General features: G+C 62.2%; 44 protein-coding genes, 4 tRNA genes and 2 pseudogenes. 26 read left to right on the top strand and 24 right to left on the bottom strand.

The window, feature by feature from the left end; genetic code table 11:
- A pseudogene (locus tag AC1DUR_RS23170) lies at nucleotides 1–277 on the top strand (biotin synthase BioB); the annotation flags it as partial.
- A 2-nt stretch (nucleotides 278–279) separates the two neighbouring features.
- Nucleotides 280–1,521 carry a cytochrome P450 gene (locus AC1DUR_RS23165; RefSeq protein ID WP_477722206.1) on the top strand — a complete coding sequence of 414 codons (1,242 nt, stop codon included), beginning with the start codon at nucleotides 280–282 and terminating at the stop codon, nucleotides 1,519–1,521.
- A 532-nt stretch (nucleotides 1,522–2,053) separates the two neighbouring features.
- Here the strand turns inward: AC1DUR_RS23165 and AC1DUR_RS23160 are convergent.
- The 6 genes and pseudogenes from AC1DUR_RS23160 to AC1DUR_RS23135 form a co-directional block, all read right to left on the bottom strand.
- Nucleotides 2,054–2,551 (bottom strand): annotated as a pseudogene (locus tag AC1DUR_RS23160) (TatD family hydrolase); the annotation flags it as partial.
- Between the two features lie 475 nt (nucleotides 2,552–3,026).
- Nucleotides 3,027–3,102 (bottom strand) — tRNA-Thr (locus AC1DUR_RS23155).
- A 23-nt stretch (nucleotides 3,103–3,125) separates the two neighbouring features.
- Nucleotides 3,126–4,133, bottom strand: a complete 1,008-nt coding sequence (locus AC1DUR_RS23150; RefSeq protein WP_477717859.1) for a class 1 fructose-bisphosphatase — start codon at nucleotides 4,131–4,133, stop codon at nucleotides 3,126–3,128.
- A 237-nt stretch (nucleotides 4,134–4,370) separates the two neighbouring features.
- Nucleotides 4,371–7,091: an aminopeptidase N gene (pepN, locus tag AC1DUR_RS23145; protein ID WP_477717858.1), complete on the bottom strand. Its 2,721-nt coding sequence runs from the start codon at nucleotides 7,089–7,091 to the stop codon at nucleotides 4,371–4,373.
- Nucleotides 7,092–7,145: 54 nt separating this feature from the next.
- Nucleotides 7,146–8,250 (bottom strand): peptide chain release factor 2 gene (prfB, locus tag AC1DUR_RS23140; RefSeq protein ID WP_477717857.1). Its coding sequence is split into 2 segments (ribosomal slippage): nucleotides 7,146–8,168 and nucleotides 8,170–8,250, totalling 1,104 coding nucleotides; the frame shifts between segments, so codons are not numbered across the junction.
- Between the two features lie 723 nt (nucleotides 8,251–8,973).
- Entirely contained in the window at nucleotides 8,974–9,915 is a 942-nt protein-coding gene (locus AC1DUR_RS23135; protein ID WP_477717856.1) for an alpha/beta fold hydrolase, read from the bottom strand.
- A gap of 99 nt (nucleotides 9,916–10,014) precedes the next feature.
- Between AC1DUR_RS23135 and AC1DUR_RS23130 the strand changes: the two genes are divergently transcribed.
- The gene (locus AC1DUR_RS23130; RefSeq protein ID WP_477718004.1) at nucleotides 10,015–11,829 is read left to right on the top strand and encodes an acetate--CoA ligase; all 1,815 of its coding nucleotides are present in this window, start codon (nucleotides 10,015–10,017) and stop codon (nucleotides 11,827–11,829) included.
- A gap of 139 nt (nucleotides 11,830–11,968) precedes the next feature.
- On the opposite strand, the gene AC1DUR_RS23125 is transcribed toward AC1DUR_RS23130, so the two are convergent.
- The gene (locus AC1DUR_RS23125) at nucleotides 11,969–12,646 is read right to left on the bottom strand and encodes a YiaD family glycine zipper/OmpA-like lipoprotein (RefSeq protein WP_477718003.1); all 678 of its coding nucleotides are present in this window, start codon (nucleotides 12,644–12,646) and stop codon (nucleotides 11,969–11,971) included.
- 239 nt (nucleotides 12,647–12,885) lie between these two features.
- Between AC1DUR_RS23125 and AC1DUR_RS23120 the strand changes: the two genes are divergently transcribed.
- The 3 genes from AC1DUR_RS23120 (at nucleotide 12,886) to plsY (ending at nucleotide 15,248) form a co-directional block, all read left to right on the top strand.
- Nucleotides 12,886–13,950 (top strand): aldo/keto reductase, encoded by a 1,065-nt coding sequence (locus AC1DUR_RS23120; RefSeq protein WP_477717855.1) that lies wholly within the window; start codon nucleotides 12,886–12,888, stop codon nucleotides 13,948–13,950.
- Nucleotides 13,951–14,073: 123 nt separating this feature from the next.
- Nucleotides 14,074–14,565, top strand: a complete 492-nt coding sequence (locus AC1DUR_RS23115; protein ID WP_477717854.1) for an aminoacyl-tRNA deacylase — start codon at nucleotides 14,074–14,076, stop codon at nucleotides 14,563–14,565.
- A 44-nt stretch (nucleotides 14,566–14,609) separates the two neighbouring features.
- Entirely contained in the window at nucleotides 14,610–15,248 is a 639-nt protein-coding gene (gene plsY, locus AC1DUR_RS23110) for a glycerol-3-phosphate 1-O-acyltransferase PlsY (protein WP_477717853.1), read from the top strand.
- Between the two features lie 51 nt (nucleotides 15,249–15,299).
- Here the strand turns inward: plsY and AC1DUR_RS23105 are convergent, their stop codons facing one another.
- Entirely contained in the window at nucleotides 15,300–15,911 is a 612-nt protein-coding gene (locus AC1DUR_RS23105) for a retropepsin-like aspartic protease family protein (protein ID WP_477718002.1), read from the bottom strand.
- 137 nt (nucleotides 15,912–16,048) lie between these two features.
- Nucleotides 16,049–16,534 (bottom strand): YajQ family cyclic di-GMP-binding protein, encoded by a 486-nt coding sequence (locus tag AC1DUR_RS23100; RefSeq protein WP_477717852.1) that lies wholly within the window; start codon nucleotides 16,532–16,534, stop codon nucleotides 16,049–16,051.
- 85 nt (nucleotides 16,535–16,619) lie between these two features.
- Between AC1DUR_RS23100 and murB the strand changes: the two genes are divergently transcribed.
- Nucleotides 16,620–17,684 carry a UDP-N-acetylmuramate dehydrogenase gene (gene murB, locus AC1DUR_RS23095; protein WP_477718001.1) on the top strand — a complete coding sequence of 355 codons (1,065 nt, stop codon included), beginning with the start codon at nucleotides 16,620–16,622 and terminating at the stop codon, nucleotides 17,682–17,684.
- A gap of 88 nt (nucleotides 17,685–17,772) precedes the next feature.
- Here murB and argG read toward each other — a convergent pair whose 3' ends face one another.
- From argG to AC1DUR_RS23075, 4 genes are all read right to left on the bottom strand, one after another.
- Entirely contained in the window at nucleotides 17,773–19,110 is a 1,338-nt protein-coding gene (gene argG, locus AC1DUR_RS23090; RefSeq protein WP_477717851.1) for an argininosuccinate synthase, read from the bottom strand.
- A gap of 27 nt (nucleotides 19,111–19,137) precedes the next feature.
- Nucleotides 19,138–19,464, bottom strand: coding sequence for a pyrimidine/purine nucleoside phosphorylase (ppnP, locus tag AC1DUR_RS23085; RefSeq protein WP_477717850.1), 327 nt, complete (start codon nucleotides 19,462–19,464; stop codon nucleotides 19,138–19,140).
- A 198-nt stretch (nucleotides 19,465–19,662) separates the two neighbouring features.
- A complete protein-coding gene (locus tag AC1DUR_RS23080) occupies nucleotides 19,663–20,385 on the bottom strand; it encodes a glycine zipper 2TM domain-containing protein (protein ID WP_477717849.1) in 723 nt (240 codons plus the stop codon).
- Between the two features lie 258 nt (nucleotides 20,386–20,643).
- Nucleotides 20,644–20,994: an ArsC family reductase gene (locus AC1DUR_RS23075; protein ID WP_477717848.1), complete on the bottom strand. Its 351-nt coding sequence runs from the start codon at nucleotides 20,992–20,994 to the stop codon at nucleotides 20,644–20,646.
- A 234-nt stretch (nucleotides 20,995–21,228) separates the two neighbouring features.
- On the opposite strand from AC1DUR_RS23075, the gene pip reads away from it, so the two are divergent.
- The 10 genes from pip (at nucleotide 21,229) to AC1DUR_RS23025 (ending at nucleotide 29,774) form a co-directional block, all read left to right on the top strand.
- Nucleotides 21,229–22,218 (top strand): prolyl aminopeptidase, encoded by a 990-nt coding sequence (gene pip / locus AC1DUR_RS23070; protein ID WP_477717847.1) that lies wholly within the window; start codon nucleotides 21,229–21,231, stop codon nucleotides 22,216–22,218.
- Nucleotides 22,219–22,362: 144 nt separating this feature from the next.
- On the top strand, nucleotides 22,363–23,673 hold the full coding sequence (folC, locus tag AC1DUR_RS23065; RefSeq protein ID WP_477717846.1) for a bifunctional tetrahydrofolate synthase/dihydrofolate synthase: 1,311 nt from the start codon (nucleotides 22,363–22,365) through the stop codon (nucleotides 23,671–23,673).
- 91 nt (nucleotides 23,674–23,764) lie between these two features.
- A complete protein-coding gene (locus AC1DUR_RS23060; protein WP_477717845.1) occupies nucleotides 23,765–24,547 on the top strand; it encodes an SPOR domain-containing protein in 783 nt (260 codons plus the stop codon).
- Between the two features lie 19 nt (nucleotides 24,548–24,566).
- Nucleotides 24,567–25,055 carry a CvpA family protein gene (locus AC1DUR_RS23055; RefSeq protein WP_477717844.1) on the top strand — a complete coding sequence of 163 codons (489 nt, stop codon included), beginning with the start codon at nucleotides 24,567–24,569 and terminating at the stop codon, nucleotides 25,053–25,055.
- A 100-nt stretch (nucleotides 25,056–25,155) separates the two neighbouring features.
- Complete coding sequence (purF, locus tag AC1DUR_RS23050) at nucleotides 25,156–26,673, top strand: amidophosphoribosyltransferase (protein WP_477717843.1); 1,518 nt, start codon at nucleotides 25,156–25,158, stop codon at nucleotides 26,671–26,673.
- Nucleotides 26,674–26,676: 3 nt separating this feature from the next.
- Nucleotides 26,677–27,912 (top strand): O-succinylhomoserine sulfhydrylase, encoded by a 1,236-nt coding sequence (locus tag AC1DUR_RS23045; protein ID WP_477717842.1) that lies wholly within the window; start codon nucleotides 26,677–26,679, stop codon nucleotides 27,910–27,912.
- On the top strand, nucleotides 27,909–29,297 hold the full coding sequence (gltX, locus tag AC1DUR_RS23040; RefSeq protein ID WP_477717841.1) for a glutamate--tRNA ligase: 1,389 nt from the start codon (nucleotides 27,909–27,911) through the stop codon (nucleotides 29,295–29,297). Before AC1DUR_RS23045 ends, gltX begins: the two co-directional genes overlap by 4 nt.
- A gap of 63 nt (nucleotides 29,298–29,360) precedes the next feature.
- Nucleotides 29,361–29,436: transfer RNA gene (locus tag AC1DUR_RS23035), tRNA-Ala, on the top strand.
- A gap of 86 nt (nucleotides 29,437–29,522) precedes the next feature.
- Nucleotides 29,523–29,598: transfer RNA gene (locus tag AC1DUR_RS23030), tRNA-Glu, on the top strand.
- 99 nt (nucleotides 29,599–29,697) lie between these two features.
- Nucleotides 29,698–29,774: transfer RNA gene (locus AC1DUR_RS23025), tRNA-Asp, on the top strand.
- 159 nt (nucleotides 29,775–29,933) lie between these two features.
- On the opposite strand, the gene AC1DUR_RS23020 is transcribed toward AC1DUR_RS23025, so the two are convergent.
- From AC1DUR_RS23020 to AC1DUR_RS22995, 6 genes are all read right to left on the bottom strand, one after another.
- Entirely contained in the window at nucleotides 29,934–30,551 is a 618-nt protein-coding gene (locus tag AC1DUR_RS23020) for a hypothetical protein (protein WP_477717840.1), read from the bottom strand.
- A 415-nt stretch (nucleotides 30,552–30,966) separates the two neighbouring features.
- Nucleotides 30,967–31,953, bottom strand: a complete 987-nt coding sequence (locus AC1DUR_RS23015; protein ID WP_477717839.1) for an ABC transporter substrate-binding protein — start codon at nucleotides 31,951–31,953, stop codon at nucleotides 30,967–30,969.
- A 155-nt stretch (nucleotides 31,954–32,108) separates the two neighbouring features.
- The gene (locus tag AC1DUR_RS23010; RefSeq protein WP_477717838.1) at nucleotides 32,109–34,355 is read right to left on the bottom strand and encodes a xanthine dehydrogenase family protein molybdopterin-binding subunit; all 2,247 of its coding nucleotides are present in this window, start codon (nucleotides 34,353–34,355) and stop codon (nucleotides 32,109–32,111) included.
- Entirely contained in the window at nucleotides 34,352–34,822 is a 471-nt protein-coding gene (locus AC1DUR_RS23005; RefSeq protein WP_477717837.1) for a (2Fe-2S)-binding protein, read from the bottom strand. Before AC1DUR_RS23005 ends, AC1DUR_RS23010 begins: the two co-directional genes overlap by 4 nt.
- Before the next feature lie 114 nt (nucleotides 34,823–34,936).
- The gene (locus tag AC1DUR_RS23000) at nucleotides 34,937–35,476 is read right to left on the bottom strand and encodes a gamma carbonic anhydrase family protein (protein WP_477717836.1); all 540 of its coding nucleotides are present in this window, start codon (nucleotides 35,474–35,476) and stop codon (nucleotides 34,937–34,939) included.
- An 897-nt stretch (nucleotides 35,477–36,373) separates the two neighbouring features.
- The gene (locus AC1DUR_RS22995; protein ID WP_477717835.1) at nucleotides 36,374–37,408 is read right to left on the bottom strand and encodes a LacI family DNA-binding transcriptional regulator; all 1,035 of its coding nucleotides are present in this window, start codon (nucleotides 37,406–37,408) and stop codon (nucleotides 36,374–36,376) included.
- Between the two features lie 155 nt (nucleotides 37,409–37,563).
- Between AC1DUR_RS22995 and AC1DUR_RS22990 the strand changes: the two genes are divergently transcribed.
- The 7 genes from AC1DUR_RS22990 (at nucleotide 37,564) to AC1DUR_RS22960 (ending at nucleotide 43,807) form a co-directional block, all read left to right on the top strand.
- The gene (locus tag AC1DUR_RS22990) at nucleotides 37,564–38,460 is read left to right on the top strand and encodes a dioxygenase family protein (RefSeq protein ID WP_477717834.1); all 897 of its coding nucleotides are present in this window, start codon (nucleotides 37,564–37,566) and stop codon (nucleotides 38,458–38,460) included.
- A 13-nt stretch (nucleotides 38,461–38,473) separates the two neighbouring features.
- The gene (locus tag AC1DUR_RS22985; protein ID WP_477717833.1) at nucleotides 38,474–39,244 is read left to right on the top strand and encodes an SDR family NAD(P)-dependent oxidoreductase; all 771 of its coding nucleotides are present in this window, start codon (nucleotides 38,474–38,476) and stop codon (nucleotides 39,242–39,244) included.
- A 42-nt stretch (nucleotides 39,245–39,286) separates the two neighbouring features.
- Nucleotides 39,287–40,177, top strand: coding sequence for a beta-keto acid cleavage family enzyme (locus AC1DUR_RS22980; RefSeq protein ID WP_477717832.1), 891 nt, complete (start codon nucleotides 39,287–39,289; stop codon nucleotides 40,175–40,177).
- A 47-nt stretch (nucleotides 40,178–40,224) separates the two neighbouring features.
- On the top strand, nucleotides 40,225–41,220 hold the full coding sequence (locus AC1DUR_RS22975; protein WP_477717831.1) for a quinone oxidoreductase family protein: 996 nt from the start codon (nucleotides 40,225–40,227) through the stop codon (nucleotides 41,218–41,220).
- Between the two features lie 15 nt (nucleotides 41,221–41,235).
- The gene (locus tag AC1DUR_RS22970) at nucleotides 41,236–41,586 is read left to right on the top strand and encodes a cupin domain-containing protein (RefSeq protein WP_477717830.1); all 351 of its coding nucleotides are present in this window, start codon (nucleotides 41,236–41,238) and stop codon (nucleotides 41,584–41,586) included.
- A 45-nt stretch (nucleotides 41,587–41,631) separates the two neighbouring features.
- Nucleotides 41,632–42,630, top strand: coding sequence for a tripartite tricarboxylate transporter substrate binding protein (locus tag AC1DUR_RS22965; protein ID WP_477717829.1), 999 nt, complete (start codon nucleotides 41,632–41,634; stop codon nucleotides 42,628–42,630).
- 163 nt (nucleotides 42,631–42,793) lie between these two features.
- On the top strand, nucleotides 42,794–43,807 hold the full coding sequence (locus tag AC1DUR_RS22960) for a porin (RefSeq protein ID WP_477717828.1): 1,014 nt from the start codon (nucleotides 42,794–42,796) through the stop codon (nucleotides 43,805–43,807).
- Nucleotides 43,808–43,877: 70 nt separating this feature from the next.
- On the opposite strand, the gene AC1DUR_RS22955 is transcribed toward AC1DUR_RS22960, so the two are convergent.
- From AC1DUR_RS22955 to AC1DUR_RS22940, 4 genes are all read right to left on the bottom strand, one after another.
- Nucleotides 43,878–44,168 carry an SDR family NAD(P)-dependent oxidoreductase gene (locus AC1DUR_RS22955; protein ID WP_477717827.1) on the bottom strand — a complete coding sequence of 97 codons (291 nt, stop codon included), beginning with the start codon at nucleotides 44,166–44,168 and terminating at the stop codon, nucleotides 43,878–43,880.
- Nucleotides 44,169–44,233: 65 nt separating this feature from the next.
- Nucleotides 44,234–44,674, bottom strand: a complete 441-nt coding sequence (locus AC1DUR_RS22950) for a MarR family winged helix-turn-helix transcriptional regulator (protein ID WP_477717826.1) — start codon at nucleotides 44,672–44,674, stop codon at nucleotides 44,234–44,236.
- A 21-nt stretch (nucleotides 44,675–44,695) separates the two neighbouring features.
- Entirely contained in the window at nucleotides 44,696–45,577 is an 882-nt protein-coding gene (locus tag AC1DUR_RS22945) for an NmrA family NAD(P)-binding protein (RefSeq protein WP_477717825.1), read from the bottom strand.
- Nucleotides 45,578–45,661: 84 nt separating this feature from the next.
- Nucleotides 45,662–46,303, bottom strand: coding sequence for an HD domain-containing protein (locus tag AC1DUR_RS22940; protein WP_477717824.1), 642 nt, complete (start codon nucleotides 46,301–46,303; stop codon nucleotides 45,662–45,664).
- 122 nt (nucleotides 46,304–46,425) lie between these two features.
- Between AC1DUR_RS22940 and AC1DUR_RS22935 the strand changes: the two genes are divergently transcribed.
- Nucleotides 46,426–47,442 carry a GlxA family transcriptional regulator gene (locus AC1DUR_RS22935; protein ID WP_477717823.1) on the top strand — a complete coding sequence of 339 codons (1,017 nt, stop codon included), beginning with the start codon at nucleotides 46,426–46,428 and terminating at the stop codon, nucleotides 47,440–47,442.
- A gap of 564 nt (nucleotides 47,443–48,006) precedes the next feature.
- Here AC1DUR_RS22935 and AC1DUR_RS22930 read toward each other — a convergent pair.
- Nucleotides 48,007–48,726 carry an NUDIX hydrolase gene (locus tag AC1DUR_RS22930; RefSeq protein WP_477717822.1) on the bottom strand — a complete coding sequence of 240 codons (720 nt, stop codon included), beginning with the start codon at nucleotides 48,724–48,726 and terminating at the stop codon, nucleotides 48,007–48,009.
- A 117-nt stretch (nucleotides 48,727–48,843) separates the two neighbouring features.
- Between AC1DUR_RS22930 and AC1DUR_RS22925 the strand changes: the two genes are divergently transcribed.
- The coding region (locus tag AC1DUR_RS22925; RefSeq protein ID WP_477722205.1) for an SPFH domain-containing protein at nucleotides 48,844–49,449 on the top strand (606 nt) is incomplete at its 3' end.

Genomic DNA, 49,449 nt, shown 5'->3' with positions numbered 1-49,449 from the left:
GGCCAACACCGCGCCGCTGGACCCGTTCGAGTTCGTGCGTACCATCGCCGTGGCCCGCATCACCATGCCGCAGACCATGGTCCGCTTGTCGGCCGGTCGCGAACAGATGGGCGAAGCCCTGCAGGCGCTGTGCTTCGCCGCTGGCGCCAATTCGATTTTTTATGGCGACAAGCTGCTCACGACCAGCAACCCGCAAGCCGATCGCGACCGCCAGCTGTTTGAGCGCCTGGGACTAAAAACCCAGGGCGCTCGCCCCGCAGCGCAACAGGCGCAGTAGACATGAACGCAGACCTGAGGCCGCCAGCGCCGGCGTACCCCATCATAGATGCCGCGTTCCTGGCCAACCCTTACCCGACTTACGACGCCCTGCGGGAGGCCGGCGCTATCCACTGGAGCGAGGAGTTTTTTGGCGGTGCCTGGCTGGTGACACGCCATGCCGATGTCGAACTGGTGCTGCGCGACCCGCGCTTTTCTGCGCAGCGCACGGGCGCCTGGGTCAAGGACCGCGAAGAAACTTCGGGTGAACTGAGCGGCTTTCAACAGCTGTTTGCCCGCGCCTTGCTGTTTCTCGACGCACCGGACCACCCGCGCATCCGCAAGGTGCTGCATGCGGGCTTTCGGATGGATGTGCTTCAGCGGCTGGTGCCGCACATTGAGCAGGCTGTCACTGAACTGCTCGACCAGGGGGAGGGCGCTGACTGCTTCGATTTCATCGAGACGGTCGCCCGGCCGCTGCCGGTGCGGGTGATCACGCGGCTGCTGGGCATCGAGAACCTCCAGTACGATGACTTCATGGCCTGGTCGGAGGATCTTGCCAGCTTCATCGGCGCACCGCAGCCCACGCGGGGGCAGGCGCGCCGGGCCCAGGTGAGCCTGTTGGCCATGAGCCGCTACTTCGAGACCCTGCTGGAACAAAAACGCCAGACGCCAGGCGACGATCTGACCAGCCGCCTGGCGCAGGCCGAGGCCAGGGGCGAGATCCAGGGTGGCGTCGAGCTGCTCGCACAGTGCGCCATGCTGCTGTTTGCCGGCTTTGAGACCACGCGCCATTTGCTGGGAAGCGGCTTGCAGGCATTGCTGGCGCATCCCGACCAATGGCAGCGTCTGCAGCAAGCCCCCGAACTGCTGCCTGGCGCGGTGCGCGAGCTGCTGCGTTTTGACAGCCCGGTGCAGTACACGGGACGGCGCGTGAGCACCGATCTGGTTTTGCACGGCCAGCGACTGCGTCGCGGTGACCTGGTCGTGCCCCTGATTGGCGCCGCCAACCGGGACCCAAGGCGCTATGCGCAGCCAGACGTTCTCGACATCACTCGGCGCGACGGCAGTTCGCTCTCATTCGGTTCGGGCCCGCACGTTTGCATTGGCGCGGCGCTCACGCTGATGGAGGCCGAGATCGTCTTCCAGCAACTGCTGCGACGGTGGCCGGAACTCAGTCTGGTCGATGCCACGCCGCGCAGGATCACCAACCCGCTTTACCGCGGGTTGGTGACGCTGCCGCTGCGGTGCAGGGCGCCCGCTTAACCAGCGGCACTCAAACCAGCATGGCGTCGTTTGCAATTTCTATGCTGTCAACCACTACTCAAGCAGCCGGGCCGCGCCGCTCGATAGGGAATACGACGGAAAGGCTGGGAAGTGGGCTCGGTCGATTTTGACTGGATCATGGGCAGATTGCGAGCGAAATTCCTTTAAAGCTACCGATCGACAAAGACCGGACAGTCAGACGCGTGGTGCTGAGTACCCGCTGAAGACTGACTGCCGACACAGGGCTATCCGAAATGCTCGCTCCATACCCGACATTGACATCGGCAGGTTGGGTGTCGGCAATGTGGCGCCGATTTCGATGATCGCTGCACCCGCACCCGGCCAGAAGCGGCCTGTCACCTGTTCTACGAAGCTGTCGTTCGAGAGGCCGCTTCAGTCTGAAAGCCGATTGCCCATCCGTCCGCCATATGCAATCATCCCCTTTTCATTTAACGAGGGGATCTCGACTGAATGAGTTGCGCCTGGCGTTGCTTAAGCAACTACTAGGACGCGCTCATGGAAAGAGCGCCGCTTAAAGCCTACGGAAACCCGGCAACCGACTCAAATTCTCGACCATCAAAGTCTCCACGTCCATCGTGCTTCGCTGCCACAAACAACCAAGCACAGAGCAGACGTCCCAAGCTTGCCAAGGCTTCAACGTAGTTCCATCTACCTGAGTGAACGGCCCATCGGTTTCCGGGAGAACTCGGTCGGGCGGCATTGCCGCAGCCAGTTGTCGACCCTTCGCACTTCTCAACATCACGGGACCGACGCTAAACCAGCATCCGATGGCCTTGGCTGCTTCCAAGTTCTGCAGGCTCCCAGAGAACCAGTGAAGCACAGGTGTTCCAGCACCAGGAGCTTGCGTTAGGCAATCTATTACTAGGCGCTCCGCACCGCGCGAATGGATGCTCATCACACGTCCCCCAGTTTCCTGGCACCTAGCCAAAGCTGCCCGGAAAATCTTCTCCTGTAGTTGCACTGACGTCCTAAACCTAGATGAGCCGTCGATGCCAATCTCTCCGACGAGCCTGGTGGTAGGGTTCCCGTATAGGGTCTGCGATACAAATTAATTAAGAAAATCTGACGCACCCGAGAAATCGTGGAGTGCGCGATGATGATTCGGCTTGCCGATGCGTTATCACACAGCCTCGCTGCAAAGCGGGTGCTCGTCGCGCTCCAAAGCTGCCCTTGAAGCTGCCAGGCCGATCATTTGTCGCATTGGCCAGAGGTCATTTGAACTATTTTTTTGTAATTTTGACCATCACGATTCGTGAACATCAGGTCATCGAATTAGTTGATCACACTCACTGATGCGCAAAATCTGTAGGGGTGATCATGCGTATCAGTTGCGGCACGTATTTCTCGCGGGGGCTGCGGACGCACTCAGCCGCAGATACGAGCAGCCAGTACAAAATCCCGTACTGATGGCTACATGGTGGCTACATGATCCGAAAAAAGGAAAGCCAGCTATCAAAACGATAGCGGGCTTTCCTTATGGGGATTGGTGCCGGAGAGATGAATCGAACACCCGACCTTCTCATTACGAATGAGCTGCTCTACCGACTGAGCTACACCGGCGTTTTATGAATTACAGCCTCTAATTATAGCCCGGAGTGATAGCCGGTCACCCGCTCTACCTCATTTTTGGACCCGAGGATGACGCTGACGCGCTCGTGCAGCTTGCCGGGCTGGATGTCCAGGATGCGCTGTTTGCCGTTGGTGGCGGCGCCGCCGGCCTGCTCGACGATCCAGCCCATGGGGTTGGCTTCGTACATCAGGCGCAGTTTGCCGGCCTTTTCGGGTTCGCGTTTGTCCCAGGGGTACATGAAGATGCCGCCGCGGCTCAGGATGCGGTGCACGTCGGCCACCATGGAGGCGACCCAGCGCATGTTGAAGTCCTTGCCGCGCGGGCCTTCGGTGCCCTGCAGGCATTCGTCGATGTAGCGCTTCACCGGCGCATCCCAGTGACGCATGTTGCTCATGTTGATGGCAAATTCCTTGGTGTCTTCGGGGATGCGCACGTTTTCCTCGATCAGCACAAAGGAGCCCTGCTCGCGGTCTAGCGTGAACATGGCCACACCGTCGCCCACGGTCAGCACCAGCGTGGTTTGGGGGCCATAGACGCAGTAGCCGGCGGCGACCTGTTTGTTGCCCGGCTGCAGGAAGTCTTTTTCTTCGACAACGGCATGATCACCGGGCTTTTTCAGCACGCTGAAGATGGTGCCGATGCTGACATTCACGTCGATGTTGCTGGAGCCGTCGAGCGGGTCGAACAGCAGCAGGTATTCGCCTTGCGGGTAACGGTTGGGCACCGCATAGATGCTGTCCATTTCTTCCGAGGCCATGGCGGCCAGGTGGCCACCCCATTCGTTGGCTTCGATCAGTACTTCGTTGGCGATGATGTCGAGCTTTTTCTGGACTTCGCCCTGCACGTTTTCACTGCCGGCCGTGCCGAGCACGCCGCCCAGTGCGCCTTTGTTGACGGCCTGGCTGATGCCTTTGCAGGCGCGGGCCACCACTTCAAGCAGCAGCCGCAACTGGGAAGGAATGTGACCTTCCCTGCGTTGCTGCTCAACCAGGTAGCGGGTGAGGGAAATTCTTTGGGACATTGGAAACTCCAGTCTTCGAAATTAGAAAATCAGATCAATTGTCGCCGGGCCGCAGGCGCAGCGGGCCCCTCGGGGTGCAGCGCAATACACGAAGTGAAAAGCGCAGGGGCAACATCAACGAAAGGTGATGTCTTAACCCAGCAGGGGCCGCGGAACCGGCTTAGCCGGGCCGCAGGCGCAGCGGCCCCCTCGGGGGGCAGCGCAGTACACGAAGTGACAAGCGTGGGGGCCATATATTCAATCGGCCAGTGCGCGCGTGACGACTTCGAGCGTGTCCTTGCTCAGGTCGGTCTTGGCCGCGACCCGGGCAATCGCTTCGCGCGCTGCGCTGCGGTAAGGCTCGGCCAGTTTGCTCCAGCGGTCAAGTGCACGGGCCAAGCGGGCCGCCACCTGGGGGTTGATGGCGTCGAGTTCCATCACGCGGTCGCTCCAGAACACGTAGCCGGCGGCGTCCGTGCGATGGAAGGCCGCCGGGTTGGCCTGGCAGTAGGTGCTGATGACACTGCGGGCGCGGTTGGGGTTGCGCAGGCTGAAATCAGGGTGCTTCATGAGCTGCCTGACGGCCGGCAGGATGTTGCCGTTGCGGTCTGGCGCGCCAGCCTGCAGGCCGAACCATTTGTCGATGACGAGTGCCTCGTCCTTGAACATGGCGTGGAACTTCGCCAGCGCCTGGGCCGCCAGCGGGTGGCCGCTGGAGACCAGGGCGGACAGTGCGTTGAAGCGGTCAGTCATGTTGCCCGCATCCTTGAAGCGCTGCAGCGTCTTGCCGGGCCACACGGTATCTCCGGTGGTCATCGCGGCCAGGCAGAGCTGGGACAGGGCCATGCCCGCCAGCGCGCGGCGGCCTGACGAGGTGGGGTCGGGTGTATAGGCGCCTGTGCCCTGGTTGGCTTCGTAGACTTGCTGCCAGTCGCCGGTCAGTGCCACGGCGAGCTGCTGGCGCATGGCCTCGCGCACCGCGTGGATGCGCTGCGGGTCGACCACGTCGAGCTGCTCGGCCAGGTAGCTTTCCGAGGGCAGGGTGAGCACCAGTTCCTTGAACGCGGCATCCAGCCCGGGGTGGTGCAGCACGCTGCGCATGGCCGCCACATAGGCGTCATCGAGCGGCGCAGCCCCCACGGGATAGGCGACGGCAGCGATTGATTTGGTAGCGCGCCTGACGGCCAGCCGCTGGCCGGCTTCCCAGCGGTTGAAGGGGTCGCTGTCGTGGGCCAGCAGGTGCAGCAGCTGGGCGTCGGTGTAGTCGAACTCCAGCACCACCGGGGCAGTGAAGCCGCGCAGGATGGACGGCACGGGCTCGGCATCGACATTCACAAAGGTCAGCGTTTCACTGGCTTGCGTGAGCACCACGGTGCGTGATGTTCCCGCGGCAGCGGTTTCGTGGGCCAGTTGCAGGGGCAGGTCGGTGCCGTCTGCGCCCAGCAGGCCCAGGCCCACGGGAATGACGAACGGCTCCTTGACCGCCTGGCCGGCGGTCGGCGCGCAGCTTTGGGACAGCGTCAGGGTGTAGGTGCGGGCGGCTGCGTCATGCACGCCCTGGGCATGCACGCGCGGTGTGCCGGCCTGGCTGTACCAGCGCTTGAACTGCGGCAACAGGCGCGCCAGGTCAGACGCCGGGTTGGCATCGGCAATGGCTTGCGCAAAGTCGTCACACGTGACGGCTTTGCCGTCGTGCCGCTCGAAGTACAGGGTCATGCCCCTGGCAAAGCCTTCGCGGCCTACCAGGGTCTGCATCATGCGCACGACCTCGGCGCCTTTTTCGTAGATGGTGACGGTGTAGAAGTTGCTGATCTCGATATAGCTGTCGGGCCGCACCGGATGGGCCATCGGGCCCGCGTCTTCCGGGAACTGGGCGGTGCGCAGCACACGCACGTCTTCAATGCGCTTGACGGCACGGGCCGACGCCTCGCCGCACAGGTCCTGGCTGAACTCCTGGTCGCGGAATACCGTCAGGCCTTCCTTGAGGCTGAGCTGGAACCAGTCGCGGCAGGTGACGCGATTGCCGGTCCAGTTGTGGAAGTACTCGTGACCCACCACGCTTTCGATGTTCGAATAATCGGTATCGGTGGCCGTCGCCTGATTCGCCAGCACGTACTTGGTGTTGAAGATGTTCAGGCCCTTGTTTTCCATGGCGCCCATGTTGAAGTCGCTGGTGGCCACGATCATGAACCGTTCCAGGTCCAGCGGCAGCCCAAAGCGGGCTTCGTCCCAGGCCACCGAGTGCATCAGCGAGTTCATCGCGTGCTCGGTCTTGTCGAGGTCGCCGGGGCGCACATAGACCTGCAGCGTGTGTTCCTTGCCGGCGCGCGAGGTGATGCGCTGCTCGCGGCTGACCAGTTGGCCGGCCACCAGTGCAAACAGGTAGCTCGGCTTTTTGTGCGGGTCCACCCATTTGGCGAAATGGCGCGGGCCGTTGGTGCCGTTTTCCAGCATGCCTTGCTCCACCAGGTTGCCGTTGGACAACAGCACGGGGTACAGGGCCTTGTCGGCGCGCAGCGTGACGCTGTAGCTCGCCATCACATCCGGGCGGTCCAGGAAGTAGGTGATGCGCCTGAAGCCTTCGGCCTCGCACTGTGTGAAGAACGAGTCGTTGCTGACGTAGAGACCCATCAGCTTGGTGTTTTTGGCGGGGCAGGTGGTGGTGAAGATCTCCAGCTCGAAGTCATCGGGCAGGTTGTCCAGCACCAGCCGGCTGCCTTCCATCCTGAACGACGTGCCTTGCCCGTTGACCAGCACGCGGGCGAGATTCAGCTCTTCGCCGTCGAGCTTCAGTGGCTGGGCCGGCACATCCGGGTTGCGGCGCAGCTTCATCTTGTTGAGCACGCGCGTTTTGGCCGGGTCGAGGTCAAAACACAGGTCGACGGTGTCAATCCAGTAAGCGGGCGCCACATAGTCGGCGCGGTTAACTACCACGGCGGGCATCTGTCCGTTTTCTCTGTCATCTGGCATTTGCAGCATGTCGGGTTCCTGAAAAAATGGTTTGTTGTTGGTGATGAACGTCGGCGGCCGTCGTCAGACGCCCTGCTTCAGGGAAGCTTCGATAAACGGGTCAAGGTCGCCGTCGAGCACCTTTTGCGTGGCCGAGGTTTCGTAATTGGTGCGCAGGTCCTTGATGCGGCTCTGGTCCAGCACATAGCTGCGGATCTGGTGGCCCCAGCCCACGTCGGTCTTGCTGTCTTCGAGCTTTTGCTGTTCGGCCTGACGCTTGCGCATCTCGTGGTCATACAGGCGCGAGCGCAGGCGCTTCCAGGCCACGTCGCGGTTGCTGTGCTGCGAGCGGCCGTCCTGGCATTGCACCACGATACCGGTCGGGATGTGCGTCAAACGCACGGCCGAGTCGGTCTTGTTGATGTGCTGGCCGCCGGCGCCGCTGGCGCGGAAGGTGTCGGTGCGCACGTCCGAGGGGTTGATGTCGATCTCGATCGAGTCGTCAATCTCGGGGTACACAAACACCGAGGCAAACGAGGTGTGGCGCCCGCCGGAGGAGTCAAACGGTGACTTGCGGACCAGCCGGTGCACGCCGGTTTCGGTTCGCAGCAGGCCAAAAGCGTATTCGCCCTCGATCTTGATGGTGGCGCCCTTGATGCCGGCCGTGTCGCCCGCGGTTTCGTCTTCAATGGTGGTCTTGAAGCCCTTGCGTTCGGCGTACTTGAGGTACTGGCGCAGCAGCATGCTGGCCCAGTCACAGGCTTCGGTGCCGCCGGCGCCGGCCTGAATGTCCAGAAAGCAGGGCAGCGGATCGGCCGGGTTGTTGAACATCCGGCGGAATTCCATCTTTTCGACTTCGGTGGCCACCTTGCCGGCTTCGCCTTCAATGGCCAGCATGCCGGCTTCGTCGCCTTCGCCCTTGGACATCTCGAACAACTCGGTGTTGTCGGCCAGTTCCTGCGTGAGCCGGTCGATGACATGCACCACGTCTTCAAGCGATTTCTTTTCCCGGCCTAGTTCCTGCGCGCGCTTGGGGTTGTCCCAGACCTTGGGGTCTTCGAGCGCGGCGTTGACTTCGTGCAGTTTTCGTTCTTTGGCAGGGTAGTCAAAGATACCCCCGAAGTTCGTTTACCCGGTTGCTCAGGTCTGCGAGCTGGTTGCCGATGATGTTGATGCGTTCTGCGTCCATGAGTGTTCAATCCTGAAGGGTGGGCCGTTTGGCCGTTTTTGGCCATTGGGCGGTCTGGCGAATGATCTGGCGATTTATGCCACTTAACTCGTGATTTTCTCACGAGGATAGCCCCCGCGCTCCAATACGGTTCAGTTAGCACACCGCGTGCAGTGCCGCTCATCTCCTTCCCCCGCTGGGGGAAGGCCGGGATGGGGGCTCACGGCGTGGGCGTCGGGCCGCCGTGTTGACCTGGTCGCCGCTGGCCCCCACCCCAACCCTCCCCCGGAAGGGGAGGGAGTTTCACGGGTTTTTGATTGAACCGCATTGAACCGTATTGGGGCCAGAGGCGATACGGTTCAGTGAGTACACCGCGTGCAGTGCCGCTCATCTCCTTCCCCCGCTGGGGGAAGGCCGGGATGGGGGCTCGCGGTGTGGGCGTCGGGCCACCGCGCTTAGCTGGTCGCTACTGGCCCCCACCCCAGCCCTTCCCCAGCGCGAAGGAGCTTCACGGGTTCTTGACTGAACCGTGTTGAACCGTATGGGGCCAGAGGCAATACGGTTCAGTGAGCACGCCGCGTGCAGTGCCAATCGTCTCCTTCCCCCGCTGGGGGAAGGCCGGGATGGGGGCTCACGGCGAGGGGGGTGGACCGCCGCGCTTAGCTGGTCGCCGCTGGYCCCCACCCCAGCCCTCCCCCAGCGGGGGAGGGAGCTTCACGGGTCCTTGACTGAACCGTGTTGCCCTTAACCCAGGAAATCCTCGATCAGCCTGGCCAGCTGTTCGGGCTGGTCATGGTGCAGCATGTGGCCCGCATCCTGAACCACGGCCACCTGCGCCTGGGGTATCTGCTTGAGCCTTTCGTGGTACTGCGCCAGGGTGTAGGCGCTCTTCCACCAGGTGGCCAAGGAGTCGTCGGACGCCTCAATGGCCAGCGTGGGCGCGCTGATCTGCCGGTATATCTCCAGCGCCTCATCCAGCCGGTACAGGTGCGCGCTGGTGATCTTGTGTGCAGCGTCGCCCAGAATCCGCCATTTGCCGCTGGCGTCGGGGCGGGCCCAATGGCTGGCCAGCCAGCCGGCCTTGTCGGGTGTCAGCCGGGGGTTGGTCCGCATGAGCCGGCGCGCCACGCCGTCCACGTCGTTGTAGGCCTTCAGGTCGAGTTCGCCCCGGTGCAGGCTTTTGAGCTCATCCATCCATTTCGCATAGCGCGCGGGGGCCTGGCTGGGTTTGCTGGCCGGCAGGCCAAACCCTTCGAGGTTGACGAGCTTGCGAATGCGTGCCGGCCGCACGCCGGCGTAGAGCATGGCCACATTGCCGCCCATGCTGTGCCCCACCAGGTCCACCGCCTGGCCGGCCGCATAGTGGTCCAGCAGAAAGTCCAGGTCGGCCAGGTAGTCGGCAAACCAGTAGTTGTCCGTTCGGCCTACCGAGGTGCTTGAGCCAGTCTGGCCGAAGCCGCGCCAGTCGGGCGCAATAATCGTGCGGCCCTGCGCAAACGCGTCTGACAAGGCATCGACCATGAACTGGTAGGAGGCCGCGACGTCCATCCAGCCATGCACCAGCACCAGCGGCGGGCGGGTGGCGGCGGAGGCGGGGCCAGCTGCGGCTGGCCAGACCTGGACGTGGTAGCTGAGCCCGCGTATAGGGACAAACTCGCTGCGGAAAGAACGTTTTTCTTTGTACATTGGGTCCTCATCATAAGGAGGACCGAGTTGAAACGCAGTCAAAACAGGGACAAGCCCGCGGGAGGGCCGCCGGGCCCGGCGGCAGACCACTACGCAGCCATGCACAGCGGCTTTCGCTGGCAGGTCCCTGAGCACTTCAACATCGCCGAAGCCTGCTGTGGCCGCTGGGCCCGGGACGGGAGCGACGGGCGGAATGCTGCAAAAAAAATAGCTATACGCGAGCATAAAACGGGGGCTCGCACCACTTTTTATACCTACCAGGCGCTGCAGCAGGCGGCTGACGCGCTCAGCCATGCGCTGGCGGGCCTGGGCGTGCAGCGCGGTGACCGCGTCGCCATCGTGATGCCGCAGCGCTTTGAAACCGCGGTGGCCTACATGGCGGTGTTCCAGATGGGGGCGGTGGCCATGCCGCTGTCCATGTTGTTTGGACCCGATGCGCTGGAGTTTCGTTTGCAGGACAGCGAGGCCGTGGTAGCCATCTGCGATGAAAGCGCCATCGCCAGCATCCAGTCGGTGAGGCCGCAGTGCCCGGCACTGCGCACCGTGGTTGCAGCCGGCGCCGCAAAAGGCCAGGGCGATATTGACTATGAGACCGCTTTGGCGGCGCAGCAGCAAGCCTTCACGGCCGTCAGGACAAAGGCGGAGGATGCGGCCATCCTGATCTACACCAGCGGCACAACCGGCCCGCCCAAGGGCGCGCTGCTGCCGCACCGCGCGCTGATCGGCAACCTGCCGGGTTTTGTTTGCAGCCAGAACTGGTTCGGATTTGATGGCAAGGCCAACGCGGGGACTGACGCCGTCTTCTGGAGCCCGGCGGACTGGGCCTGGACCGGTGGCTTGATGGATGCCTTGCTCCCCACCCTGTATTTCGGCCGCCCCATCGTCGCGTTCAACGGCCGCTTCAGTCCGGAGCTGGCGTTCACGCTGATGGCAGGGGAGGGTGTGACGCACACCTTTTTGTTTCCGACCGCACTCAAGGCCATGATGAAGGCCTACCCGCGGCCCCGCGAGCATTTCCAACTGAAACTGCAGGCCATGATGAGCGCGGGCGAAGCGGTGGGCGATGCCGTGTTTGCCTACTGCCAGGAGCAACTGGGCGTGACGGTCAACGAAATGTTTGGCCAGACCGAAATCAATTACGTGGTGGGCAACTGCAGCATGAACAGATTTGCTGGAGGACATTTTTCCGACGGGCCGCCCCTAGGAAAAATAGCCCACTCGGGGGGCAGCGAAGTACACGCAGTGACAAGCGTGGGGGCCATTGGCTGGCCAGCGCGCCCCGGCAGCATGGGTAAAGGCTACCCCGGCCACCGCGTGGCGGTGATTGATGATGAAGGGCAGGAGTGCGCTGTCGGCGTGCCGGGCGATGTTGCGGTGAACCGTTATGACATCCATGGCGACCCCGACCCGATTTTCTTCTTGGGCTACTGGAAGAAGGACGCTGCGACACAGGCCAAGTTCACCGGCGACTGGTGCCGCACCGGCGATCTGGCCCGCCGTGACGCCGAGGGCTACCTCTGGTACGAGGGCCGGGCCGACGATGTCTTCAAGGCGGCCGGCTACCGCATCGGCCCCGGCGAAATCGAGAACTGCCTGGTCAAGCATCCGGCGGTGGCCAATGCGGCGGTGGTGCCCAAGCCCGACAGGGAGCGGGGCGCCGTGGTGAAGGCCTATGTGGTGCTTGCTCCTGATTTTGTAGCTGAACGCTATCGTTTTTCAGAGGCTACAGGGCAATTCGATCTGGACATGACGGCAACGCTGCAGGCCCATGTGAAATCCATGCTGGCCCCATACGAGTACCCGAAGGAAATCGAATTCATTGACGCCCTGCCGATGACAACCACCGGCAAGGTGCAACGGCGCGTGCTGCGCCTGCAGGAAGAAGAGCGCTTTAAGGCACAGTCATCAACCTGATCCAGCCATAAAAAAAGCACTCCAAGGAGTGCTTTTTTGTTCCGGCAGGCGCCGCGGATCTGGCTACGCCAGTCCGCAGGCGCCGTCCCCTGCAAGGGGAAAGGGCGCTACACGCAGTGAGCGTCAATAGGGGTGTACCTTATTTCGCTGCGACCTGCTCGGCCACATAGATCTCGACACGGCGGTTTTTGTCGCGGCCTTGCTGCGTGTTGTTGTCGGCAACCGGCTCGCGGGAGCCGCGGCCATCGGTTGCGATGCGGGTGCGGGCCACGCCGCGGCTCACTAGGTAATCGCGGGCTGCATTGGCGCGGTCTACGGACAGCGGGTTGTTGATCGCGTCAGAACCAGTGCTGTCGGTGTGGCCGATGATGGTCACCGTGGTGACCGCGTTCTGGTTCAGGCTGGTCGCAAAATGATTGAGAACAGGCGCGAAGTTGGGCTTGATGGCGGCGCGGCCCACGTCAAACGACACGTCGCTGGGGATGTCCAGCTTCAGGCGGTTGTCTGCGGTCTGGCTGACGGCTACGCCGGTGCCGGCCGTGGCTTTTTCCATCGCAGCTTTTTGTTCCTGCATTTTCTTGGACCAGATATAGCCGCCACCTGCGCCGACGGCGCCGCCGAGCACCGCACCGGTTGCCGCGCCTTTTGAACCACCGGTTGCCGCGCCCAGCACCGCGCCAGCCAAGGCGCCAATGCCCGCGCCCTTGGCCGTGTCCTGCTGGGTTTCGCTCATGTTGGCGCAACCGGAGAGGCCGCCAATGGCGAGTGCCGCGGACGTCAGGGCTGTGATGGCTAGTTTGTTCACGTTCATGTTCATGTTCATGTAAATGCTCCTCATGGATATTGATTGGTTCGGCAGCGCACCAGAGCGCTGGCAGGACGATGGTAGACCTTTGAAAGGTGACGATTTGTAAGACAAGCGCGCGACTTCGGCACGGGCGGATAGGCCTTGAAGCCTTAAACTAGCCGTTTTTCGAGTGCTGTCATCGCAGACCAGGTGATGGCTTCGCGCTCCCGGTAACCGGGGGCCTTCCGCATTCTTCAACTGAAATTCTCATGAATAAAGTTCAACTCGGCGCCAGCGATCTGCAGGTCACCCCCATTTGCATGGGCACCATGACTTTTGGCGAACAGGTAGATGAAGCCACGGCGCACGCCATCCTGGACCGGTCTTTTGAGCGCGGGATTAACTTTCTGGACACGGCGGAGATGTACTCGGTGCCGGCACGGGCGGAGACCTTTGGCGCCACTGAAACCATCATTGGCAACTGGTTCGCCAAAAATCCCGCGGCCCGCAGCAAGCTGGTGCTGGCCACCAAGGTGGCGGGGCCGGCGCGCGGCATGTCCTGGATTCGCGAGGGCAGCCCGGACCTGACCGCGGCGGATATCACCCAGGCCTGCAATCACAGCCTCAAGCGGCTGAAGACCGATGTGATTGACCTCTACCAGATCCACTGGCCGGCCCGCCATGTGCCGGCCTTCGGCATGCTGTATTTCGAGCCGGCCAAGGACAAGGCGGTGTCGTCCATCCATCAGCAGCTGGAAGCGCTCGGCGGTCTCGTCAAGGCGGGCAAGGTGCGCGCCATCGGCCTGTCCAATGAAACCCCTTACGGCGTGCACGAGTTCGTGCGCCTGGCCGAACAGCACGGCCTGCCCCGTGTGGCGACCGTGCAGAACCCTTTCTGCCTGGTCAATCGCACCGTGGAAAACGCCTTGGATGAAACCATGCACCGCCTGGGTGTTTCGCTGCTGGCTTATTCACCGCTGGCCTTCGGCCTGCTGACGGGCAAATACGACGAGTCGGGCACGGAAGGCCCGCAGGCGCCCAAGGAAGCGCGCATCGCCAGGTTCGAGTCGGTGCGCAAGCAGCGCTGGGGCCGCCCGGAGGCGCTTGCAGCCGCGCGGCGCTACAACGCGCTGGCGCGTGCGCATGGCCTGACCCCGACGCAGCTGGCGCTGGCCTTTTGCTACACCAAATGGCAGGTCGCCAGCACCATCATCGGCGTGACCTCGGTCGCGCAACTGGACGAGGACCTGGACGCCTGGGGCATCACGCTGACGCCCGACGTGCTGGCCGAGATAGACAACATCCGTTGGGAAACGCGCGACCCGGCGCTGTGAGCTCCACACATGTTTCAGCGCCTGTGATCCGCGAATTGCAAGTTCGAGCCGTGGAACCGGCTTTGCCGGGCCACAGGCGGGCGGCTACCTCGGGGGGCAGGGAGCTACACGGAGTGAGCGACCGTGGGGGCTAAGAATCACGTCAGCGAAACGCCGGCCACGCACTTCCTGAGTACCAGCAAGGTCGACTTCACCGAGCACCCTTACGAGTACCTGGAGCACGGCGGCGCCCAGCACAGCGCCGAGGTGCTGGGTTTTGATCCCTTCACCGTCGTCAAGACTTTGGTCATGCAGGACCAGGACGGCAAGCCCCTGCTGGTGTTGATGCATGGCAACCGCAAGGTCTCGACCAAAAATCTTGCGCGCCAGATCGGCGCCAAATCGGTCGAGCCCTGCAAACCCGAAGTGGCCAATCGCCACAGCGGCTACCTAGTGGGCGGTACCTCGCCTTTCGGAACGCGAAAGCCCATGCCTGTCTACATCGAGGAAACCATTCTGGCTTTGCCGCGGATCGCCATCAACGGGGGCCGGCGCGGTTACCTGGTGGGCATCGATCCGCAGGTGTGCGTTACGCTGCTGGGTGCAAAATCGGTGCAGTGCGCACTTAACGAATAATCAGACGAATAACCAGACAAATCAAATAACAAGAGGACAAGACATTGGTTTACGCATACTCACTCGGCGCAACGTTTGCGGCCTACCTGCTCGGCTCGCTGTCTTTTGCAGTCATTGTCAGCAAGGTGATGGGCTTGCATGATCCCCGCAGCTACGGCAGCAAAAATCCGGGTGCGACCAACGTGCTGCGTTCCGGCAACAAGGTGGCGGCGGTGGCCACCTTGCTGCTTGATGGCTTGAAGGGCTGGCTGCCCGTGATGCTGGTCCGGTGGCTGGGTCGCGACTACGGCCTGGGCGACGGCACCGTAGCGGCCGTGGGCTTTGCGGCCTTTATCGGCCACCTGTACCCGGTGTTTTTCCACTTCAAGGGCGGCAAGGGCGTGGCCACGGCCGCGGGTGTGCTGCTCGGGATCAGCTGGCTGCTGGGCCTGGCAACCCTTGCGACCTGGCTGATCGTGGCGTATTTTTCGCGCTATTCCTCGCTGGCGTCCCTGGTCGCCGCAGTCTTTGCGCCCCTGTACTACCTCTTTGGTGACCGGACTGCGTGGTACGTGGACAAAGGCATCCTGGTCGCCATGTTCGCCATTAGCGCGTTGCTCGTGTATCGCCACCGCGAGAACATCAGCAAGCTGCTCAAGGGCACCGAGTCCAAGCTGGGCTCCTCGGGCAAGACGGCGCGATAGCACCGCAACTGCGCCGGTGCGTGAATGCCGGTGGGTTGTGTGTGGACAGGTCTAGTACCGCTTGTCCAGCGTCATCTGGCTGTTTTCCCGCTTCATCTGAAAGCGCGTCAGAAAGCTGTTGCCCAGCAGCAGGTAGGGCATGGGCTCGGGTGTTACCACAGCCGCCACGTCGTACACCTCCACGTCGCCGATGCGCACGGAGTTGAGCTGGATGCGAAAGCCCTGCGTGTTGCCGTTGGCGGTGGAGATGCGCACCGGCTGCCCGTTTTTGTAGTTGATGCCCGCGCGGTCGGCGTCTGCGACGCTCATCGCAATACTGGTGGCACCGGTATCGACCATGAATTGCACGGCACGGCCATTGATTTGCCCGGCGGTCATGAAGTGGCCGCCGCCGCTTTCCGTCAGGATGATGCGGGTGCCGCGGCCTGCAGAGGCGCCGCTCCCGCCCGTGCTCACCGGCGCGTCGCCGACCCGCAGGGTGTGGCGTTTGCCGGATTGCTCTATGACGGCCTGGTCGCCTGAGGTGGAAATGACCTTGACCCCCTGGTGGGTCTCACCCGCCGCCACAGACTTTGGCGTGCTGCCATCAACCACCAGCAGGGCCTTGCTGCCCATCATGCCGGCCAGCGCCACCGACTGGGCATAAGCCGCGCCGTGCAGCATCGCAAACGCCGTCAGCAGCCCAGCCACAACGGAAATACGCGGGGAGGGCAAAGTGCGCCGCGCCGGGCCGCCCCAAGCAAGCACAGCCCCCTCGGGGGGCAGCGCATTACGCGAAGCGAAAAGCGTGGGGGCCATGTTCAATCCCTGAAGTTGTCAAAGCTCAGAGGAAGATCTTTCATGTCCGTCCGGATCAAGGCCATGGCGGCTTGCAGGTCGTCGCGCTTGCTGCCCGTGACACGGACTTTCCCTTCCTGGATGGCGGCCTGCACCTTCATCTTGCTGCCTTTGATGAGTTGCTGGATTTTTTTGGCCTGCTCGGTTTCGATGCCGTCGCGTACCTTGGTCACCTGCTTGACCTTGTCACCACCAATTTTTTCGATCTTGCCGACATCCAGAAAGCGTATGTCCACGCCAGCCTTGGTGAGTTTGTTGCGCAACACGTCGTTGATCTGATCGATCTGAAAATCACTGTCGCCAATCAGCGTGATGTCCTTTTCTTTCAGCTCGATCGAGGCGGCGGTGCCTTTGAAGTCAAAGCGGGTTCCGATTTCCTTGCTGGTGTTTTCAACGGCATTCTTGACCTTGACCATATCGGTTTCTAAAACGGTATCAAAGGAGGGCATGATGCGGGTCTTTGCTAGAAGTAAGAGAGAAGGACAGGTGAAAAAGGGGGGCGTAGAGGGCGGGCAGGGATGAGACAATCCCATGATGTTAGTCGAGAAAAACGTTCCGCTCCAGCATTCCAACAGCTTTGGCATTATGGCCAAGGCGCTTTCCCTCGTCCGGGTCAGTGCCGAGTCCGATATTGCCGCCGTGCTGCAGGATGACGCGCTGCGGGCCATGCCCAAGTTTGTGCTGGGCGGCGGCAGCAACATCGTGCTGACCGGTGACGTCAAACCCCTGGTGCTCAAGGTGGAGATCATGGGCAAACGCCTGGTCGGCGAAACCGCCAAGGCCTGGATCGTGGAGGCCGGCGCCGGCGAGAACTGGGACGACCTGGTCACCTGGACCCTGCAAATGGGCTATCCGGGCCTGGAAAACCTCGCATTGATTCCGGGTACCGTCGGTGCGTCGCCTGTGCAGAACATCGGCGCCTATGGGGTGGAGTTGCAGGACCGCTTCGAGTCGCTTGATGCCGTGGACCTGACCACCGGCCAGCGCTTTACCCTCAATGCCGCGCAGTGCGCGTTCGGCTACCGCGACTCCGTGTTCAAACACACCAGCATCGCCACCAGTGCGGGCACGCCCGGTTTCGGCCTGGCGGGCAAGGCGCTGATCACCCATGTGCGGTTTTCCCTGCCCAAGGCCTGGAAGGCCGTGCTGGGGTATGCCGATATCGAGAAAAAGATGCAGCAGTCCGGGGTCACTGCGCCGGATGCGCAGCAAATCCACGACTGGATTTGCGAGGTCCGCAAGGCCAAGCTGCCCGACCCGCGGGTCATTGGCAACGCCGGCAGCTTCTTCAAGAACCCGACCGTCTCGCCCGAGCAGTGCGCCGACATCATCCAGCGCGAGCCCAAAATTGTTCACTATCCGCTGGCCGACGGAACGGTCAAGCTGGCGGCCGGCTGGCTGATCGACGCCTGCGGCTGGAAAGGGAAATCCGTGGGCAATGCCGGTGTCTACGACCGGCAGGCGCTGGTGCTGGTGAACCGTGGCGGTGCGAGCAACCCGGTGACGGGCGGTGAAGTGATGACCCTGGCCAAGGCCATCCAGACCAGCGTGTATGAACGTTTTGGCATCCTGCTGGAGCCTGAGCCCGTCGTCGTCTGACGCTTGCAAAAAATCAGGCCGCCCGGAGGCGGCCTGATTGGATGCAGCTATCTGCCAGTTTCCTGGCACGTGGCCCTGGAACGCCGGCTTACTTGTCGTCCTTGCCGCGCAGGCGCAACAGGTCGGCACCAGTGCCCGATGACAGCAGGCCTGTCTTGGCATAAATGCCCAGCTTGTCGCGCGTGTCGATGATGTCCAGGTTGCGCATGGTCAACTGGCCGATGCGGTCCAGCGGCGTGAACGCGCCTTCGACTTTTTCCATGCTCAGGCGCTCGGGCTTGTAGGTCAGGTTGCCGGAGACGGTGTTGAGGATGGAATAGTCGTTGCCGCGGCGCAGTTCCACAGTCACCTCGCCGGTGATGGCGCTGGCCACCCAGCGCTGGGCCGTCTCGCGCAGCATGATGGCCTGTGGGTCGAACCAGCGGCCCTGGTACAGCAGGCGGCCCAGCTTGCGGCCGTTGTCGCGGTACTGCTCTATCGTGTCTTCGTTGTGGATGCCGGTTACCAGGCGCTCGTAAGCGATGAACAGCAGCGCCAGGCCGGGTGCCTCATAGATGCCGCGGCTCTTGGCCTCGATGATGCGGTTTTCGATCTGGTCGCTCATGCCCAGGCCGTGGCGCCCGCCAATGCGGTTGGCTTCGAGGATCAGCTCAACAGTGCTGGAAAACGTCTTGCCATTGAGCGCGACGGGCTGGCCTTCCTCGAAGCGCACGGTGACTTCCTCGCGCTTGACCTCGACCTCGTCCTTCCAGAAGGCCACGCCCATGATCGGGTTCACGATCTTCATGCCGCTGTCCAGGTGCTCCAGGTCTTTGGCTTCGTGGGTGGCGCCCAGCATGTTGGAGTCGGTGGAGTAAGCCTTTTCGGCCGACATCTTGTAGCCGAAACCAGCCTGCGTCATGAAGGCCGACATTTCGGCGCGCCCGCCCAGCTCATCAATGAAGAGCTGGTCCAGCCAGGGCTTGTAAATCTGGAGGTTGGGGTTGGTCAGCAGGCCGTAGCGGTAAAAACGCTCGATGTCGTTGCCCTTGTAGGTACTGCCGTCGCCCCAGATGTTGACGTCGTCTTCCTTCATGGCGGACACCAGCATGGTGCCGGTCACGGCGCGGCCCAGCGGCGTGGTGTTGAAGTAGGTGACACCTGCGGTCGTGATGTGGAAGGCGCCGCTTTGCAGGGCGGCGATGCCTTCGGCGGCGAGCTGGCTGCGGCAGTCAATCAGGCGGGCCTTTTCGGCGCCGTACTGCAGCGCCTTGCGCGGAATCTCATCGTAGTCCGGCTCGTCGGGCTGGCCCAGGTTGGCGGTGTAGGCGTAGGGAAGGGCGCCCTTGAGTTTCATCCAGTGCAGCGCGGCACTGGTATCGAGGCCGCCGGAAAAGGCGATGCCGACTTTCTGGCCGGCGGGCAGGTTCTGGAGGATGGTGGCCATGAAATAGGTTCCTGAGGGGATGGGCGATTAACCGAAGTGGCAGATGTAGTGGTAAGCCTCGAAGCCTTCCGCCACGCGGATGTCGAACTTTGCATTGCCCGGCACGCTGAATTTTTCGCCCGCTGCGGATTTGATCCAGGTGTCGCTGCCGGCCAGCCTGTACTCGCAGGCACCCGCCACGCATTCCATGATTTCCGGCGCGCCGGTATTGAAGGTCAGGGTGGCGGGAAGAATCACGCCGACGGACTTTTTGGTGCCGTCAGCAAAAGTGATGCCATGGCTCACGCATTTGCCGTCAAAGTAGACATTGGCCTTGGTGGTAACGCTGATGTTGTCGATTTTTTCGGTAATCATGAATGAATGGGGGTAAACAGAAAAACGTCGCGGACAGAGGTTGCTGCGGTAATCCCTGATTTTAGGTTACCCGGGCCTTGCCCTGACCCCGTGCCCTACCTCTGCCGAATCCACCTGTCGCTGAAGCCGACAGGGGCATAAAAAAGGGGCATTGAATGCCCCTTTTTTTGATTCGCTGAAAGCTCAACTCAGCTCAGCTCAACGCCAGTGATGTCCACCATAGCCCCGGCTGTAGCCGAAGTTCAGCGAGAGGCCAATGGGTGCGTAATAGGGCGCGTAGTAAGGCCGGGCGTAGTAGGCGGGGTAAGACTGATAAACCACGGGGGCCGTCACCACGGGCTGCACATAGGTGGTGGGCTGCTGGATGTAAACAGGTTGCTGCGGCGCCGGCTGGATAAAGCCTTGGGGCTGGGCGGGCTGCCCAGGTTGGGGGGCGGGGTTCATGGCCCCGACCGGTGTTACCTGCAGCCGAACGTAGGGACCTGGGTCGTTTGCCATCTGCACGTTGTACTGGGTGCCCTGGTATTCGTACACGACGTTGTAATGGCTGGGACGGTTTTCATAGAAGGTCTGCGTGCTGCACTGCTGCACGTTCTGCACCTGGTTGTTGGGGCCCTCGATGCGGTCGCCAATCATGGCTCCGCCCACCAGCCCGATAACCGTCGCCACGGCGCGGCCGCCGCCATTGCCGATGGCGTTGCCGGCAGCGCCTCCCGCCAAAGCGCCCATCAGGGCGCCCGCGCCCGATTTGGGCGCCTGCATGATGACTGCTTCGTTGCTGCACACCTGGCGGGGCACGGCAACCTGCTGTACCACCGGCGTGCTGGAAATTACCCGCGCCAGAATATCGGTGGCAGAGGCGGGTACGGCGGCCAAGGCTGCTGCAGCCGCAACGGTGGAGATAACTAGTGTTTTTTTCATGATTCAACCCCTTTTTACAGCCGGTGGCTGAAGTTCACCTATTTCTATTTGCCGCCTGGCCCCCGGTGACGAATACCGTCCACCAGACGACCCGCCCATTCGCCCTGTTCGCCAGGAATGAATGGCCATGGCGGCTCAGGTTATTACCCTGATTTTAGTGAGTCAGAGCCGTTTTGGCCGGCGGAGTTCTGCAAATCAACTGTAAAGCTGGCGGTTTTGCCATGGCGGTTGCTTTGTTGCTGTCTTGCCGCCCGTTTTTCAGGAACGCACCCTGGCGGGCCAGGCCGCCGCATCAAATCCTACCGTGATGTCCTGACCCCACTCCACGACCGGGCGCTTGATGATGCTGGGATTGGCCAGCATCAGCGCCTGGGCGGTGGCGGCATCCTGCACGGCCGCCTGCGTCGCCGGGTCCAGTTTGCGCCAGGTCGTACCCTGCCGGTTGAGCAGCTTTTCCCAGCCCGCTGCCTGCGTCCACGAGGCGAGTTTTTCGGGGGGGACGCCCTGTTTTTTAAAATCGTGAAACTGGTGCTCCACACCGTGGCCCATGAGCCAGGCGCGGGCTTTTTTGACGGTGTCGCAATTGGGAATGCCGTAGAGAATGATCATCCGGTCATTTTGGCAGAATTTTAGATAAGAACTGGCCATAACCCGCGTTTTATGGGCGCCAATAGCTATCAAATAAGTAGCTGAATCGGTGGGCCGAGGCGAACCCGGACGCCGCTATTGAAGCCCGCGCTTCGATGCCCGGCCAACACTGGAATAATGCCAGCACGCGCCTGCCATGGCCCGTACTCTTTGCCGGCCTTTCCCCTGCGCTTCATTTTTGATGGAAGATGCCCCATGACCTCTTCGGCCACCGATTCCCCGACCCCCAACCCTGGCCGTTCCAGGCCCTTTCTTTACCCGCCTGTCGAGCCTTTTCGCACCGGTATTCTTGAAACCGGTGACGGCCATTCGATTTACTGGGAGCTGTGCGGCAACCCGGCAGGCAAGCCCGCAGTGTTCCTGCACGGCGGGCCAGGCTCCGGCTGCTCCCCCGACCACCGGCGGTTGTTCGACCCCAAGCGCTACTGTGTGCTGCTGTTCGACCAGCGCGGCTGCGGCCGCTCGCGCCCCAGTGCCTCGCTGGACAACAACACCACCTGGCACCTGGTTGCCGACATCGAGCGGCTGCGCACCCTGCTGGGCGTGGAACGCTGGCTGGTATTTGGCGGCTCCTGGGGCAGCTCGCTGGCGCTGGCCTATGCCCAGGCGCACCCCGCCCAGGTGTCGGCGCTCATCGTGCGCGGCATTTTCACGCTGCGGCGCGCCGAGCTGCTCTGGTACTACCAGGAGGGGGCTTCTTGGCTGTTTCCGGACCTGTGGGAAGAGTTTTTGGCGCCCATTCCGGTGGCCGAGCGCGGCGACCTGATCGCCGCCTACCGCAAGCGGCTGGTGGGCTCCAACCGGGCCGAGCAGATGGCCGCAGCCCGGGCCTGGAGCCTGTGGGAAGGCCAGACCATCACGCTGCTGCCCGATGCGGCCGCCACCGCCAAGCACGCTGTCGATGATTTCGCGCTGGCATTCGCCCGCATCGAAAACCATTACTTTGTGCACGCCGGCTGGCTGGAGGAGGGCCAGCTGATCCGCGACGCGGGCAAGCTCGCCGGCATTCCCGGCGTCATCGTGCAGGGGCGCTACGACATGGCCACGCCCGCCAAAACCGCCTGGGACCTGCACCGCGCCTGGCCGGAGGCGGACTTTCACCTGATCGACGATGCCGGCCATGCCTTCAACGAGCCCGGCATCCTGCAGCAGCTGATGGCCGCGACTGACCGTTTCGCCGCATGAATGAGGCTGTGCCGGAGGTTTTCAGCGGGGGCCGCGGTCCGGCTTTGCCGGCCGCAGGCGCCGCCCCCTGCAAGGGGGGAGGACCCTACACGCAGTGAGGGTCAACAGGGGTGTGCCGTGGCTTGCGCGACAATGCGGGCCTGTATGGAACAACTCAAGACACTGGAAGACTGGCTGGCCCACTGCGAGCGCCTGCACCCCAAAAGTATCGACATGGGGCTGGAGCGGGTGCAGGCCGTGGCCAGGCGCATGGGGCTGGCGTTTGCCTGTCCCGTCATCACGGTGGCGGGCACCAACGGCAAGGGCTCGACCTGCGCCATGCTCGAAGCCATTCTGCTGGAAGCGGGCTACCGCACCGGCGTCTACACCTCGCCGCACCTGGTCCATTTTGAAGAGCGCTGCAGGGTTCGCGGCGACATCGTCAATGCTGCTGAACTGGTCGCAAACTTTGCCCGTGTCGAGACGGCCAGGGTCCAGAACGGCGATGAAATCTCGCTGACCTACTTTGAATTCACCACGCTGGCCATTTTGCAGTTGCTGGCCGATGCGAAGCTGGACGTCGTCATCCTGGAAGTGGGGCTGGGCGGCCGGCTGGACGCTGTCAACATCCTCGACACCGACTGTGCCGTCATCACCAGCATTGACCTGGACCACATGGAGTTTCTGGGGAATGACCGCGAGAGCATAGGCCGGGAGAAAGCCGGCATCATGCGCGCCGGCAAGCCGGTGGTGGTGAGCGACCCGGTGCCGCCGCAAAGCATTCTTGACCACGCGGCGGCATTGGGCGCTGACTTGTGGCGTTTCGGCCAGGATTTCAATTTCTCTGGCGACAAGCAGCAATGGAGCTGGGCGGGCCGGGGCCGCAGGTACGCCGGATTGGCTTACCCGGCGCTGCGCGGCGCCAACCAGCTGGTCAATGCCTCTGGTGTGCTGGCGGCGCTGACGGCCCTGCGCGATCGCCTGCCGGTGACGGCCCAGGCGGTGCGCAATGGCCTGTCCATGGTCGAGCTGCCCGGGCGTTTCCAGATCGTTCCGGGCCAGCCCACGCTGGTGCTGGACGTGGCGCACAACCCGCACTCGGTGGCAGCCCTGGCCGAAAACCTGGATGCGATGGGCTTTTACCCCTGCACCCATGCGGTGTTTGGCGCCATGGCCGACAAGGACCTGGCACCCATGCTGGCGCGGGTCGGCCCGCTGATCGATAAATGGTATTTCACTGATTTGCCGACGGCCCGGGCCGCGAGCGGCGAAGAGCTCGCGGCGAAATGGCGGGCGGTGGAAAGCCGGCCTGACGTGACCGCCACCACGCACAAAGCCCCCGAACTGGCCCTGCAGGCGGCCGTGAGGGCTGCAGGGCCCGCTGATAGAATTGTGGTGTTCGGCTCGTTCTACACGGTGGGCGGTGTTTTGAAGGGCGGGGTGCCGCGCCTCATGGCCCCGCACCTGGCTTCTTGATGCCGGACAAACCTGTCTGACCCGGGGCCTGTGATGCCTGGAAATGCAGACCGACAGCCCACGTTAACCGTCAACGGATTCAAGCCACACCATGCCGTTTTTTAACTTCCGCCGGGGCGGCTCCAATGCTGCTCCCACTGCCGGATCAGCCGCTCAAACGGAAAGCGTGGAGGTGATGCGCAAGCGCGCCAAACACCGCCTGATCGGTTCGGCCGTGCTGGTGCTGATTGGCGTGGTGGGTTTTCCGCTGCTGTTCGATACCCAGCCGCGGCCGATTGCGGTGGATATTCCGATTGAAATTCCCGGCAAGGGCACGGTCAAGCCCCTGGCCGTTCCCGCGCCTTCCGAAAAAGTGGCCGCCACCGCCAGCCTGGCCCCCCAGGAAGAAATCCTGCCGTCCAAACAGGCCGCGGGCCCTGTGACGCCGGCGCCGGCAGCTACTAAAAATGAAGCAAAACCGGAGCCAAAACCTGAGCCCAGGCCGGAAGTCAAGGCCGAAGCAAAGACCGAGGTCAAGGCCGACGTGAAGCCGGAGCCCAAACCTGCGCCCAAGCCAGCCGCCGGGAGCGACGAGGCGGCGCGGGCCAGCGCGCTGCTCAGTGGCTCGCCCGCGCCGGCCGGCAAGGCCGCCGCCGACGAGGCCGCAGGCCGTGTCGTGGTGCAGGTCGGAGCCTTTGCCGATGTGGCCAAGGCACGCGAAGCGCGGCTCAAGCTGGAAAAAGCCGGCCTGAAAACCTACACGCAGGTCGCCGAAACCAAAGACGGCAAGCGTATTCGTGTCCGCGTCGGGCCGTTTGCCAGCAGGGCCGAGGCAGAAACAGCGGCCAGCAAGATCAAGGCCCTTGATTTGCCGGCCGCCATCCTGACCTTGTAAACAGCGGGTCGGGACATTCGTGGCGGCTGTTGACTGGATTTTGCTGGCGGTATTGGTCTTCTCGCTGGTGCTGGGCGCCTGGCGCGGGCTGGTTTATGAGGTTTTGTCGGTACTGGGGTGGGTGGTGGCGTTTTTTGCGGCGCAATGGTTTGCGCCCGAGGTGGCCGCCCGGTTGCCCATCCAGTCCGCCTCGAATCCGGTGCGCTATGCGGCTGCGTTTGTACTGGTATTCATTGCCGCGGTGTTTGCGGCCGGTTTGCTGGCTTTTTTGCTGAAGAAGCTGGTCGAAGCCGTTGGCTTGCGGCCGGTGGACCGCGTGATGGGAGCGGGATTTGGCCTGCTGCGCGGCCTGATCCTGTTGCTGGCCGCCACGGTGGTGATTGACATGACGGGGCTCAAGACCACTGAATGGTGGCGGGAGTCTAGAGGCGCGGCCATGCTGACGGTCACGCTCAAGGGTTTGCAGCCGGTTCTGCCGGAGAAGTTTGCGAAGTATTTGAAAGTATGACCCCTACGCTTTTCACTTCGTGTGAGGTGCGGCCCCCCGAAACGGGCGCATTTTCCCCGGGGCAGTCCAGCGGAAAATTTATGAATGGAAATATAAGCTTATGTGTGGAATAGTCGGCGTCGTCAGCAAAGCCCCGGTCAACCAGCTGATCTATGACGGCCTGCTGCTGCTGCAGCACCGCGGCCAGGATGCGGCAGGCATCGTCACGCAGCTGGGGCGCAAGTTCTACATGCACAAGGCCAAGGGCATGGTGCGCGACGTGTTTCGCACCCGCAACATGCGCGCCTTGCCGGGCAATGTGGGTCTGGGCCAGGTGCGTTATCCGACGGCCGGCAATGCCTACAGCGAAGACGAGGCCCAGCCCTTTTACGTCAATGCGCCGTTCGGGCTGGTGCTCTCGCACAACGGCAACCTGACGAATGCGGCCGAACTCAAGGCCGAGCTGTTCAATACCGACCACCGGCACATCAATACCGAAAGCGACTCCGAGGTGCTGCTCAACGTGCTGGCGCATGAGCTGGAAAAAACTACGCGCGGCCTGCCGCTCAACCCGGTTGATGTGTTCGAGGCGGTGCGCGGCGTGCACAAGCGCGTGAAAGGGTCTTACGCCGTGGTGGCGCTGATTGCCGGTCACGGCCTGCTGGCTTTCCGCGATCCGTTTGGCATTCGCCCGCTGTGCATAGGCCACGGCCAGAACGAAGACGGCGGCACCGTGATGGTGGCCAGCGAGTCGGTGGCGCTGGAAGGCACCTCGCACCAGTTCGAGCGCGACATTGCGCCGGGCGAAGCGGTGTTCGTGGATCTGGAAGGCACCGTGCATGCCGAGCAATGCGCGGCTTCCCCCAAGCTCAATCCCTGTATTTTCGAGTTTGTCTACCTGGCCCGGCCCGACTCGGTGCTGGACGGCATTTCGGTCTACCAGGCGCGACTGAATCTGGGTGAGACGCTGGCCAAGCGCGTGGTCTCCACCGTGCCGCCCAGCGAGATTGACGTCATCATCCCCATTCCCGAATCCAGCCGCCCCAGCGCCACCCAGCTGGCGCATCTGCTGGGCATTCCGTACCGCGAAGGTTTTGTGAAGAACCGCTATGTCGGCCGCACCTTCATCATGCCGGGGCAGGGCGTGCGCAAAAAATCAGTGCGCCAGAAGCTCAATGTCATTGCGAGTGAATTCAAGGACCGCAATGTGCTGCTGGTGGACGACTCCATCGTGCGCGGCACCACCAGCCGCGAGATCGTGCAAATGGCACGTGACGCCGGCGCACGCAAGGTGTATCTGGCCAGCGCCGCGCCGCCCGTGCGTTATCCCAACGTCTACGGCATTGACATGCCCACGGCGACGGAGCTGGTGGCGCATGACCGCACCGTTGAGGAAATCCGCCAGGTGATTGGCTGCGATGCCCTGATTTACCAGGACGTGGAGAGCATGAAGCGCGCCGTGGGCTCGCTCAACCCCAAGCTGGACGGTTTTGATGCGTCGTGCTTTGACGGCGTTTACATCACCGGCGACGTGACCAGCGAGACGATTGAAAAGATGAACGAACAACGCGTGGATACCAGCGAAGAAGGCGATGTGGATGTGTCGCGCCTGGCGCTTCCCAATCCGCAAGAGGCCTGAACGATGAGCAACAAGAAACTGCCTGAGAACCTGCACCTCGATACGCTGGCCGTGCGTGCGGCCGTCGACAAAAGCCAGTATGGCGAAAATTCCGAAGCGCTGTACCTGACCAGCAGCTTTGTGCAGCCCGATGCCGCCACCGCGGCGCGGCGCTTTGCCAATGAGGAAGAGGGCTACATCTATTCGCGCTTCACCAACCCCACGGTGACCAGCATGGAGCAGCGCCTCGCGGCGATGGAGGGAACCGAAGCCTGCATCGGCACGTCCAGCGGCATGGCGGCCATCCTGCTGATGTGCATGGGCCTGCTCAAAAGCGGCGATCACGTGATCTGCTCGCAGTCAGTGTTCGGCTCCACCATCAAGCTGATTGGCAGTGAGTTTGGCAAGTTTGGCGTGGAAAGCACCTTTGTTTCGCAAACCGACGTGGCTGAGTGGAAAGCGGCGATCAGGCCCAACACCAGGCTGCTGTTTGCCGAAACGCCGACCAACCCGCTGACCGAGATCTGCGACATCCGCGCGCTGGCCGACATTGCGCATGCCGCAGGCGCCCTGCTGGCCGTGGACAACTGCTTTTGCTCGCCGGCGCTGCAGCAACCCGTGAAACTGGGCGCCGACCTCATCATCCATTCGGGCACCAAGTACCTCGACGGCCAGGGCCGCGTGATTGCCGGCGCGATTTGCGGGACCAAGCAACTCATTGACGACAAACTGGTTCCCATCATGCGCAGCGCCGGCATGACGCTGTCAGCGTTCAATGCCTGGGTGGTGCTCAAAGGTCTGGAAACACTGTCCATTCGCATGCAGGCGCAAAGCGCCAATGCGCTGGCGCTGGCCACCTGGCTGGAGGCGCAGCCGGGCGTGGCACGCGTGTATTACCCGGGCCTCGAGTCGCACCCGCAGCATGCGCTGGCGATGCGGCAGCAAACCGTCAACGGGCGGGGCTGCGGCGGTGCGGTGCTGTCGTTTGATGTCAAGAGCAGCGATGTCGAAAGCGCCCGCAAAAATGCCTTCCACGTGATCGACAGCACGCAGGTCTGCAGCATCACGGCCAACCTGGGCGACACCAAGACCACGATCACCCATCCGGCCACCACCTCGCACGGCCGGCTCAGCGAAGCGCAGCGGCAGGCTGCTGGCATAGGCCAGGGCCTGATCCGCGTGGCCGTGGGTCTGGAACACATTGATGATTTGAAAGCCGATCTCCAGCGAGGCCTGGACGGTCTGGACCGTTTGAAATGACACAGAAAACAAGAACGCGTTTTGCGCCATCGCCCACGGGCTTTATCCATCTGGGCAACATCCGCTCGGCGCTGTACCCCTGGGCGTTTGCCCGCGCCACCGGTGGCGACTTCATCCTCCGCATTGAAGACACCGATGTGGAACGTTCCAGCCAGGAGGCTGTCGACGTGATCATTGAAGGCATGCGCTGGCTGGGCCTCGATCATGACGAAGGCCCGTTCTACCAAATGCAGCGCATGGACCGCTACAAGGCCGTGCTGGCCGAGATGCAGGCGGCCGGCCAGGTCTACCCCTGCTACATGAGCGTGGCCGAGCTCGACGCGCTGCGCGAAAAGCAGATGGCTGCCAAGGAAAAGCCGCGCTATGACGGCACCTGGCGGCCCGAGCCGGGCAAGACGCTGCCGCCTATTCCGGCAGGCGTGCAGCCCGTGCTGCGTTTTAAAAACCCGCAGGGCGGCTCGGTGGTCTGGGACGACAAGGTCAAGGGCCGCATCGAGATCAGCAATGACGAGCTCGATGACCTCGTCATTGCGCGGCCGGATGGCACGCCCACCTACAACTTCTGTGTGGTGGTGGACGACATCGACATGGCCATCACCCATGTGATCCGTGGCGACGACCATGTGAACAACACGCCGCGCCAGATCAATATCTTTCGCGCGCTCGGCAAGGACGTGCCGGTCTATGCGCATTTGCCCACGGTTCTGAATGAACAGGGCGAAAAGATGAGCAAGCGCAACGGCGCCAAGCCGGTGACGCAGTACGCGGCCGAAGGCTATCTGCCCGACGCGATGGTGAACTACCTGGCGCGCCTCGGCTGGAGCCACGGTGACGACGAGATTTTCAGCCGCGAGCAATTCCTGCAATGGTTCAACCTCGATCACCTCGGCAAGAGCGCCGCACAGTTCGATGAAGCGAAACTGCGCTGGGTCAATGCACAGCACCTCAAGGCTACGGCAGACGACAAGCTGGCCGAACTTGTGCAGCCTTTCCTGGCTGCGCGCGGCGTGAGCCTGGACACCGCACGCCTGGTTCGCGGCTGCGGCCTTTTCAAGGACCGCTGCAGCACGCTGGTGGAGCTGGCCGGCTGGCTGCAAGTGCTGGTGACGGGTGGGCAGCCGAGCGCGCAGGATATCAGCACACATGTGACCGAAGCCATTCGTCCGGCTCTCGCCAAACTGGCCGAAGCGCTGGCAGGCTGCGAATGGAACAAGGCGGCCATTGCGGCGGCTATCAAGCAGGTGCTCACCGAGACCGGCATGAAGATGCCGCAACTGGCCATGCCGGTGCGCGTGCTGGTCATGGGCACCCCGCAAACGCCCTCGCTGGATGCGATTTTGGAGCTCATGAAACGTGAAGATGTGATCTCGCGTTTGAAGATTTGAAAAACCTCGAATTTTCGGGCTATAATTCAAGGCTCGACAACTGCTGAGAAATCTGCAGAGTTTGGGGGTATAGCTCAGCTGGGAGAGCGCTTGCATGGCATGCAAGAGGTCAGCGGTTCGATCCCGCTTACCTCCACCAAAAATTGTTGAGAGAGATTTAGCAGAGTTTTTTTTGTCAGGCCTTTGTGTAAAAGCAAAAGCCTGTCCGGAAAGTTCCAAGGCTTTGACCCCATCGTCTAGAGGCCTAGGACATCACCCTTTCACGGTGAGTACCGGGGTTCGAATCCCCGTGGGGTCGCCAGCATTCATCACCCTGTGTGATGTACAAGGCGCAAGTCAGTAACAGCCAGCCCGCAAGGGCAGGCGACTTGGCTCGAAAGAGCGAACGTTACTGCTACCAGGAGTGGTAGTTCAGTTGGTTAGAATACCGGCCTGTCACGCCGGGGGTCGCGGGTTCGAGTCCCGTCCACTCCGCCAAATTTCTCATTTAAATCAATGAGTTACGATAAAAGCCCTACTGAGTCAGTAGGGCTTTTTTGTTTGTATTTCGGTAATGGGTGTCCCCATCTGTCCGGCATTGTCTCTATTTCAACTCTGCTGCTGTCCCGCAAAAGTCCCCATGGATGGCTGTGCCGTTCAACTTCCAGGGTATCGCGCGTTCACCGCTTTAAGAGCTTCTCTTAACTTTGCGCCCAGCGGCGTAATGGCCGGCATGCCGCCATCCCACCCGCCATTGTTTTGCGTCAACCCTGTTAACTGAAGGTGTACGAAGTAATCCGGATCCTTCAAAAAAACAGGTTGATCTTCCGCGGAAATGAAAGCCAGCAAATCTTCTGGAAACGCCAGGCTTATAGCGTTCGCCAGTCGCCTCAATTCTGATGAGCTAATAACTTTTAATCCGCATGCGATGGTTAATTTTCCAAGCAGTTCGCATTTATCGAAATCAGTGAACTGATCTAGCATCATCATTAGGGTGGTACCTGTCTTACGCCGTTCCTCCGCGCTGTCCCCCAACTGCTCCAAGAACTGGGCGACCTCTTCTGGAGGATGTGTTCCTAATCCCCGTAAGAACGCTTGCTGCTTGCGCTCACCGAGCGAGAGACGAACTTCTTTGTAAGCCTTCACTGCGCCGATAGAGGGGCCTAGAAATGGAACCCAATCAAGTCCCTTGTCCATAATTAGATCTAGTGCTGGTGCGATCCCTTCTGCTGAAACCACACCTGTTCCCGGTTTTTTGCTGTCGTTTGTATGCACAAGATCTCCAATTCAGTTGGTGGGTCTGAGGCTCCGAAGCAGTCTAAATCAGTGAGTCAACAAGACGTTGGCAAAATCAATCCAGAAGAAAAATCTGGATTTTCAAACGGAGCCTTCCGATGGCCCAAGGGATACCCTCGTGGATTACAAATTACCCTGGTGGCTACCTTGTCGTTGTAGGTGACCTGGTAGTCATAGGAATCACGAGTATGGCCGTGAATCCATAGAGGAGCCTGTGCAAGCAACTGATCCGGGAGCTTTTGATCCAAATGCTGCGGTAAGTTTGTCATGCATGAATCGCGCGGCCGTTGAATTCTCATGCACGTAGTGGTGCGTGGCCGCGACGACAGGCGAGTTCATCGATCGTCATTCCCGGTCGTGAAGGGTGATCGAGCTTGGGCATCGTAAGGTATTACTAACGAGCCCTTGCCGCCCGGTAGTAGCTCTCGTCGACGTAGCGTGCCGGATCGGCCAGCGTCTTCTGCGGGCGCCCGAGTTCGGACCGGATCCGCAGCACTGTCGTCATGCCATCTGGATCGAGCGCACCGCCGCGCGCGAAGCCTTCGCGATCGCCGAGCAACGCATCGACATGCCGCTGCGCTGCGGCCTCGGGCACGTTTGGCAGATACTTCCGGTAAATCGACACTGCCTCTGCGCGGTTCTTCGGATCGAACAGCCAGTCGATTGCCTCGCTCGATGCACGGATGAACCCGACGAGCGCCTCGCGGTTGCTCTTCGCCCAGCTGTGCCGCGCCATTCCGACGATCGTCTGGTAGGGGCCAAGCACATCGACCGCGTTGGCGAGCCGCCGATAGCCGCGCGACTCCGGCGCGATCTCCAGTGGCGTCGTCAGAATCGTTCCCGCGAACTTGTTATCCATCAGCGCCTGCGCACGCACGCCGGTTGCGCCGACCGACTCAAGGCGATAGTCGAGCTCCTTGAGACCGCCCAATTGCAGCAGCTTTTGCAGCACGAGCGAATAACCGGTCGCGACCGCGTCGACGCCAAGCGTCTTGCCGCGCAGGCCATCGTAGTCCTTGACGTCGGGGCTCACCACCAGGCGAACGGTCCCGCGCGAGACGCCCATGAACGCGAAGAAGTCGGGCGTGGCCGGCAGCGGGACCTCTCCCTGGCCTTCCTGGTAAGCGACGACATTGTCGAATGCGGCCAACGCGATGTCCTGCTCGCCCTTGACGAGGCCCTGGACCAGCACGACCGAGTTCGGAGTGGGGCTCACCTTTACCGAGAGCTTCTCGCGCGCGAACAGCCCCTTGTCCTCGGCGACCCAGAGCGGCAGGTTCGCTCCGCCGGGAAAGCTGATCACGCGCAGCGGTGTCTGGGCATGGGCGAGCGCAGCGATCGCGAAGGTGGCGACGCCGAGCAGAATGCGGTGGAACAACATCGATTTTTCCTTTTGGAGTAGGTAAATGGAGCCTTGGGCAAGATTTGAAGGGGGCGCAGTTGAGCGCGATGCCGTTGTGGAAGTCTTCATCATCGAATCTCCGTTTTCAAACGTTTTGCACCATCTGGCCCGAAGCAAGAATTCGTGTCTGCATCTCACGCCAGCACCGCCTTCACTCGCTCCGGCGTGAACGGAATGTCGCGCAGGCGGCGGCCGGTCGCGGCCGCAAAGGCATTCGCGATTGCTGCCGCGGTCGGGCCCTGCGCCCCTTCGCCCACCCCGAGGGAGCCCTCGGCACGGCGCTGAATCACCTCGACGTCAACTGCGGGCACTTCGCTGAAGCGCAGGATCGGGTAGTCGCTCCAGCTCCTGGTCTGCACGCCCGAGCGGTCGTACTTGAGGGCTTCCTTCAGCGTCCAGCTGGTCGACTGGATCACGCCGCCCTCGATCTGGTTCACGATGCCATCGGGGTTGACCGCGAGCCCCGCGTCCACCGCTGACCAGGCCCGGGTCACGCGCACGCTGCCGCTGGTGCGGTCGACCTCGACTTCGGCGACCACGGCGCAGTAGCAGGCGTGGTTCTTGTATCTGGCGAACCCGATCCCACGCCCGCGCAGCGTGCTGCCTTTGCCGCCGTCGCCCAGCGCGCCCGGCCGCCAGCCGCTCTTCTTGGCCACCGCTTCGATCACCGTTCGCGCGCGCTCGTCGCGCAGGTGCTTCAGGCGAAACGCCACCGGGTCAGCGCCCGCCGCCGCCGCGGCTTCGTCCATCATCGACTCGATCGCGAAGACGTTGGGGTAGGCCCCCAGCGTGCGCAACGACGAGGTGCGCAGAGGCGCGTCGGTCATGTAGTGCTTGAGGACCTTCTGGCTCGGAAATTCGTAGAGCGGGATCGAGTTGCGGTCGGAGCCACCGTTTGGCTGCGGGATGTCGGTGGGGAAAGTCGGCTGCGTCGGACTCGCTACGTACCACGACGCGAGCAGATTCACGCCCTCGCGTCCGCCCGGCCGCCGCGAATGCGGATAGCTCCACAACTCGTGCTGCCAGTCGACGATGCTGCCGTCTGCACCCAGCCCGGCGCGCATCGTCACGCTCATTGCCGAGCCGAAGGGCTCCCACATGAACTCGTCGTCGCGCATCCACTGCACCCTGACCGGCTTGCCCGGGACCGCGCGCGCGATGAGCGCCACATCGAATGCGACATCGTCTGCGCCGTTGTGGCCGTAGCAGCCTGCGCCTTCCATATGGATGCAGGTCACGCTGGCCGGCGCCACGCCGAGCGCGCGTGCAATGTCTCCGCGCAGCGGAAACACGCCCTGGCTGTGGGTCCAGACTGTCAGCTTGCCCTCCGCGGCTTGCGCCACCGCGCACGACGGGCCGATCGAGGCGTGCAGCTGAAATGCCCGGGTATAGCGCGCCTCGATCCGCTGTGCGGCCGGCGGCGCGTTCGGCGCCTTCTTTTCGTTCACGACTGAATCCTGCGTCGGCAGGCCCGGGTCGGCCTGATCGAACCGGTCGGCGAGCGTTTGAGGCAACTCAGGCCGCAACCAGACGGCTGCCTCGCGCAGCGCCTGGCGTGCCTTGATCGCCTGCTCCTCGCGCTCGCAGACGACTGCGATGAAACTGCCGTCGCGCACCACAGTGATGACGCCGGGCATCGCCTTGACGGCCGCGGTGTCGAGGTTCGTGAGTTCGGCGCGCGGCACCGGCGGCCGCACGACGCGCGCATGCACCATGCCGGGAAGCCGCAGATCCTGCAGGTAGGCCGCTCCGCCGGTGAGCTTTGCCGGGAGATCGCGCCGGGCGAGGCTTTGGCCGACCAGCTTGTACTGGCCTGGGTCCTTCGGCTTGGCCTTCGCGGTCGCCTCCCGGCGCAGCATCGCGTCCGTGGTGACCTCCCAGTAGGTTGTCTGTTTGCCACCGGGGGCGGCGATCGCCCCGTTGACGACGGTGAGCTCGCCCGAGGCCACGCCCAACTGGGCGGCCGCTGCGGCGAGCAGCAACTGGCGGGCTTCGGCGCAGGCGAAGCGGATGGCGGTGCCGCTCTGCTCGATCGACTGACTGCCCGCGGTCACACCCTCATCGGGCGTGCGCGACGTGTCGGGCGCCACCATGTCGATGCGCTGGTAGTCGACGTCAAGTTCGTCGGCGGCGATCTGGGCCAGCGCGCTCGCGATGCCCTGGCCGAGTTCCATCTTGCCGGTGAACACCGTCACGGTGCCGTTCGGGTTGATGCGCAGCCACGCCGACAGCTGGCGATTGTTGTTGAGGCTGCCGGGCAGGCGCGCCGGCACCGCTGCGCCTTGGGCCAGCGCATCAGGTGCCAGCGCGATGCCGACCACCAGGCCAGTGCCAGCTTTCAGGAAATTGCGGCGCGAAACGTTTGACAGTGCGGCGCTCATGATGCAGCGCCCCGGGACGCGCGCAGCACCGCACGCACAATGCGGTTGTGCGAGCCGCAGCGGCACAAATGGCCCTCAAGCGCTTGCTTGACATCGGCTTCGCTGGGTTTCGGGCTGCGCGCGAGCAGCGCCTGTGCGGCCATGACCATTCCGCTGCTGCAATAACCGCATTGGGCGGCCTGCTCCTCGATGAACGCCCGCTGCAGCGCGCTCGGTTTTTGCGTCGTGCCAAGACCTTCGATCGTCGTGATGCGGCCCTTGGCGACGGCGCCGACCGGGTACACGCAGGAGCGTTGTTCAACCCCGTCGATCAGCACGCTGCAGGCGCCGCACTGCGCCTGGCCGCAGCCGTATTTGGCGCCGTTCAGCGCAAGGTCGTTGCGCAGAACATAGAGTAGCGGCGTATCGGGATCGACCGTGACCGAGCGGGTCGCGCCGTTGACCCGTAGCGCTAACTTTTTTGGCATAGGACGGCTCCTTGACTTGATGTTGTTTGCCATGATTTGCGCCTGCGTTGAGTGGTGCTTGTTGCAGCTGGGAGGGAAAAGGGATCGCGGTGAACTTGACGCGCAGTCGGCTTCTCAGGGGCGCGACGCTGCCGGCCTGAGCCGGTACGCCTGCGCCAATGTGACGTAGCGCGGTGCGACGGCGCGATAGCTTGCGACTTCTGGTGGCTCGATCCGTCGCAGCAAACGGGCCGGGTTGCCGGCCCACAGCTCGCCGCTGCGGACGATCTTGCCCGGCGTGAGCACCGCGCCTGCCGCGAGCACGCCGTCGGTTTCGATCCGGCTGCCGTCGAGCACGCGCGCGCCGAAGCCGACGAAGGCGTAGTCGTCCAGCGTGCAGGAATGCAGCACCGCGGCGTGGCCGACCGTGCAAAAGCTGCCCACCTGCGTTGGCACGCCGCCGGTGCTGCCATGCACGATCGTGCCGTCCTGGATATTGCTGCCTTCGCCGATGCGAATCGCCTGCACGTCGCCGCGCACCACGACGCCGAACCAGATCGAGGCGAGAGCCGCAATGTGCACATCACAGATCACCGTGGCGCTCGGTGCGAGGAACGCGCTCGCATCGATGCGCGGTTCGGCGAAGAAATGCCTGGGGACATCGAGGTTGCTCATCGCTGGGCTCCGGCCGCTCCTGTCATTCGACGCGCATGCCGGCCGTCTTGGGCGAGCAGCGCGGCCGCATTCGAGGCCGTTGCGCAAGACATAAAGCAGGGTTTGCGCTGCGATTGAGTGATCGGCAAGGGAGTGTCGGTGGCAATGGGCATGGCGATCTTCAGCAAAATAGTGACAACGAGGGGAGGCGGAAATATCAAATTAGCACAATCGATTGCCTTTGAAGATAAGCAGTATTCCTGTTGTATTTCTTCATTGAATGGCATTTATTCGGCCGATAGATGCTGGCTTCAAGTAAAATAAAGGCAATCGATTGCCTTAGTATAAATACGCGCCCCATAACTGGCAAGGCAAACTTTCATTGGTGTTTTCCCTTGTGCTGGCGAGCTTCGATCTCCCTGGCTGGCGATGCCATGAGTAGTCGAGGCAGCATCGGATCGGCGTTACGTGTGCAAGAACCCGGCGAAGCCCCGCGTCACTATTGAGGAGAAGGTATCGCGCGAGAGGCCGGAGTGCATGCCGCGTCTGTGTCACGTGCGCTGTGCGGCATGGGGCCAAGGTGTCGCCAGAGGCGCGCCAGACGATTGGATGCATCGCGCAACAACCGGGCTACCTGCCCAATGCCTTCGCCGCTTCGCTTGGAGTACAGAGAATCAATTTGGGATAAGCGGCCCCTCCCGGCTCCTTGTGGCCGAGAGTGACGCCCCCGTGTTGGGCGCAGCTTGGCAAGCGCATATTTCCATGCGGCTCGTCAAGCGCGGGTTCGGTGCGGGCCGCTTTTCCGGCGTCGTCAACTGTGGCCGAGACAGTCGTGTGCTTCGTACTTGATCATCTTGTCGATCCAGCAACGCGGGTTGGCGCAGACCACCCAAAGACACGGGACTACTGCAAGCGAAGCTAGCTGGTCTTTCGAACGGATGCCGTGGACGATCTGACGATGAGCCTCGGTGTCAGCACGCGCATGCTCGGGTCCTGGTTAGGCGTCTTCAGATGTTCAAGCAGAAGCTGCGCGGCCTGTCGGCTCATTTGGTCCACCGCAATACGGACCGTGGTCAGCGGCGGTGCGATGAGGTCGACAAATGGCATATCGTTGTGGCCCACCACCGAGACATCACCCGGAACGGACAAGCGATGCTGATGGAGTGCGTCGAGCACGCCCATCGCAATCAAGTCATTGGCGCCAAAGATCGCAGTCGACGCCTTGGTCTGATTCAGCAACTCGAGTGTCGCCGCCAGGCCGGCCTGTCGAGTGAAGGCCCGAGCTTCAACGACGAGGGCTTGGACTCCGAGGCTCGCGCTCAACTCTTCAAACGCCTGGCGGCGGGCTCGTCCTGTCGATGAGCTGCTCGGTCCCGCGATATGTGCGATGGCCCTGTGACCCAGCTTCATCAGGTGCTCGAGCACAAGGTGAACGCTCTCGCGATCGTCATTGACCACGCTGGAAAATCGTCGTTCGCCGAAGCCGCGGTTGACCAGGACCGTGGGAAGTGAAAGTTGCTGCGCGGCCGTCAGCATCGGATCGTCGCTCTCCGCCGCCAGGACGAGCAGGCCACCCACTTGCCGGTTGGCGAGGGCGACCACGACATCCCGCCTCTCGTCGGGGTCCTCGGGTGTCTGAATAACCAGGCACATCAGCCCCTGCTTTCGCAGTTCAACCTCCAGGCCCTGGACGATGGGGCCAAAGAGGGGATTCCCCAGGTCGGGCACGACGATGCCAATGAGGTTCGTCTGCTTGGTCCGCAACGACGCCGCCATGACGTTGGGCCGGTAACCCATCTCCTTGGCTATCCGTTCGATCTTCTCCCGTGTCTGCGCAGACACCTTCTTGTCAATGCCGCGAAGGGCTCGAGACACGGAGGCAGGATGGACGCCGGCCGCTTTGGCAATGTCCTCGATGGTCGTTGGATTTCCTGATGGGGTATCTGAGTGCATTATTTTGGACAAACGATTGGCTTTCGTAATATGAAATTTAAGTGGATTTATCGCATTATCTTGATGAAAACACCCGCTTCATGGGTTCGGTGCTTGTGCTTTTTGAATTTCTACCGTATATTTAAGGCAATCGATTGCCCTAACCGAGACCTTAAATGCAAACATCGTCCCCCCCAAAAATCGCGCTGCCCGCGTCGGATCCCGCCGCATTGTTGCGAGCCGTCCTCGAGATGAACGCTACAACCGCAAATCCGCGACTGCGGCACATCCTGGATTCGCTGATCAGGCACGTGCACGCGTTCGCACTGGACGTCGATCTCTCTCCGGCGGAGCTGGAGTACGGGCTGGATTTTCTGGTGCGCATTGGGCAGGCGAGTGGTCCGAAGAAGCATGAAGGTATTCTGCTCGCAGACATTCTAGGGCTGGCGACGTTGGTGCAGCTGCGCGACGCCCGTCACGCGCTGGAAGCGGGCGGGACCGAGCCTGCGCTGATCGGCCCATTCTGGCGTGCCAATCAGCCGCTCCGGCAAAACGGCGAATGCATCACTTCTCCTGACACGCCGGGGGCGCCGCTGACCGTGACCGGCCATGTCCGGTCCCTGGATGGGACGCCAATTGCCGGTGCGCGCGTGGAAACCTGGCAGGCCTCGCCCAAGGGCTTGTACGAGAACCAGGATTCGACGCAGCAACCCATGAACCTGCGTGGGCGATTCGAAACCGACGCACAGGGGCGGTTCTCTTTCGTCAGCGTGCGGCCCGCCGGGTATCCCGTGCCCACTGACGGGCCATGCGGTGACCTGCTCGCCGCCCAGGGGCGCCATTCCATGCGCCCGGCCCATCTGCATTTCATCGTTGTAGCGCCAGGCCACAAGGTCCTGGCGACGCAGTACTTCGACGCCGAAGACCCGCACGCCTACGACGATGTTGTTTTCGGCGCCGTCGGTTCGCTCCTGCGGACTTTCGAGTCAAACGGCCAGGGCGGTTTCAAGCTCGATGTCGATCTCCGACTCGAGCCCGGCGATACGCGCGTCCCGAAATGCCCAATTCCCTGACCTGGAGATCAACATGAATACAAGAACCTTCGCACCGCGCGAGCGCCTGGACGGCGACATCGTGGTCATCACGGGTGGCACCGGCGCCATCGGACTTGCCACTGCACAAAGGGCGGCTCAGCTGGGCGCCCGGGTCGTTCTTCTCCATCGCGGGGGAGCAGGCGATGCGCAGCCGGCCTTGCGCGGGCTCGCCGGCTCGGGCCATTTCGCGGTCACGGCCTCCGTGACGGACAGTTCCTCATTGAGCGCCGCGGCCGAGTTCGTGCGCAAGGAAGCAGGCAATGCCAGCGTGCTCATCAACTGTGCCGGCTTCACCAAGCCCGTTGCCGCAGCCGACCTGGACGGCCTGAGCGACCAGTTGATCGACGACATCTTTGCGACCAACTGGCGCGGCACGTTCGCGGCCATCCGGGCTTTCGCCCCGCAGATGAAGGCCGCGGGCGACTCCGTGGTGGTCAACGTCTCGTCAATCGCCGCCTTCACCGGCATGGGCAGCAACCTGGCTTACTCCGCAGCCAAGGCGGGCACAGATGCGCTGACCAAAGCCCTGGCGAAGACGCTGGGACCGCAGATACGCTGCCTGGCCGTGTCGCCAGGGGTCGTCGATACGGGCTTTGTTCCGGGCCGCGATGCGGCGTTCAACGAGCGGGTGGGGCAATCGATTCCGCTCAAGCGCGTGGGCGTGGCTGACGACGTCGCGGCGGCGATCGTGGCGTGCTGCACCTCATTGCGCTACGCCACCGGCAGCATCATCGTCGCCGACGGTGGACGTCACCTCGGATAAGCGCCGGATAAGCGCCCAAACATAGATAGCCGGAGACCCCCGATGGAACAACCCACCATTCTGACTTGCGCCGTCACAGGCAACTTGACCACGCCGGAGCAGACGCCTCATCTGCCCATCACGCCGACCCAGATTGCCACCGCATGCCTTGAAGCAGCGGAGGCAGGTGCGGCGGTCGTGCACATCCATGTGCGCGATCCGCAGACGGGCCGGCCGTCCATGGACGTCGAGCTCTACGCCGAGGTTGTCGCAGAAATCCGGACTCGGCGTGCAGACCTCATCATCAACCTGACCACGGGGCCGGGCGGGAGGTTCGTCCCAAGTGATGACGATCCGCAGGTGGCTGCGCCCGGCAGCAACCTGATGGTTCCCGAGCGTCGGGTCGCGCATATTGCCGCGCTGAAGCCCGATATCTGCTCGCTCGACCTCAATACGATGAACTCGGGCGACCAGGTCGTCATCAACACGCCGAAGAATGTTCGCAGGATGGCCAAGGTCATCCGCGAGGCCGGTGCGGTTCCCGAGCTCGAATGCTTCGACAGCGGAGATCTCATGCTCGCCCAGGCGCTGATGGCCGATGGCAGCCTCGAGGGCCCCGGCCTTTACACCCTGGTGATGGGCGTGCGCTACGCCATGCCATTCAAGCCCGAAACCCTGTGGCACGCCCGCTCGCTGATAGCGCCGACGGCGCAGTGGTCCGCGTTTGCCATCGGCCGTCACGCATTCCCCGCCGTGGCACAGACCTACCTGCTCGGCGGCAATGTGCGCGTTGGCCTGGAGGACACCATCTATCTGGACCGCGGCGTCCTGGCCAAGAGCAACGCCGAACTCGTGAGCAGGGCCCGAAGAATCGTCGAGGACCTTGGCGGCCGGCTCGCCACGCCACGGCAGGCTCGCGAGCGTTGGGGGCTGCGCCCCTCGAATCAACCGTGAGCGGCAACGCCCGGCTCCCTGCAATTGCTTACTGAGAGGAATACACCATGAGAAACCAAGCTATCGGACGTGCCTTGCGTCTGACCCAAAAGGCCGTCACCCCGGATGCGCTGCTGCCGCAGATCGTCGAAATGCCCCTGCCCGAGCCGGCACCTGGCGAGGCGGTGATTGAAGTCCTTGCGGCCGCAGTGAACCCCAGTGACGTGAAGGCGGCGCTCGGACTGATGCCGCGTGCCATCTGGCCACGAATCCCGGGCCGCGACTTCGCCGGTCGCGTTGTCGCCGGACCGCGCGAGTGGATCGGCGTCGAGGTCTGGGGCACCGGCGGCGACCTGGGCATCACACGCGACGGTACGCACGCGCGCTACCTGGTGTTACCGGTGCAGGCGCTGACGCGCACCGCGAGCACGATGTCGCTCGCCGCGGCCGCGACGATCGGCGTGCCTTTCGTCACCGCGCATGAGGGACTGCGCCGCGCCGGCCTCAAAGGCGCCGGCCAGACGGTGGTCGTGTTCGGCGCCAATGGCAAGGTCGGCCAGGCGGCAGTTCAACTGGCAACGCGAGCGGGCGCCACCGTGGTGGGCGTGGAGGTGGGCGCCGAAGCCTATGTGGGCCATAGCACGGGTTCCGTGAACATGGTCAACGGGTCGCAGCAAGACCTGGCCGCCGCAGTTCTTGGTGCGACGGGGGGGCGAGGGGCCGACATCGCCTACAACACCGTTGGATCGCCGTACTTCGCGACAGCGATGGACAGCCTCGCAGTGGGAGGCATGCAGATTCTCATCTCGACGATTGAGCGCCACGTGCCCTTCGATATCCTGGGTTTTTATCGACGCAATCTGCAGATGCTGGGCGTGGACAGCCTGAAACTGGACGTGAGCCAGTGTGCCCAGATCCTGACGCTGCTGCTGCCCGGCTTCGAGGACGGCTCGCTGAAGGCCTTCGACGTCGACGAGACGACCCTGCTTCCTCTGGAAGAAGCGCCGAACGCCTATCGCCGTGTGCTTGAAGGCACGCGCGACCGCATTGTTCTCGCGCCCTAAGGTCGGAGCCGCACCATGAATATCGTTGAGCACAACAGCGCACCCCTTTACGACGCGCCCGGTCACCAAGGCATGGTGATGCGGCGTCTGCAGGGCAAAGAGGCCGGACCGAGCCAGAGTGTCTGGATCGGTCTATCCGTCATCGAACCCGGAGGAGGCACGACATCTGCTGCCTCCGATGTGGAGAAGTTCTATGTCGTGCTATCGGGCGAACTGACTGTCGTCGCCCGCCAGGGCGCCATCGTGCGGGAAGCCAAGTTGAGGCCCCTGGACAGCTGCCGCATCGAGCCGGCAGAGGCACGGCAGCTACTCAACCAAACCGATTCACCCGCCACCGTGCTACTGGTCATGCCCAACAAGGCTTAGCAGTAGCAGTCAATCAATTTGCATTCGAGGAACGAGGAGACATACATGAAATCAAACCCAAAAAACCGTCGTCACGCGCTCAATGTACTGATGGCCGGCGTTGTCGCCGGGCTCGTCGGTCACTCATCGCTCGTGCGGGCGCAAGACAGCTATCCGAGGCAACCCATCAAGTTCCTGGTCCCATTCACTGCGGGTTCCGGTACAGATGTCATCGCACGAACGATCAGCGAGCAGTTGGGGAAGGCGTTCAAGCAGCCCATCGTCATTGAGAACAAACCGGGAGCAGGGGGTACCTTGGGCGCCTCACAGGTCGCGAGCGCCAACGCCGATGGGTACACGGTGCTCATTCACTCCGCAAGTCACGTCGCCAACGCTGCGCTGTACCCGGCGCTGAAGTACGACACATTGAAGGACTTCACGCCGATCACGATGCTTGCGACCTTGCCAAATGTGCTGGTGACAGGGCCGGGCAAGGACTTCAAGACGGTGCAGGAACTAGTTCAGAAGGCGAAAGCCGCTCCAGGGACGTACATGTACGCCTCGGCGGGCAACGGCAGCGCTACGCACATGAACGCGGAGAAGTTCCGAGCCTCGGCGGGGATTAATGCGAACCACGTCCCGTTCAAAGGTACGCCCGAGGCGTTGAACGAGGTCATGGCGGGTCGGATCGACTGGTTCTTCGCCCCCCTGGTCTCTGCACTGCCGCTGATCAAGGGCGGCAAGCTGGTCGCACTCGCGGTCGGGACCCCCAAGCGCTCCGTTGCGCTGCCGAATGTGCCGACGACGCTCGAAGCGGGCTTCACCGGGTCGGACTACACCTTTTGGGTTGGCATGTTTGTGCCGGCCAGGACGCCGGCGGACGTGGTGGAGCGCATCCACGCAGAAACGGCCAAGGTTCTGAAGTCAGACGTCGTGCGCGAGCGCCTGGAGACGCTCGGCGCTGAGGTCGCTCCCATGCCGCAGTCGCAGTTCGCCGCGCTGGTCAAAGCCGAAGCGGGCGACGCTGCGGCGCTGATCAGGAAAGTCGGCATGAAGGTGGACTGACCCGCAACACCGAGACATGCCTTTTTTTCTTTGCATGTCGACAGGACCGTCATCTCGCCACGCTTGGTCGCGTTCCGATCGCGCCGGACCGCCCCTGACCGCTCCTTTCCCCTCGTCTTGCCAGCGCTGAGGCAATCCACTTCCACTATCCAAGAGAACCATCATGAAGAAATCACTCGCAGCTATTCTTGCTTTTGGCGCCCTGGGCACCGCATTTGCCCAATCCACCGTCACCATCTTCGGCAGCATCGACCTCAACCTCACGTACTCGAAGGCTGGCGGCAATTCGGCCACGGGAATGGACCAGGGAGGCTACCTTTTGCCGAGCCGCATTGGATTTCGCGGCGTTGAAGATCTGGGCGGAGGTCTTTCGGCAGGATTCTGGCTCGAAACCGGAATACTGCCGGACACCGGCGCCATACAGGGCGCGTTGTTTGGCCGCCGCTCGACCGTCAGCTTGATGAGCAGGGACTACGGCGAGTTGCGTCTAGGGCGCGATAACACGCCCGTGTTCTGGAATATTTCCACGTTTGCTCCCTTCGGAACGGTGGGTGTAGGCGGCAGCAGCAACATCATTGAAGGTTGGCCGATCGGCCTCGGCAGTGCAAAAACACTGACCCGGGCGAGCAATTCTGTGGGCTACTTTCTGCCCGGCAACCTTGGCGGCGTCTATGGACAGTTCATGTTCGCGGCGGCTGAGGGCGTGAACGGCGCGCGTCACACCGGTGGCCGACTTGGCTACCAGTCCGGGCCGCTCAACGTCGCCACGGCATACGGCAGAACGGCTGCAGGCGCGAATAACTACACCACGGCTACTGTCGGAGGAAGCTACGACTTCGGTATCGTCAAGGCTTACGTCAACTACCTGCAGCACAAGCTTGGCAGCGACAAGCAAACCAACGTGCTGGTTGGTGCCGCGGTTCCCGTAGGCGCTGGCCACGTCAAGGCGTCCTTTGCCCGCTCCAATCGCTCTGGCCCAGGGGTAGACGCGGACGATGCCCGGCAGGCGGCCGTCGGGTACACCTACGCCCTGAGCAAACGGACGACGCTCTATAGCGCTTACTCGCGCATCACCAATTACGGCAATGCCGCGTATGTGACGGCTGACTCGTCACCGGAGGGCATACCGGGGGCGAAGGCGTCCGGTATCCAGATGGGTATCAATCACGCCTTTTGACGCTTGGCGAGTCGGATCTGGCCGGACCTGGGCTGCTTGCAGCGCAGGTCCGCCTGATGGTCAATGCCCGTCAGCTGACTTCCTCGGCTGCGCCGAGCAAGGCGTAGCCGGCATTGCTGACCACCACATCAATGCGCGTCAAGTCTACGAACGCTTCATCGACGACGCGACGGACAGCGGCACCATCAACTACGTCGAGGACGCCCACCCAGAGGCGGCCACCGTACAGCGACGATAAGTCGGCCAACGCGTCAGGCTTGCGCACGGTGGCGGCGACGCGGTCGCCGCGCTGAAGAAGAATCTCGGTGAGCTGGCGACCAAACCCGCTGCTCGCGCCTGTAATGAACCAAGTTTTCGACATATCGAATCTCTCTTTCTGGTAATTCGTTGAATTCAGTAGACCGGCAGTCGCGTCACGCGCGGCCGCTACACGCCGTCCGTCATCAACTCCGCCAATTCGGCGCGCAGGGCGCCGACCTTTTCCTTGCCGTTGAGCCGCTCCACGCGACATTGCGCCTCGCTCCAAAGTGGTTCAGCCTGTTCAAACAGCCTGGTGCCTTCGTCGGTCAGTTCGACGATTCGAGTACGCCCGTCTGTCGGGGACGGCCCAATCCGGACCAGACCGTCACGCTCCAACGTCGTAGCCATCTTTCCCATCGCCGTCCGCTCGGTATCGAGCTTGTCGGCGAGAGCGTTGACCGATGCACGCTTCCTTTCCTTCAGCGCTGCCAGAATCAGAAACTGTGTGATGCGCAGGCCGGTGGGCTGCAGGTGCGCGTCATACAGTCTGGAGATTTGACGGGCAGCTCGCTTGAGCGCAAAGCAACTGCATTGGTCCAACGTCGGTAGCTGATGGATTGATGGCATGCTGGGAACCACGACCAAATATCAGACGAAGGCTGCGCGGTTCTGGGCAATGAACTCCGGAATCGACAGCGGTGGCGTGCCTGTGACTTTCTCGACAATGTCGTTGGTCCCGGAGAACACGCCGTTTTGGTAGTCCTGAGCGACCTCGCAAAGATGTTGCACGAGGAATGGGTTGAACTTGTATGACTGCTCCATCCTTTGCCGGAACGCTTCAATCGACAGAGGGGAGTACGAAATCTTTGCGCCGAGCACCTCGCTCATGTCCGCAGCAATCTCGTCATGGTCCATCTCGCGCGGTCCGTGCAACGGGTAGATTTTCCCACCGTGGCCCTCTGGTGCGCTCAGGATGTGCGCAATGACGCGCCCCTGGTCGTCCGTGCTGATGGGCGCATGCCGCCCCTTGCCGAAGGGAAACACAATGTTCTTGCTCGCCCAAATCTCCTTGGCGAAATGCGGATACACCAGCCAGTCCGCGAAGAAGGTGGGACGCAGGTGGGTTGTCGGGACACCAGACCAATCGAAGACGCGCTCCGACATCCAGTGGTCCCGGGCCGCGTTGCTCTTCGAGTCACGGCGTGCCGAGATTTGCGACATGTTGACGATGGCCGAGACGCCAGCCTCCTTCGCCGCCTGCGCGAAGAAGGCGCTGGCCTGGACGATGCCCGGACTTATGGGGTGCAAAAAGTAGGCCGAGCGGATGCCCTGCATGGCGGCCTTGATGGTGTCGATATCAGTGAAATCGCCGATGGCAATTTCCACACCTCTCTTTCGAAGTGCGGCAGCGTCCTCGCCGTCCTTGCGGACGTACGCCCTCACGCGCTTGTCCATCTTTAACAGCGTGTCGATGGCAACGCCGCCGGTGCGGCCGGTTGCACCGCTCACAAGAATGTCTGCTTTGTTCATGACGATTTCTCCATTAAGTTAAGCGGCATAGGCACCAAGTGCACTGCACCGACAAGGGACACAAAATCCCGCGCCTCGCGGGGTTCAACTCTCAAAGGGGGCATGGTCGAGCAAGTCGCATACGTCGGGAATCTCGAATCCATGGACATGGCGACGTCCGATATCGGCCAATCCTGTGCCGATGGTTGTATGAGGCTTGTTCCGGGCCACTTCCGCCAGAGCCTGCTGAAAGGCCGCTTTGAATCCGACACGGGGGTACAGGGCCAGCGTGTCGTCGATGAGGGATGGCGTGATTTCGTCCATGCGGAGGCCCATCACATCCACATGCGCGCCCATGTGGACCAACGCGACTTCCGGTTCTCTGCGTTCGGCGATGCCCGCGCTCGAGTGAAGCGCAATCGCATCCCAAACCAGTTGAGCCGATGATTCCGCGTAGCCGTCCGCCATGAGAATGCGGCTTGCCGCGTCTGCGCCATCGACCTCAAAGCGTTGGTCGGCCATGTACTCGCTGGTCAGGCCCAGGTCGTGAAGCAGGGATGCGAGGTACACGGCCTCGCGGTCGTATTTCATGCCGCGCTTGCGACCCAGGAATTCAGAGAACCACCACGTGCGGTGGACATGGTTCTTCATTGCTGTTGAATGAACGCGGTCCACGAGGGATGCAGCTTTGCGGGCCAGCACGGAACTTGGAGCGCCGATTCCTCCGATGAGAATTGGTTCTTCCATGATGCTTACTCCTAAAAGGTATCGATGACTGGCTTCTACTTTAGGAGCATATGCAGCGGCATAAATGACATTTTTTGGATGTTTAATGCCAAAATGGGATGTGCTTGGCGAAGGAAAAACCGATGACAAAACGAAAAAATCCTGGCAAGCCGCTCGAAGGCGCGGCGCAGAGGCGGGTTGTGATTTTGGGCTTGCCCCCGGTAGACGCGCTCGACGTCATAGGCCCAGCCGAGGTCTTTACCTTTGCAAATTACCTGCGCAGTGGAGAACGGGCTCCTTACGTGTTGGAACTCGTATGTGCTGGGCCGGAGTTGTACATGGAGAGCGAGACAGGCATCGGTTTCAGAGGGCACAAGACACTTGAGCAAGAGAGTCGTTCGAACCGACCTATCGATACCTTGATTGTTACGACGGGTGCCACACCCATTGACCGGTTGGACGACTTCGTCGCGGACTGGATTCGTGCTTGTTCGCGGAAAGTGCGGCGAGTGTGCTCGATATGCGTCGGAGCGTTCGCGCTCGCTGAGGCGGGGCTCTTAGACGGCCGCCGGGCCACGACGCATTGGTCGATGGCACGTCGTTTGGCTGAGCGCTACCCCAGGGTGCTGGTTGATCCGAATCCCATCTGGGTGAAGGATGGCAACGTCTACACCTCGGCCGGCATATCAGCCGGCATTGACCTTGCACTTGCCCTTGTTGGCGAGGACCTGGGCAACGACATCGCCCTGGACGTCGCCAAGAACCTGGTTCTCTTTTTACGGCGCCCCGGCGGTCAGGCGCAGTTCAGCGTCTCCCTGCAGGCACAGCATGGGCTCAGCCCCAATCTGGAGCAACTGCGGGTCTGGATAAGCGAGCATCTGCAACTGGACCTCTCGGTCGAGGTTCTAGCGGACCGTCTATCCACGAGCGTGCGTACGTTGATTCGAACCTTCGAGCGCGAGTTGAATACAACGCCAGCAAAGTACGTCGAAGAGGTTCGACTCGAGTCCGTCTGCAGAGCGCTGGAGCTTGGGGGCCGCTCCTTGGCGGAGATTGCCCGCCGGTGCGGCTACAACAGCGTGGATGTGCTGAGAAAAGCATTTGCTCGGCGACTTGGGGTGAGTCCCAAAGAGTATGCGCAACGTTTCGCGAAGGATTAGTAGTGGCTTGAAAAATTTCCTGATGGCAAGCCCAGAATTACAACGCGCTTGCATGCTGCGGCCGTGAGCCGGTCGCTTGGAGCTACTTCGTTTTCATCAATGCCCCTCGGCAAACCAAATTTGCGATTTTGGCAAAAGTCATCCGACAATATTCATTCCTGCCGCCTCGATGCTGCCTAGGATAGAAGGCTAATAAACGCACACCGAAGTAGCACTCAACATGGACGCATTGGCCTCCATCGGAGGCGTCAGGGCTGCCCTGCGGAAATCGGCCTTAGGCCTTTCGGCGCCAAGGAAGATGCTATTCCGACCGCTGGCCCACAGACCCTCGGCCAACTGCTCCTCACGACCGTGACGGTGTTGCGCGATGCGGTTGGCAACCGTGCGTTCTGGGTGCTTTTTGGAACCTTTTCATCTGCGGTGCGTCGACCAATGGCCTAATCCAGACCCACTTCATCAGCATGCGCGGCGATTACGGCATTGCCCCGGTATCCATGTGGCTTTGCTTTCTCTGGCTTGCTGCGTCATCTGCGTTCGTTCTCTGCACACGTTTTGTTAGCCGCTCTAAGTACTCCTGGGGCTAAACGTTCTGGGGAAGTAAACCGCGGATTCACGGGTTTTGAGGCGGTAGCCCATCGCCGGCCGGGGCGATCCTACGTCGAGGAATCCGTCCTCCTTCAGGAAATCAGCCGCCAGGGCGCGCGTGCGAAAACCACTCTTGTCGATGGCTCGTCCCAGAACGACTTCATAGACCTTCTGCAGTTGTGGAAGCGTGAACGGTTCGGGCAGAAGGAACGCGGGCAGCGAGGTGTACTCCACCTTGCTCCGCAGGCGCTCCAGTGCCGCCTGCAGGATGTCGCCATGGTCAAACGCCAGCCGCTTGCGGGGTGATGGTTCGTCCACCGGGTGCCACTTGGCCGGTGCGGCCTCGTCCTGCGCCAGTTGTACGGAGTCAGCCGGCAACAAGGCAAAGTAGGCATGCGTTGCCGACCAGCCGCGCGGATCGCGGCTCTTGCCTCCCCAACTGCCCAGTTGCTCCAGATAAGGACTCTTCACGCCTGTCTTGTCGAGCAGCTTGCGCCTGGCGCAGGCCTCCAGCGTGTCGTCCTTCCTCACGTCCACAAAGCCGCCAGGCAGGGCCCAGGCATTCGGGAAGGGCTCCGCAGGCCCATCGGGCCGCTTGACCAGCAGGACCTGCAAGTGGTCATCCAACACGGTGAAGATCACCACATCGACCGTGGTCAACGGTCGTTCAAAGCTCAGCTTGCTTTCTTTGGTCGCCATGTTTGCGCTCCTCGTTGACAAACCTGAATTAAGTTGTATTATGCAACTTATATTGGGTTGTTCAGTACAACCTATTGAATTCAACAGCCGGTTCAGCAACCAAAAGGAGAGCGCACCATGTTAGGCATCAGATTCATCAAGTCCCAACCGACGGTTCACCTGATCCAGTTCAAAAAGGGGAAAGTGGTGCGTGAGGGCGCCGGCCAGTCGTTCTACTACTACGCGCCCACTTCCACCGTGGTGGCGGTACCCGTGGCCAGCGCCCATCACCCCTTCATGCTGACCCTGGTGACGTCCGACTTCCAGAATGTCACGGTGCAGGGTCAGGTCACCTACCAGGTCAAAACGCCCCAGCTGACCGCCCGCCTGATGGATTTCTCCCTCAAGGCCAATGGTCAGGGCTATGCATCGGACGATCCGCTCAAGCTCGGTGACCGGGTGGGCATGCAGGTCCAGGTGATCATCCAGCAAAAAGTCCAGGCCCTGGCCCTCAAGGAGGCCTTGCTGTCCTCAGCCGAAATCGCCCGGCACGCCGAAGCCAGCCTTGGCGCCCAGCCCGAGATCGCCGCCTTGGGCCTGCAAGTCCTTGGCGTCTCCATCCTGGCCATCAAGCCGACCCCCGACATTGCCCGGGCCCTGGAAGCCGAATCCCGCGAGGCCAACCTGAAAGCCGCAGATGACGCCATCTACCTGCGCCGCATGGCCCTGCGCCGCATGGCCGCG

Source organism: Polaromonas sp. P4_F4 (assembly GCF_056401355.1).
Note: the sequence above shows the minus strand (reverse complement) of the source record. Positions and strands in the feature narration are given on the sequence as shown.

Excerpts from the sequence above, each read along its gene's own strand:
- AC1DUR_RS23165 (WP_477722206.1), top strand. The coding sequence starts at position 280 with ATGAACGCAGACCTGAGGCCGCCAGCGCCGGCGTACCCCATCATAGAT.
- AC1DUR_RS23150 (WP_477717859.1), bottom strand. The coding sequence starts at position 4,133 with ATGTCCCAAAGAATTTCCCTCACCCGCTACCTGGTTGAGCAGCAACGC.
- pepN (WP_477717858.1), bottom strand. The coding sequence starts at position 7,091 with ATGCTGCAAATGCCAGATGACAGAGAAAACGGACAGATGCCCGCCGTG.
- AC1DUR_RS23135 (WP_477717856.1), bottom strand. The coding sequence starts at position 9,915 with ATGTACAAAGAAAAACGTTCTTTCCGCAGCGAGTTTGTCCCTATACGC.
- AC1DUR_RS23130 (WP_477718004.1), top strand. The coding sequence starts at position 10,015 with ATGCACAGCGGCTTTCGCTGGCAGGTCCCTGAGCACTTCAACATCGCC.
- AC1DUR_RS23125 (WP_477718003.1), bottom strand. The coding sequence starts at position 12,646 with ATGAACATGAACGTGAACAAACTAGCCATCACAGCCCTGACGTCCGCG.
- AC1DUR_RS23120 (WP_477717855.1), top strand. The coding sequence starts at position 12,886 with ATGAATAAAGTTCAACTCGGCGCCAGCGATCTGCAGGTCACCCCCATT.
- AC1DUR_RS23105 (WP_477718002.1), bottom strand. The coding sequence starts at position 15,911 with ATGCTGCACGGCGCGGCTTATGCCCAGTCGGTGGCGCTGGCCGGCATG.
- AC1DUR_RS23100 (WP_477717852.1), bottom strand. The coding sequence starts at position 16,534 with ATGCCCTCCTTTGATACCGTTTTAGAAACCGATATGGTCAAGGTCAAG.
- murB (WP_477718001.1), top strand. The coding sequence starts at position 16,620 with ATGTTAGTCGAGAAAAACGTTCCGCTCCAGCATTCCAACAGCTTTGGC.
- argG (WP_477717851.1), bottom strand. The coding sequence starts at position 19,110 with ATGGCCACCATCCTCCAGAACCTGCCCGCCGGCCAGAAAGTCGGCATC.
- ppnP (WP_477717850.1), bottom strand. The coding sequence starts at position 19,464 with ATGATTACCGAAAAAATCGACAACATCAGCGTTACCACCAAGGCCAAT.
- AC1DUR_RS23080 (WP_477717849.1), bottom strand. The coding sequence starts at position 20,385 with ATGAAAAAAACACTAGTTATCTCCACCGTTGCGGCTGCAGCAGCCTTG.
- AC1DUR_RS23075 (WP_477717848.1), bottom strand. The coding sequence starts at position 20,994 with ATGATCATTCTCTACGGCATTCCCAATTGCGACACCGTCAAAAAAGCC.
- pip (WP_477717847.1), top strand. The coding sequence starts at position 21,229 with ATGACCTCTTCGGCCACCGATTCCCCGACCCCCAACCCTGGCCGTTCC.
- folC (WP_477717846.1), top strand. The coding sequence starts at position 22,363 with ATGGAACAACTCAAGACACTGGAAGACTGGCTGGCCCACTGCGAGCGC.
- AC1DUR_RS23060 (WP_477717845.1), top strand. The coding sequence starts at position 23,765 with ATGCCGTTTTTTAACTTCCGCCGGGGCGGCTCCAATGCTGCTCCCACT.
- purF (WP_477717843.1), top strand. The coding sequence starts at position 25,156 with ATGTGTGGAATAGTCGGCGTCGTCAGCAAAGCCCCGGTCAACCAGCTG.
- AC1DUR_RS23045 (WP_477717842.1), top strand. The coding sequence starts at position 26,677 with ATGAGCAACAAGAAACTGCCTGAGAACCTGCACCTCGATACGCTGGCC.
- gltX (WP_477717841.1), top strand. The coding sequence starts at position 27,909 with ATGACACAGAAAACAAGAACGCGTTTTGCGCCATCGCCCACGGGCTTT.
- AC1DUR_RS23015 (WP_477717839.1), bottom strand. The coding sequence starts at position 31,953 with ATGTTGTTCCACCGCATTCTGCTCGGCGTCGCCACCTTCGCGATCGCT.
- AC1DUR_RS23010 (WP_477717838.1), bottom strand. The coding sequence starts at position 34,355 with ATGAGCGCCGCACTGTCAAACGTTTCGCGCCGCAATTTCCTGAAAGCT.
- AC1DUR_RS23005 (WP_477717837.1), bottom strand. The coding sequence starts at position 34,822 with ATGCCAAAAAAGTTAGCGCTACGGGTCAACGGCGCGACCCGCTCGGTC.
- AC1DUR_RS23000 (WP_477717836.1), bottom strand. The coding sequence starts at position 35,476 with ATGAGCAACCTCGATGTCCCCAGGCATTTCTTCGCCGAACCGCGCATC.
- AC1DUR_RS22995 (WP_477717835.1), bottom strand. The coding sequence starts at position 37,408 with ATGCACTCAGATACCCCATCAGGAAATCCAACGACCATCGAGGACATT.
- AC1DUR_RS22990 (WP_477717834.1), top strand. The coding sequence starts at position 37,564 with ATGCAAACATCGTCCCCCCCAAAAATCGCGCTGCCCGCGTCGGATCCC.
- AC1DUR_RS22985 (WP_477717833.1), top strand. The coding sequence starts at position 38,474 with ATGAATACAAGAACCTTCGCACCGCGCGAGCGCCTGGACGGCGACATC.
- AC1DUR_RS22980 (WP_477717832.1), top strand. The coding sequence starts at position 39,287 with ATGGAACAACCCACCATTCTGACTTGCGCCGTCACAGGCAACTTGACC.
- AC1DUR_RS22975 (WP_477717831.1), top strand. The coding sequence starts at position 40,225 with ATGAGAAACCAAGCTATCGGACGTGCCTTGCGTCTGACCCAAAAGGCC.
- AC1DUR_RS22970 (WP_477717830.1), top strand. The coding sequence starts at position 41,236 with ATGAATATCGTTGAGCACAACAGCGCACCCCTTTACGACGCGCCCGGT.
- AC1DUR_RS22965 (WP_477717829.1), top strand. The coding sequence starts at position 41,632 with ATGAAATCAAACCCAAAAAACCGTCGTCACGCGCTCAATGTACTGATG.
- AC1DUR_RS22960 (WP_477717828.1), top strand. The coding sequence starts at position 42,794 with ATGAAGAAATCACTCGCAGCTATTCTTGCTTTTGGCGCCCTGGGCACC.
- AC1DUR_RS22955 (WP_477717827.1), bottom strand. The coding sequence starts at position 44,168 with ATGTCGAAAACTTGGTTCATTACAGGCGCGAGCAGCGGGTTTGGTCGC.
- AC1DUR_RS22950 (WP_477717826.1), bottom strand. The coding sequence starts at position 44,674 with ATGCCATCAATCCATCAGCTACCGACGTTGGACCAATGCAGTTGCTTT.
- AC1DUR_RS22945 (WP_477717825.1), bottom strand. The coding sequence starts at position 45,577 with ATGAACAAAGCAGACATTCTTGTGAGCGGTGCAACCGGCCGCACCGGC.
- AC1DUR_RS22940 (WP_477717824.1), bottom strand. The coding sequence starts at position 46,303 with ATGGAAGAACCAATTCTCATCGGAGGAATCGGCGCTCCAAGTTCCGTG.
- AC1DUR_RS22935 (WP_477717823.1), top strand. The coding sequence starts at position 46,426 with ATGACAAAACGAAAAAATCCTGGCAAGCCGCTCGAAGGCGCGGCGCAG.
- AC1DUR_RS22930 (WP_477717822.1), bottom strand. The coding sequence starts at position 48,726 with ATGGCGACCAAAGAAAGCAAGCTGAGCTTTGAACGACCGTTGACCACG.